The 49578-nt window shown below is 53.4% G+C and carries 57 protein-coding genes and 2 tRNA genes (1 of these 59 only partly in view); 17 read left to right on the forward strand and 42 right to left on the reverse strand.

The window, feature by feature from the left end:
- Both PHV74_00320 and PHV74_00325 read right to left on the reverse strand, forming a co-directional pair.
- Positions 1–21: the beginning of a hypothetical protein gene (locus tag PHV74_00320; protein MDD5092815.1), read on the reverse strand. The gene continues 351 nt to the left of window position 1, outside the view; the window shows 21 of its 372 coding nt (coding positions 1–21); it begins with the start codon at positions 19–21; the stop codon falls past the left edge of the window.
- Positions 22–39: 18 nt separating this feature from the next.
- Positions 40–450: a hypothetical protein gene (locus PHV74_00325; GenBank protein MDD5092816.1), complete on the reverse strand. Its 411-nt coding sequence runs from the start codon at positions 448–450 to the stop codon at positions 40–42.
- Positions 451–650: 200 nt separating this feature from the next.
- Between PHV74_00325 and PHV74_00330 the strand changes: the two genes are divergently transcribed.
- Complete coding sequence (locus tag PHV74_00330; protein ID MDD5092817.1) at positions 651–863, forward strand: hypothetical protein; 213 nt, start codon at positions 651–653, stop codon at positions 861–863.
- A gap of 8 nt (positions 864–871) precedes the next feature.
- Here the strand turns inward: PHV74_00330 and PHV74_00335 are convergent, their stop codons facing one another.
- From PHV74_00335 to PHV74_00405, 15 genes are all read right to left on the reverse strand, one after another.
- Complete coding sequence (locus PHV74_00335; GenBank protein MDD5092818.1) at positions 872–1309, reverse strand: hypothetical protein; 438 nt, start codon at positions 1307–1309, stop codon at positions 872–874.
- Positions 1299–2117, reverse strand: a complete 819-nt coding sequence (locus tag PHV74_00340) for an ATP-binding protein (GenBank protein MDD5092819.1) — start codon at positions 2115–2117, stop codon at positions 1299–1301. Before PHV74_00340 ends, PHV74_00335 begins: the two co-directional genes overlap by 11 nt.
- The gene (locus PHV74_00345) at positions 2029–2934 is read right to left on the reverse strand and encodes a replication protein (GenBank protein MDD5092820.1); all 906 of its coding nucleotides are present in this window, start codon (positions 2932–2934) and stop codon (positions 2029–2031) included. The genes PHV74_00340 and PHV74_00345 overlap by 89 nt, the downstream gene beginning before the upstream one ends.
- A gap of 14 nt (positions 2935–2948) precedes the next feature.
- Positions 2949–3173, reverse strand: a complete 225-nt coding sequence (locus tag PHV74_00350; GenBank protein MDD5092821.1) for a hypothetical protein — start codon at positions 3171–3173, stop codon at positions 2949–2951.
- Positions 3158–3529, reverse strand: a complete 372-nt coding sequence (locus PHV74_00355) for a nucleoside triphosphate pyrophosphohydrolase family protein (GenBank protein ID MDD5092822.1) — start codon at positions 3527–3529, stop codon at positions 3158–3160. The genes PHV74_00350 and PHV74_00355 overlap by 16 nt, the downstream gene beginning before the upstream one ends.
- 40 nt (positions 3530–3569) lie before the next feature.
- Positions 3570–3643, reverse strand: a tRNA-Trp gene (locus tag PHV74_00360).
- A 103-nt stretch (positions 3644–3746) separates the two neighbouring features.
- Positions 3747–4901, reverse strand: a complete 1155-nt coding sequence (locus PHV74_00365) for a DEAD/DEAH box helicase (protein MDD5092823.1) — start codon at positions 4899–4901, stop codon at positions 3747–3749.
- Positions 4901–5230, reverse strand: a complete 330-nt coding sequence (locus PHV74_00370) for a hypothetical protein (protein ID MDD5092824.1) — start codon at positions 5228–5230, stop codon at positions 4901–4903. Before PHV74_00370 ends, PHV74_00365 begins: the two co-directional genes overlap by 1 nt.
- A complete protein-coding gene (locus PHV74_00375) occupies positions 5227–5928 on the reverse strand; it encodes an MBL fold metallo-hydrolase (protein MDD5092825.1) in 702 nt (233 codons plus the stop codon). The genes PHV74_00370 and PHV74_00375 overlap by 4 nt, the downstream gene beginning before the upstream one ends.
- 154 nt (positions 5929–6082) lie before the next feature.
- Entirely contained in the window at positions 6083–7006 is a 924-nt protein-coding gene (locus tag PHV74_00380; protein ID MDD5092826.1) for a recombinase RecT, read from the reverse strand.
- Entirely contained in the window at positions 7003–9003 is a 2001-nt protein-coding gene (locus PHV74_00385; GenBank protein ID MDD5092827.1) for an ATP-binding protein, read from the reverse strand. The genes PHV74_00380 and PHV74_00385 overlap by 4 nt, the downstream gene beginning before the upstream one ends.
- Before the next feature lie 20 nt (positions 9004–9023).
- On the reverse strand, positions 9024–9458 hold the full coding sequence (locus tag PHV74_00390) for a hypothetical protein (GenBank protein ID MDD5092828.1): 435 nt from the start codon (positions 9456–9458) through the stop codon (positions 9024–9026).
- Positions 9448–9642, reverse strand: a complete 195-nt coding sequence (locus PHV74_00395) for a helix-turn-helix domain-containing protein (GenBank protein MDD5092829.1) — start codon at positions 9640–9642, stop codon at positions 9448–9450. Before PHV74_00395 ends, PHV74_00390 begins: the two co-directional genes overlap by 11 nt.
- A 25-nt stretch (positions 9643–9667) precedes the next feature.
- Positions 9668–9880 (reverse strand): hypothetical protein, encoded by a 213-nt coding sequence (locus PHV74_00400; GenBank protein ID MDD5092830.1) that lies wholly within the window; start codon positions 9878–9880, stop codon positions 9668–9670.
- 15 nt (positions 9881–9895) lie between these two features.
- Positions 9896–10018 carry a hypothetical protein gene (locus tag PHV74_00405; protein MDD5092831.1) on the reverse strand — a complete coding sequence of 41 codons (123 nt, stop codon included), beginning with the start codon at positions 10016–10018 and terminating at the stop codon, positions 9896–9898.
- Between the two features lie 191 nt (positions 10019–10209).
- Here PHV74_00405 and PHV74_00410 point away from each other — a divergent pair, with 191 nt between their 5' ends.
- From PHV74_00410 to PHV74_00420, 3 genes are read left to right on the forward strand one after another with little or no spacing between them, the layout of a single operon-like run.
- A complete protein-coding gene (locus PHV74_00410) occupies positions 10210–10917 on the forward strand; it encodes a LexA family transcriptional regulator (GenBank protein MDD5092832.1) in 708 nt (235 codons plus the stop codon).
- Positions 10918–10924: 7 nt separating this feature from the next.
- Positions 10925–11215, forward strand: coding sequence for a helix-turn-helix domain-containing protein (locus PHV74_00415; protein ID MDD5092833.1), 291 nt, complete (start codon positions 10925–10927; stop codon positions 11213–11215).
- A gap of 37 nt (positions 11216–11252) precedes the next feature.
- Entirely contained in the window at positions 11253–12479 is a 1227-nt protein-coding gene (locus tag PHV74_00420; GenBank protein MDD5092834.1) for a site-specific integrase, read from the forward strand.
- Between the two features lie 22 nt (positions 12480–12501).
- Here PHV74_00420 and PHV74_00425 read toward each other — a convergent pair.
- The 20 genes from PHV74_00425 to PHV74_00520 form a co-directional block, all read right to left on the reverse strand.
- Positions 12502–12577: transfer RNA gene (locus tag PHV74_00425), tRNA-His, on the reverse strand.
- Positions 12578–12613: 36 nt separating this feature from the next.
- Positions 12614–13708, reverse strand: coding sequence for a DUF763 domain-containing protein (locus tag PHV74_00430; GenBank protein MDD5092835.1), 1095 nt, complete (start codon positions 13706–13708; stop codon positions 12614–12616).
- 214 nt (positions 13709–13922) lie between these two features.
- A complete protein-coding gene (locus PHV74_00435; GenBank protein MDD5092836.1) occupies positions 13923–14564 on the reverse strand; it encodes a hypothetical protein in 642 nt (213 codons plus the stop codon).
- Between the two features lie 204 nt (positions 14565–14768).
- Positions 14769–15914: a chorismate synthase gene (gene aroC / locus PHV74_00440; protein MDD5092837.1), complete on the reverse strand. Its 1146-nt coding sequence runs from the start codon at positions 15912–15914 to the stop codon at positions 14769–14771.
- Between the two features lie 162 nt (positions 15915–16076).
- The gene (locus PHV74_00445) at positions 16077–16919 is read right to left on the reverse strand and encodes a shikimate dehydrogenase (protein ID MDD5092838.1); all 843 of its coding nucleotides are present in this window, start codon (positions 16917–16919) and stop codon (positions 16077–16079) included.
- 67 nt (positions 16920–16986) lie between these two features.
- The gene (locus PHV74_00450; protein MDD5092839.1) at positions 16987–19419 is read right to left on the reverse strand and encodes an endo-1,3-alpha-glucanase family glycosylhydrolase; all 2433 of its coding nucleotides are present in this window, start codon (positions 19417–19419) and stop codon (positions 16987–16989) included.
- Entirely contained in the window at positions 19416–20474 is a 1059-nt protein-coding gene (locus PHV74_00455) for a hypothetical protein (GenBank protein ID MDD5092840.1), read from the reverse strand. Before PHV74_00455 ends, PHV74_00450 begins: the two co-directional genes overlap by 4 nt.
- Positions 20475–20492: 18 nt before the next feature.
- The gene (gene ruvX / locus PHV74_00460) at positions 20493–20951 is read right to left on the reverse strand and encodes a Holliday junction resolvase RuvX (protein ID MDD5092841.1); all 459 of its coding nucleotides are present in this window, start codon (positions 20949–20951) and stop codon (positions 20493–20495) included.
- Positions 20952–20967: 16 nt separating this feature from the next.
- Positions 20968–21315, reverse strand: a complete 348-nt coding sequence (locus tag PHV74_00465) for a DUF5615 family PIN-like protein (protein MDD5092842.1) — start codon at positions 21313–21315, stop codon at positions 20968–20970.
- Complete coding sequence (locus PHV74_00470) at positions 21315–21527, reverse strand: DUF433 domain-containing protein (protein MDD5092843.1); 213 nt, start codon at positions 21525–21527, stop codon at positions 21315–21317. The genes PHV74_00465 and PHV74_00470 overlap by 1 nt, the downstream gene beginning before the upstream one ends.
- Before the next feature lie 38 nt (positions 21528–21565).
- Positions 21566–24205 carry an alanine--tRNA ligase gene (gene alaS, locus PHV74_00475; GenBank protein ID MDD5092844.1) on the reverse strand — a complete coding sequence of 880 codons (2640 nt, stop codon included), beginning with the start codon at positions 24203–24205 and terminating at the stop codon, positions 21566–21568.
- A 130-nt stretch (positions 24206–24335) separates the two neighbouring features.
- Positions 24336–24641: a hypothetical protein gene (locus tag PHV74_00480; protein MDD5092845.1), complete on the reverse strand. Its 306-nt coding sequence runs from the start codon at positions 24639–24641 to the stop codon at positions 24336–24338.
- 279 nt (positions 24642–24920) lie between these two features.
- Positions 24921–25778, reverse strand: a complete 858-nt coding sequence (locus tag PHV74_00485; protein MDD5092846.1) for a DegV family protein — start codon at positions 25776–25778, stop codon at positions 24921–24923.
- 149 nt (positions 25779–25927) lie between these two features.
- A complete protein-coding gene (gene fabG, locus PHV74_00490) occupies positions 25928–26674 on the reverse strand; it encodes a 3-oxoacyl-[acyl-carrier-protein] reductase (GenBank protein ID MDD5092847.1) in 747 nt (248 codons plus the stop codon).
- A gap of 4 nt (positions 26675–26678) precedes the next feature.
- Entirely contained in the window at positions 26679–27902 is a 1224-nt protein-coding gene (gene fabF, locus PHV74_00495) for a beta-ketoacyl-ACP synthase II (protein MDD5092848.1), read from the reverse strand.
- A gap of 55 nt (positions 27903–27957) precedes the next feature.
- A complete protein-coding gene (gene fabL / locus PHV74_00500) occupies positions 27958–28734 on the reverse strand; it encodes an enoyl-[acyl-carrier-protein] reductase FabL (GenBank protein ID MDD5092849.1) in 777 nt (258 codons plus the stop codon).
- Complete coding sequence (locus tag PHV74_00505; protein ID MDD5092850.1) at positions 28731–28970, reverse strand: acyl carrier protein; 240 nt, start codon at positions 28968–28970, stop codon at positions 28731–28733. Before PHV74_00505 ends, fabL begins: the two co-directional genes overlap by 4 nt.
- Before the next feature lie 17 nt (positions 28971–28987).
- On the reverse strand, positions 28988–29980 hold the full coding sequence (gene plsX, locus PHV74_00510; GenBank protein MDD5092851.1) for a phosphate acyltransferase PlsX: 993 nt from the start codon (positions 29978–29980) through the stop codon (positions 28988–28990).
- Positions 29977–30414: a MaoC family dehydratase gene (locus tag PHV74_00515; GenBank protein MDD5092852.1), complete on the reverse strand. Its 438-nt coding sequence runs from the start codon at positions 30412–30414 to the stop codon at positions 29977–29979. Before PHV74_00515 ends, plsX begins: the two co-directional genes overlap by 4 nt.
- A gap of 8 nt (positions 30415–30422) precedes the next feature.
- Positions 30423–30917 (reverse strand): MaoC family dehydratase N-terminal domain-containing protein, encoded by a 495-nt coding sequence (locus PHV74_00520; GenBank protein MDD5092853.1) that lies wholly within the window; start codon positions 30915–30917, stop codon positions 30423–30425.
- A 61-nt stretch (positions 30918–30978) separates the two neighbouring features.
- Between PHV74_00520 and PHV74_00525 the strand changes: the two genes are divergently transcribed.
- From PHV74_00525 to PHV74_00570, 10 genes are all read left to right on the forward strand, one after another.
- On the forward strand, positions 30979–31923 hold the full coding sequence (locus tag PHV74_00525; protein MDD5092854.1) for a bifunctional riboflavin kinase/FAD synthetase: 945 nt from the start codon (positions 30979–30981) through the stop codon (positions 31921–31923).
- The gene (tyrS, locus tag PHV74_00530; protein ID MDD5092855.1) at positions 31920–33110 is read left to right on the forward strand and encodes a tyrosine--tRNA ligase; all 1191 of its coding nucleotides are present in this window, start codon (positions 31920–31922) and stop codon (positions 33108–33110) included. The genes PHV74_00525 and tyrS overlap by 4 nt, the downstream gene beginning before the upstream one ends.
- Before the next feature lie 37 nt (positions 33111–33147).
- A complete protein-coding gene (locus tag PHV74_00535) occupies positions 33148–34707 on the forward strand; it encodes an acyl-CoA carboxylase subunit beta (protein ID MDD5092856.1) in 1560 nt (519 codons plus the stop codon).
- A 303-nt stretch (positions 34708–35010) separates the two neighbouring features.
- Complete coding sequence (locus PHV74_00540; protein ID MDD5092857.1) at positions 35011–35802, forward strand: enoyl-CoA hydratase-related protein; 792 nt, start codon at positions 35011–35013, stop codon at positions 35800–35802.
- Positions 35803–35894: 92 nt separating this feature from the next.
- The gene (locus tag PHV74_00545; protein ID MDD5092858.1) at positions 35895–36317 is read left to right on the forward strand and encodes a YbgC/FadM family acyl-CoA thioesterase; all 423 of its coding nucleotides are present in this window, start codon (positions 35895–35897) and stop codon (positions 36315–36317) included.
- 5 nt (positions 36318–36322) lie between these two features.
- Positions 36323–36631 (forward strand): DUF3795 domain-containing protein, encoded by a 309-nt coding sequence (locus PHV74_00550; protein MDD5092859.1) that lies wholly within the window; start codon positions 36323–36325, stop codon positions 36629–36631.
- A 178-nt stretch (positions 36632–36809) separates the two neighbouring features.
- Positions 36810–37013, forward strand: a complete 204-nt coding sequence (locus PHV74_00555; protein MDD5092860.1) for a type II toxin-antitoxin system VapB family antitoxin — start codon at positions 36810–36812, stop codon at positions 37011–37013.
- Entirely contained in the window at positions 37010–37369 is a 360-nt protein-coding gene (locus PHV74_00560) for a type II toxin-antitoxin system VapC family toxin (protein MDD5092861.1), read from the forward strand. The genes PHV74_00555 and PHV74_00560 overlap by 4 nt, the downstream gene beginning before the upstream one ends.
- A 290-nt stretch (positions 37370–37659) precedes the next feature.
- Positions 37660–38205, forward strand: coding sequence for a hypothetical protein (locus tag PHV74_00565; GenBank protein ID MDD5092862.1), 546 nt, complete (start codon positions 37660–37662; stop codon positions 38203–38205).
- A 3-nt stretch (positions 38206–38208) separates the two neighbouring features.
- A complete protein-coding gene (locus tag PHV74_00570) occupies positions 38209–38727 on the forward strand; it encodes a hypothetical protein (GenBank protein MDD5092863.1) in 519 nt (172 codons plus the stop codon).
- Between the two features lie 277 nt (positions 38728–39004).
- On the opposite strand, the gene PHV74_00575 is transcribed toward PHV74_00570, so the two are convergent.
- From PHV74_00575 to PHV74_00590, 4 genes are read right to left on the reverse strand one after another with little or no spacing between them, the layout of a single operon-like run.
- Positions 39005–39286, reverse strand: a complete 282-nt coding sequence (locus tag PHV74_00575; GenBank protein ID MDD5092864.1) for a MoaD/ThiS family protein — start codon at positions 39284–39286, stop codon at positions 39005–39007.
- Entirely contained in the window at positions 39283–39759 is a 477-nt protein-coding gene (locus PHV74_00580; GenBank protein ID MDD5092865.1) for a 4Fe-4S dicluster domain-containing protein, read from the reverse strand. The genes PHV74_00575 and PHV74_00580 overlap by 4 nt, the downstream gene beginning before the upstream one ends.
- 5 nt (positions 39760–39764) lie before the next feature.
- Positions 39765–41690: an aldehyde ferredoxin oxidoreductase family protein gene (locus PHV74_00585; protein ID MDD5092866.1), complete on the reverse strand. Its 1926-nt coding sequence runs from the start codon at positions 41688–41690 to the stop codon at positions 39765–39767.
- A 51-nt stretch (positions 41691–41741) separates the two neighbouring features.
- A complete protein-coding gene (locus PHV74_00590; protein MDD5092867.1) occupies positions 41742–42845 on the reverse strand; it encodes a hypothetical protein in 1104 nt (367 codons plus the stop codon).
- A 485-nt stretch (positions 42846–43330) separates the two neighbouring features.
- On the opposite strand from PHV74_00590, the gene PHV74_00595 reads away from it, so the two are divergent.
- From PHV74_00595 to PHV74_00605, 3 genes are all read left to right on the forward strand, one after another.
- Positions 43331–43780 (forward strand): thioesterase family protein, encoded by a 450-nt coding sequence (locus PHV74_00595; GenBank protein MDD5092868.1) that lies wholly within the window; start codon positions 43331–43333, stop codon positions 43778–43780.
- Positions 43781–43930: 150 nt separating this feature from the next.
- A complete protein-coding gene (locus tag PHV74_00600; GenBank protein ID MDD5092869.1) occupies positions 43931–48262 on the forward strand; it encodes a hypothetical protein in 4332 nt (1443 codons plus the stop codon).
- Between the two features lie 13 nt (positions 48263–48275).
- Positions 48276–48797, forward strand: a complete 522-nt coding sequence (locus tag PHV74_00605; protein MDD5092870.1) for a hypothetical protein — start codon at positions 48276–48278, stop codon at positions 48795–48797.
- A gap of 144 nt (positions 48798–48941) precedes the next feature.
- On the opposite strand, the gene PHV74_00610 is transcribed toward PHV74_00605, so the two are convergent.
- Positions 48942–49364 (reverse strand): pyridoxamine 5'-phosphate oxidase family protein, encoded by a 423-nt coding sequence (locus PHV74_00610; protein ID MDD5092871.1) that lies wholly within the window; start codon positions 49362–49364, stop codon positions 48942–48944.
- Positions 49365–49578 lie beyond the last annotated feature (214 nt).

The following is a 49578-nucleotide window of genomic DNA, read 5'->3' on the forward strand; positions in this document are numbered from 1 at the left end:
AGTCGCTGTGAGTGTGAACATTTTCCTCCTCCTTTTCCTTCATAACCTCTGCTGGGCCTTGATATTTCTCATCCAGATGCCGGCGAACACTGCCTCGTCGGCTTGCTCTCTGGGAAGATAGGCTTCCGCCTCACCATGTTCATCGAACCTGACCGACTCCCGATAGATGCCCAAATTATCCTGCTGGTACATGATCGGATAGTACCGGCTGTCCATCTTGGCCTTGACGAAGACCATCTCAGGATCCCGCATCAAATCACCGTTCTGTTCGTAGTAGTGGGCGACCGAGAACTTCGGGCCAAGGTTGCAGTCCCCAATGTACTCCACAGTCACCGCCATAATGCTCGACCCGGGCTTGTTATTGTCGATCTTGCGGTGACTGTTTTCCTCGGTCAGGCCCTCGGTCAGTTTGTCCAGAATCTTGCATCCTTCTTGATTGACTGGCTTCATCTTCCTTCCCCCTTCCTTGTGTTATCCTTGTTATATATGTTATTTCAGTATAATTAGTCTACCATGCGGCGTATCTGGCGTCAAGGTCTCTACACCCATATTGCGATCGAATTATCACTGATTTGCTGGGCAATATGCTGTGAGATTGACATCATTGCTAACCATTGTTATCCTAATCGCGTTAGCTCAGGAGGTTACACATGGGTAAGGTTTACGGACGAACATGGTTTTTCCGAAACATCCCGGAGGAGACCTGGAGGCTGGCAGAGATGGCCAAGGGAGCCAGTCAGTTCACAGATCTCCGTGTTTGGGTCATCAATGCCGTCGAGGAACAGTCCAAACGTCAGTTCGGTGAAGAGGGCTACCAGCAGATCAAGAAGCTGGTCCAGGAACAAATAGCTGCCGGGAAATAGGGTACTGATCAACCATCGAGTGCCCACACCTCAATCCTCATCGACAGATTGTCGCTTTTGTACTTGCACCCCGGCCCTCGCTGGAATATCTTCACGTCATCCGCGTAGATGACTTTGTTGCACATATCCTCAGCGGCCTTCTCGAAGTTTGAAAGGTCCGCCCGACCCGCCTGTGAAGTCCAGAAGGATGAGGCGAACCCGATCTTCGGTTTGTCCAGAAAAACGGGAAGCTCTTTGAACCCAGTTCGCTTGAGTGCCCACGTCAAGACATCTCGAAGCCTGGCTTGCTGGTCGTTGTAGGCGCGAACTCTCTCTCCAACTTCATCGTCCCGCCACCTGCTGTTTCGCGTCTGTCTCACGTAGGGCAACACGCAGTCGGCAAAGTCCAGAATCATGCGTCGACCGGGATCCCAATGGGTGATTGTCACGATCTGGTTACTGACCACCTCTACGGTCCCCTCTCTTCGCTTTCTCCGCCAATTCGTGCCTGTAGTCGGTCGCCGTTGTCCACACGCATCGACCATAGCGCGGGTCTTCGGATCGGCTCACCACGCGCGGGAATACCTTCCGCAGATCGTCAGGGCCAAAGTTGCTGGTGATGATCGTCCTGAGACCGGCGTTGATTCGACGAGTGATCAGGTTGTCGATCGTTTCCTCGTCAAAGTTGGTGCGGTATTTAAGCTCATCGATCGCCAGCACCGGGATTCGGTTGGCGGCGTTGCGCATGATGTCTGCCGAGGTAGTGGGATTGCTGTTGTCTTTTGAGGCGATGTCCTGCTTGATCGCGCTCTTGAGGTCATCCAGCCAGTCGGCCGCCCTGATAATCATCGCCGTTCCGCCCATCTCCAGCGCATGGATGACGACGGCATGAGCCAGGTGGGTTTTCCCGCTGCCGCAGTTGCCAGTGAGTATCACCAATTGTACCCTGCCGTCCCTCAAGGCTTGCGCAGCCTCTAACTCTTCCTCCGTCCCTTTGCGCTTACGGAATGTGTCAAAAGTCTCTCCGCGCTTGTCCTTCGGGATGCCGCATCTGTCCCAGCGCTTTTGCTTCAACTTCTCCGCTTGGCAAGAACAATCGAACGCTTTCCCGAAATCCTCATGCCATGGCGGAACATCCAAGACTACCCAACCAAGGTCTTTACAAATCGGGCACCTGACCGGCGAATCATCCACCACGATAATCGGGGTGTCCTGGCCTCGGCCTTTCTCGATCTGCTCCTTGATTGGCGCGAACAGGTTGGCGCTTGTCTCCATTGCCACCTCCTTGACTGAAAATGCGTTCGTTCTTCATCCAGTTTCGCAGACGCGATTTCCACTGCGACTTGGTGTGACGCCTTTTCCCGGAATGATAGTCACGACACGCTCGAATGTGTGACTCTCTGAATTCGGGATATTCGCTCAGGAACTCGCTTAGCCACTCCACATCGTTGGCCAACTGAGACGATCCCCAACCGGAGAGTTTCAAGAGTTCTCCTAGAATCGGATGGTTTCCGCAATCTATTTCTTTAGAAGTAGTATTTTCTTTCTTTTCTTTTGTGTTTACCCCGTGGGGTAACGGTTTCGTTACCCCGTTAGGTAACGGTTTGTCATCAGCTATTACCCCGTCAGGTAACACTTCCCCTTGCTCCACCATTACCCCGTTAGGTAACGATGCTATTACCCCGTCAGGTAATGGTGGCTCACCAACTGTTGCCCCGTCAGGTAATGGTTCCATTACCCCGTTAGGTAACGGTTTGGGATCATGATTCGTTACCCCATGGGGTAACGGTGTCCATGAGTCATAGTCTTTCTGAAACCCATACTGGATACCCTGACCTTCTTTCAAAATGGTTATCATGTTACGCATTCTCAGGAGGCCGAGAGCCCTGGCGACATGCCAGCGATTCAGCATTGTGCCCTTCTCGAACTGGGTGTAACTGATGCAATCTACGGTCTTGTGGTAGCCATACGTTTTCCGAAAGATGAACCACAGCACTCGACTTTCGTATTGCGTCAAATTCACTCTGCACATAGCATCTACAATTTCATTTGCTATGTCGGTGTGCCCGTTCTCAACTTGCGGACTGGCCATAGGGACGCTCCAACCTATTCCTTGATAAGGAACTCGTCATCCTCGTACTTCAATGTCACTGAAGGATTCCCATGGCGATTGGCTTTAGCCCCTATTTCGAGTGTGCCGCCATCATTGAATTCCAAGATGGCCTTCCCTTGTTTCACATGGAACCCGGTGACCGTCTCGCCGACCACATGCGAGCCGATGTATTGCTTCTCCCTCGCCTCTACCACACGATCTTTCACCTGTAACGGCACGCGAACACCTCCTGTCCAACTTTTATCTGCAGCAGTATCTCGCCAGTAATATCCGGCAGTTCGCGGTCACCGACCCCGCGCATGTTGGCTTCATGCACCAGTTCCCATATGGGATCAAGATCGATGCCACAACTCACCGCCGTACCCAGGGCAACATAGACTAAATGGGCGAGACCGGTGGCGATATCCGCCAAAGCGCCGGATTCCAGAGCGCCGATAGTCTCCCCCGCTCTTCCCTTTATCAGGCTAGCTCGAAGCTTCAGGACTTCCTCTGGTGGCAACTGGGGTAAGTTCTGAACCAACACCCCGAACTTCTCATGATAAGCCCTGACATCCGCCTGCCAGTTAGTGGACATTGGTTGCCTGGCCTTTCATTCTGCTCATTCTGTTACCTCATGGCAGGGCGGGAAGGACTCGAACCCTCATTTGTGGATTTGGAGGCCACTGTTCTTCCTCTGAACTACCACCCCGAGTTCTTCCGGGGATCTCTGGCAGGCGGAAATGGCCCACCAGACCCCGGACATCACCCCACTACCCCAATATCATCATTAGGCTCACACACGCCATTGATGTTCATCTTCCGAAATAGACATTCGTAAGCTGCTTACCTTGATTTGAAACGAACCATTTCCCGTTGCCGCCATTGACCAACTTCAGGTCTTCGATCGGTCCAAATGTCGGGACATTGCCGCACATGTCCACTACCAGCGTATCGATCTTATCCGGGTGTATCCTGATGCCTCGCCCGATCATCTGGTAGTACAGTGCAAGGCTCATAGTCGGACGCGCCAGGATGACCGTCTCCAATTCCGGGTAATCAAAGCCGGTGGTCAGCACGCCGACATTGGCTACGGCCCTTATTTCACCTGATCTGAAGCCGCTGATAATGCGTTCCCGCTCCCGCTTGGGCGTTTCTCCAGTGACGATGGCGCAGCCGGGTAGGCGACTCGCCACATATTCCGCTTCCTCAATAAAGCGGGTGAAGACCAAAGCGTTGCGCCTTTCCTGGAGGACCGCTCTGGTCTTATTCAGAACATGATCCGGGAAGTTAATGCCCTTGTAATAAGACTTCAAAGTCTTGTCATCATAGTCCGCCCCGGTGGTATTAAGCCGGAGCTGTGTGCGGTCAAAGCCGTTTGTGTTGATATACCGGAGCTTGGCCAGAAAACCAGAATCAAACAGATACCGGTTATTGACGTAGTACACCACATCGGTGAATATTCTCGGTCGGGTGCGCGTCAGGAACTTGAGGATTGATCCGCCGAATCCATCTGTCACCAGCCGATAAGGCGTGGCGGTCAACCCTAAAACTCTCGATGCTTCACATGCCTTCAGGAAATCGCGGTACATGCCTCCCTTTGAGTTGACCAGGTGGCACTCGTCGATGAGGATGTACCGAAAAGCCTTGAACATTTCAGGATGCTTTCGGACACTCCCGATGGTTGCAAACGTGATCGGGTAGAGTTGCTTCCTCCCCAGAGAAGCTGAATAGATGCCGGCGGAGAATCCGTAGCTCTCCATCTTGGCGTGATTCTGCTCAAGTATCTCTTTGGATGGCTGGAATACAAGAGTCGGGTCTCCAAGCTCTTTGATGATGTTGGCAATCACCAGGCTCTTTCCCGATCCCGTTGGGAGCACTATGATGCCATTGCTACTGTACGGCCCTTGGAGATACTTGACCGACGTCTGCACAGCTCGCTCTTGGTAGGGGCGCAGCGTGTAGGACATTAGTCTGACAGCTCCTTGTCTTCACCTGTTTCGCCAAATCCTTCGGCCTCAAACATGGCTACCTGTTCAGGCTTTTTCGTTCCGCCGAGTGTGCACGTCATTTGCCAGTAATGAAGCGTCAGATCCTCCACATCTGCCCGGTCTTCTCCGGACATGTTGATCGTGATATTGAGTACGTGTTCCAGATCCCCGCCTGACGGCTGAGTTGTCCACTTCAGCTTTGACACTTTGAGATCGATATGTTTCTTATCCATCGCCCCCAACAATTCCATTGCCTTTTCTTTTTCGGTCTGCCCCATTGATTTTGTTTCTCCTTCTCTTTTATTCATGCCACCCTCACAATCTTGCCAGTGGCCTCTTGGACCCTTCTCTTAAAGGCCTCCGCATCGCTGTTGGAATCGCTGAGGTGAAGCAACCATATCTCCCTGCATTGGCTCAGATCGTTGGCCTTCAGGAAGTCGAGCACCCGATCGATGCTCATGTGGTTGGCGTAAATTCTGCTCTTCAGCGATTGATGAAGCACCCCGCTGGCCACGTTCTCGCGGATGATGTCCTCATCGAAATTGCACTCGATCATGATCCTCGTCAGGCCATTGAATCGATATCTGGTGTATGCGGTGTCAGTCAAGAACAGTATCTTCTCGTCGCCGTGCATAATCAGAAATCCCAGCGAGCCCTCCGCGTCGTGCTCGGTCTCAAACGAGATCACCGCCCATGGCCCGATGTTGGTATGCATCTGGTTTGGATCAAGCACGTGCAATCGATGGCCTGATACCTTCAACGCCTCGGCCGTCTCTTTGCTCATATAACAGTCAATCCCGGCATCCATAAGCTTCTTGGCTGCCTTTGCGTGGTCCATGTGAGCATGGCTGATTAGGCACCCTTGAATCTCGGAGAGCTTGAAGTCTACGCCTTTGCGGATCCGGTCAATCGGAATGCCGGCCTCGATGAGAAGAGGGATTTTGCCATCGGAAATCCGATAGCAGTTACCGGTAGAACCGGAGGCGAGCACCTTGATATCAATCATGATCGTCTCTCTTTGCCGTACTCTCCGGCTGTCAAGCCTCCAGAATTCACTGAGTTGTAAACCTCGCCCCGGCTTTCAGACTGCTGCCTTTCTGGCATTGCTCGCGGGTTAGCAGCTACTCTCCGCGCATACGCCTCTATTTGGGGTATCAACTCTAAGCCCAGGAAGGCTCTGCTTTCTTCTCGTCCTTCTTCTGGTTTTCGTTGCCTGAATCCGCACCCGGCTGAGCACCGATCACCGGTCCTTGGTTAGCCTTGTCAACGATCTCGGCATCGATGATCCCTTCATCTGCCTCGGCTTCCTCCGCTTCCACTTTGTAGTAGCTTTCGTTGGCTCTTTCAGGATCGACGGCCAATTTGTCCGTCACCCTATGAACCAACGTCTTGAACTGCATGGCCTCTTCGTCATGCTCCCAGAAATCGTTGGTCTTTGCGGCTGTCTTGGAACGATTGAACTGCTTCGGACCGATGACGACCAGTACATTTTTCTTCGGGTCTTCGTACATGATGTACCCGAATCCTCCGACAACCTTACCGCGATCAAATGGATTGACTATCTCGAACTCGTAGGAGTCTTGGTCATGTTTCAGGCCCTTTTTGATCGCCGTAAATTTATCGCTCTCATGAACCAATTCATAGATGATATTGATGGGCTGCTCCCGGGCGACCTTGCGCCGGTAGTAGTCCTTGCCGACATACCCGATCCTCAGATCGAGGTCGTATTTGGACAGTTTCGTGTTAAAATACGGGATCGGGTGAATATGGTTCGGGATGAGCGCATCGAGACCCAGATCCACGCGATGCACTGCATCGATGGCCAATTTATTCAGGTTGACGTTGTTCCAAACAATAGGCGTTCCTTGCTGATTCTTGACCAACCTCTTGGCCTCCAGTTCCTTCAGCGTGGCGTCCACCTTCAGGAATAGATGCTGCGCCAGTCTTTGCTGGTAGGCGGTCATCTGAACCCCTTTCCCTACTGTGCCAGAGAACTCACGAATCACCGTGTTCGTGAACCTCTCTGCATCGGTCTTCGCCACTGCCACGGTCGGTTTCTCTGGTGTCTGTGTCTGTCCTGTCATGCTAATACCTCCTTCCTTGTCTTAGCTTTCTCAACCCTGAGAGCCTTGTCAGCCTCAGAGACATAGAGCCGTATTTGTTGGCCCCGGGTCGGTAACAGTTCCGTCACCGACTCCGCGTTGTCCACAAATATCGGGGCCTCGAATCCGTAGTAATCGGCCAGCGCATTGATCACATCAAGACCCGCGTTTATTCTCATGCCGTTGTTCAACCCGCCGCCGTAGGGCACGCCATTGACCGTGACCTCGCAGCATTCATCAAGTGCCCCATTGATCTGAATCTTAAAGAGCCTGAAGCGTACCAATTTGAACCGGCTATTGATCTTACTATCCAGAAGTGCAACCTTGGTACGCGTGAACTGATCGCATAGGAAAAGCTCTTTCTCTAGATTTTCGAATTCCGCGGACAACTTCTTTTCCTGCTCTTTCAATTCAGCTATTCGCTTCCGTCCACTCTCTCTGGCTCTGATCTGGGCGAATTGCTCTCCGACTTTGGCAATCTGTTCATCGAGAGTTGCAAGTTCGCATTTTATCTGACCTGTTTCTTGGGAACTCCCGGCCTTCAGTTGAGCGACGGCCTTCTCGATAGATTTTTTCTCTTCGATCTTGACCTTGTGTGTTTCGGGAAGTGGATATGATTTCTGTAATGCATCCAGTCGAGACCGTATCTTTTCAGCATCGGCCTCCAGCGCTTCAATTTTTCGCTTGATCGTCTCAATCGAGGTATGAATCTCTTCATTGTCGGCCTTCAGGCGTTTCACTTCACCAGCGCGTCGTTTTCCCTCGGCATCGATGCGCTCCATGTCTTCGGCCTTCTGGCGGTTGAAAGTGGCACGCCGTTCATCCTCAGCGGCGCGGTGTTTTTCCAGAGCGTCCTGTATTTTCTCGGCAGGAAGTGGTGACCCGCAATATGGGCAATCCGTCGGCTGGGAAGGAAGTGGGCCTTCCTTGAATGTCCGATCTCTGGCCTCGTAAAATTGCACCTTTAGATTCGGTAGTAATCCTTCGTGCTCTCGAATGGACTGGGCATTTTGCGCTATGTGCCCTTCCTTGACCCTAATATCGAGCCTCAGACTAGCGATCTGATCGTGCAAGGGGATAAGTTTCTTGCGCTCAACGTCGATAACTGCGTCATTCTCAACTCTTGCCTTGCGATCGATATCCATGATCTCCGCTTCAATTATTCGTAGTTCTTTGGTCTTCTGTGCGACTCCACCGCCATTGGAGATGCTCGATAAAGACGATTCAGCTTTCTGGCGCGTGCCCCTAAGCTCGGTTAACTTTTTGGTTAACTTTTCCGCGTCTTCGGACACCTGCGGAAGCGCCCTGTTCGCCTCATCGATCCTCGCTGGGATCAACTTTAATTCATCGTTGATCTTCGTCTTCTGACCAGCTATCACCTTTTTGTGATCGTCGAGTTTCCGGTTTCCGAGAATTGCGGGAAGGCTTGCCAGTGCCTTTTCAGACGCTATAACCTCGGCATCTGTGAGGTCACCACTCATGTCCATGATGATCTTTCGACCATTCTTCCAGGGGAGAACCTCGCAGAAATACCTCGGGTTCGTGAGGAGCTTGAAAGTTTCCTCTCGTCCGGCGATGCCATCAATGGCATCCATATATTCGTTCGCCTTTCTTGGCACTCCATCTACGAAATACTCGGTAGTATGGCCTGTGAACTCGGACTGTGCCGATCCCCGCTTCTTGGTGTACTTCTCAGCGTAGACCTTGCGAAGTGTTACCTGTCTATCTCCTAAATCGAGTACAGCCTCGACCTCATGGTTGAGGTTGTGCATCGGCTGTCCATTCGTTGCCAGAGTCTTGACCTCGAAGTCCGTTCGATTCAGGGAGTCTTTACCGAACAAGAGCCAGGAGAAGGCATCAGCCAACGTAGTCTTTCCAGTCCCATTGTCACCAAAGATGAACTGGTCTGCTCCGCCAGGTTCAATGCTGAAATCTCTCAGCCCCTTGAAGTTTCTGAGCGTCAGTCTTTGCAGTTTCATCGTAAACCCTCCCTTTCCTCTTATCTGTTTACCAGATCGGGTATCCGGCTTTCTGTCCTTCTATTCCACCCGAACAAACTCCAGCCCTTACGCCACATCCGTAGGCAGTTCTCGATGATTGATGCCTCTCGTTTCTGCGGCACTTCCTGTTTCACCATCGAGAGAGCCGCTATCTTCACTTGCTGTTCGTTCAACCTCTCAAATTTCTCAGCCTGAACGAAATACCGTATGGCTTGTCGTAATCTGGCTGCCTGGTAGGGGTGAGTCTTTCGGAGTTCTGTTTCTGCCTGGATAATGAGCGCATACGCGGCATTCTGCTGTTCGTCCATTCGGAGATCGATCTGGGGGAAAGTGGACAGAGCACTTGCAGCGCTGATTCGGCAACTCTGGGCATCCATATTAGCATCTAAGGCTTGGGTGAGAGCAATCTCTATTTCGTCTGGCTTACGATTCATGGGTCACCCCCACAATCGTTTGCTTTTCCGCCCACTGCTTGAGTCCATGCACCGGGACCCTGATGCATCGGCCTATCTGAACCTTTGGCAGCTCACCGGATGCCAGAAGCTCATACATCTTTGTCCTGCCAATGCCCAGAGCTTCGGCGGCCTCCAATGGCCTCAATAACACCTTCTCTTCCATCCTTCGTCCCTCCTTCCTTTACCCTTTACTGTTTGGTACAAACCAACTGGGTCCGAATCTCAAACCCAAGTCGACGCATCCAGGTATACAGGGTGCTTGGGTCAACGCCGATCTTTTGGCTTGTCTCCTCCATCGTTCCGGTCTCGTTGTATATCTGAGGCACGATCTTCTCCAGTGGGCCGCCAAGGCGTTCCTCAGCAGCCAGCATTCTCTTGGTCTTGATCGGTCTTCGTCTCATCTACTTACCACCTCACTAATTTCTGTTCTGCCAAGCTGCCATCCGCATCTCTTCGCCAGCTTTGCGGTTTAGCTCGCGCTCCACGAACTCAAGTGCGAGTTCAGCAGTTGATTTGTGAGCATTCTTCTTTCTGTTCATCTTCCTTCTCCTGTCGGCGCTTCCCTACGTCACAGAGTGACGTTAAATGTCACTCATCGGACAAAAAAATCCAGTCGCTCCCAATCTACCTTTGTAGTGATATTTACTGTCTTCAGTGTAACATATTACGTTACTAGAGTCAATGGTTAATTTAATATGATTTTGACATTTCATGGTACAATAGAAACACGATGAACAAGGACACGTTGAAATATACAGGGGCTGCGGTGAAGAGAGCGATGGAAGAGGCTAACATGTCCCCAGAGGACTTGGCTTCTAAATGGGGCTGCGCGAAGGGCCATCTATATCGCATATTCCGGGGCGAAACCGCGCTCAATATTGAGGGTTTGGAGCGTTTTGCGGTCATCTTTGGCAAACCCCGGAGTTATTTCCTTCCCCCTGAAGAGCAACCACCCTCCCGAAGTGCCTCAGAGATCATTTCAGAACTCGGGCAGAAGATACGAGAGATGGAGGCCAAAGGCAAGCCGCAGGGGATTGCGGAACCAATGCCGGTCAAAATGGTGCCGTTTTTTAGTCAAGGCCTCTCGCTCGGCCCGGACGGAAAGCTGGCGATCGAAAACCTTGAGGTCGCCGATTATGTCCCAATTCCCGAAAAGGACTGGAAACTGTCTCTCAAGGCCGCTCGCGCTCACGGTGATTGTCTCACCGGCAAGATAGAGAATGGTGACACCGTGGTATTCGATCCAGACATGACGCCCACCAATGGCCGCTATATCATTTGCTCTCACCGAAAATCAGAGGCCGATGAATGGGAGACAGGGGTTAAGCGCTTCCGCCAAGTGGGAGACGCTGCCTTTCTGGAGGACAACCTCCGCACCTATACTCTGAAGGATTGCCGAATTATCGGCGTAGTGATCAAGATCACCAGAGACGTTTGAGGATGGAATGGCCACGATTCAAGAAATCCTCAAAAAAGCCCGCAAAGATCAAGGGCTCAGTATGCGGAAGCTGGCGGAAGCCTCCGGGGTCAGCTTCTCCTATATCCAACTTCTGGAGTCCGGTAAACGAAAGAATATCACTGTCCCTATCGCACAGAAGCTTGCCGGTGCTCTCGGCGTAGACCCCGCGATATTCTTCAACGGAGACGTACAGGTTAAGCGCCCCATCTCGGCAATCCTGCTGGAACTAGCCGAGCGAGTCAAGGAACTGGAAGACCAGGTCAAGGAATTGGAATAGTGAATCAATGCTCCATTTGGGGATTTGACGAGGAATCATGAGAGGCCGCATCGTTAAGCGCTACGAGGACTCCTGGACAATCGTTGTCGATATTGGCCGCGATCCGCAGACTGGAAAGCGAAAACAGATGTCGAGGTCCATCAAAGGGACCAAGAAGGAAGCCGAAAAGCGGCTTGCCGAGATTATCCATCAACTTGAAAAGGGAACATTTACCAAGCCTCAGAAAATCACCTTCGGCGAATATCTCCATCAGTGGCTCAAGAACCACTCATCCAAGCTAGGGCCTCGAACTATCGAGGATTATGAACTGGACATCAGGAAACATATCTTACCGTCTCTTGGCGCAATATATCTATCTCAGTTAAAACCTCAGCATCTTGAAGACTACTATGCCGAAAAACTGGAGCATGGCCGTTGCGACGGTAAAGGCGGTCTGTCTCCCAAAACTATCCGAAATCATCATCACATCATTCACGCAGCGCTTCAAAAGGCCCTGACAACGCACTTGATCCAAGTAAACCCCGCCGACGCTGTAGAGTTACCAGAAAAGCAGCATTATGAATTTCCCACATGGGATGAAAATGAGGTCAATAAGTTTCTTGAGGCGATTAAAAATAGTCCGTATTACACCATTTTCTACCTTGCCCTCTTCACGGGTGCGAGACGCAGCGAAGTGCTGGCTTTGCGCTGGCAGGACACCAATCTGACGTTGGGGCAAATTCAAATAAATCGAAGCCTACACAGGCTGAAGGGTGGAAAGCTCGTCTTCCGTCCCACCAAAACAAAGAGGAGCCGTCGCACCATTGCCCTATCTCCCTCTACGATTATCACGTTGCGTAATCACAAGGAAGCGCAGAGGCTTGAGTGGAATATGGCAGACAGAAACCCAACCGAGGAAACGCTCGTCTTTTGTCATTTTGACGGAACTCCACTGGTGCCAGATACCGTCACCCATGCATGGCAGAGAGTCCTTAAACAGGCGGGAGTTGATCTCAAGAGAATCCGGATGCATGACGCCAGACATTCTCACGCATCCCTGCTACTCAAGCAAGGGGTACACCCCAAAATCGTTCAGGAGCGTCTGGGACATAGTTCTATCAGCATGACGCTGGATACTTACAGCCATGTAATGCCGGGCCTGCAAGAAGCCGCCGCCAAGGGATTTGATGGGATATTGCAGGAACCGAAAACAGAGGTTCTTGAAAACCTCCGTGATCGAAATGTGATCGAAAACAAAAATAGCCCTCATCAGAAAACCCGGTGAGGGCCATTTTAGCTTCGATTTTTGGGGTGGGTAGAGGGGATCGAACCCTCGATCTCCAGGGCCACAACCTGGCGCCTTAACCACTGGGCTATACCCACCACACACAAGGAGAGGAGATATTCCAAAGCCTTATTCTAACTTCTGGAACGCCAGTCGTCAAGCCGATTGACCGCCTGGCGCTTCTCGCTGCCATCAAGTTTAGCTCTGAGCACTGCCTTTCTCAATAGCTCGATGCTCTGATCGTAGGTGCGCCGATCTACCGGATAGGGAATGCCGTCTTTTCCTCCGTGGGCAAAGCTGAACCGGGCCGGATCGGTGAAACTGGGCGGAGCGCCATAGATCAGCTCGGAAAGGAGCGAAAGGGCGCGAATGGTTTTGGGCCCGACTCCCGGCAGCCCCAGCAACTCCTCGAAATCACCCGGACTGCGCTCGTAGGTAGCGGTAATGATCTTGCTGATCCGATCGGGGTGGATATCCTGAACAATGATCTGGTGCCGGCTCGGCAGGGTCAACAACTGAAGCTTCTTCAGTTCGCCGATGGTCTTTTCCGGTTTGTTTTCAGCAGCGATTCCGGTGATCACCTCTCGCGCCGGGGTGCTTTCCGCCGCCACCAAGTTGAGGACGTCTTTCCCGAACTGCTCGGCGCAGATGGCCGCATGGGGTTCGCAGACAAAATCGGTAACTCCCTCGCCGAGCCAGTGGTATCGGCGAGCATAGCGAGTGCTCTCGTTCATCCCCTGCTGAACCACTGCCCACGATCCCTCGCGGGTAAAAAGCATGACGTGATGATACAACTGATAGCCGTCCTGCAAGGCAGCGCTATCCACCTTGGCTGCCATTTTACTCGCATAAACGAGTGAGGCGGGATCGGCCGAAATGAGATTGCCACAGTCCTCGATTTGCTCCGGTGTTTTCCGGGAAGTGGCCCCTTTGCCGCCGGCCATGAAAAGCCCCAGATCACCCTGAATCTCCCGAATCCCCTCCTTGAGCGCGCCACAGGTGGTAGTAGTCAGCCCACTGGAATGCCAGTCGAACCCCAACACGCAGCCGAAAGCCTGAAACCAGTAGGGATCGGAGACCTTGTGCAGCATCTCATCGGGGCCAAACTCTTCCACGATCACGATGCATATCTCGCGGGCCAGCTTGGTCATCCGTTCGAAGAGCCATCGCGGAGCTTTGCCGCCGTGAAGGGGTAAATTGGCTACGCCCGTTCGGGAAGCGGGAGACATGCAAACACCTACCTTGATGCCGCTCGCCCTTCGACAAGCTCAAGGTGAGCGGATAGTAAAATAAGGAAGCTCTGATCAAGTGGTACAGGATTCCTCCTGCCGGGGTTTTAGAGCCTGCCCTGAGCTTGTCGAAGGGGGTGTCCACTAAATTCCCTTTCTTCCCCCAAGAGTGGGGGCCAGGGGGTTGACCAGAACTGAATCAGCGCTTCTATAACTAATCCTGTCCTTCAGGCTCCGTGACCGGCTCTTTGGGAGGATTATCGCGAACCCAGCGATAGAGTTCATCCAATGCCGGGGGGGAAACGCTGAAAACCTCGATGCCGGGCGGAAATTGAAGTCGGTGACCTTCCCGGATGAAGAGGATGCTGGCCTCCCCCGCCTTGAGGGTCTCCTCGATCCGTTTGGTCATGTGCTCGTATCGCTTTGCGGAAGCCTCCATGTAGTGTTTGGCCACAATATCCGCCGCCTTCCGGCTGATGAACCCCGCCATGATGAAGCGCTCCCAATCCATGATCTCATCGTTGAGCTCCCGGTCGTCCAGAGCCTCCAGTATCGCGCCTTGCCGACATCTCTCTGTAGTGAGATTGCAGGAACTCGGATTCAACTTCTCCAGAAGCTTCAGTCCTTCCTGCCCCGAGACGGCGATCGATTCATGGTAAATCCGCGTGACCGGTCCGGCAGCCGCTTCAAGCCTGGCGATATGGTCTTTCACCTGCGCCCAGTAACGGCTCAGGATTTCGATATACTCTCCCGGCGCTTCAGGCCCCATGAAGAGAAGGGGCACCAGATACAGCTTTCGCTTGCCCCTGAAACTTTCGGCCTCCGGCCTTTCAATTCTTCCCAGTTCTTCTGCCATATTTTCACCTGCCTGAAAATAGTCTATCTGCCATTACTACGAAAATACGCTTTCATCCGTTTGCCCTGAGCTGTGAGCTTGTCGAACAGTCGATGGGCTGTTCATGGTTCGACAGGCTCACCACGAACGGTATTCTCACCCAGGCATATATCCCAGCACTCTCCAACCACGGAGCAAAAAATCACCCCTCCAAACTCCTGCGCATTAACAGAGGTTGCGCGACTTCAGCGACTTGATATACCCTTTATAGTTTCTGAGGGTCTCCTCAAGGTGGTCGCCGCCAAATTTCTCCAGAACCGCTTCCGCCAGAACCAGCGCCAGCATTGCCTCGCCGATAACGCCAGCCGCCGGGACCACACAGGTATCGGCTCGTTCGACATGGCCCGGCACTTTCTCTCCGGTCTTGAGATCGACTGAAGCCAACGGGCTGAGAATGGTAGCGATGGGCTTGATCGCCGCTTGAACGACGATCGGCTCGCCATTGGTCATGCCGCCTTCAATTCCCCCGGCCCAGTTGGTGGGACGCTTGAATCCCGGCTCGATCACATCCTGAACCTGCGATCCGCTCAGATCGGCAACTGCAAATCCGGCGCCGATCTCCACACCCTTGACGGCCGGGATGCTCATCATCGCCTGGGCGATCTTGCCGCTCATCCGCCGATCCCAGTGAACGTGACTTCCCAGGCCAATCGGGACGCCCTTGGCAATCACTTCAAAGGCTCCGCCGACGCTATCTCCGGCCGCCTTGGCGGCATCGATGGCGGCCATCATTCCCTTCTCCGCCTCCGCGTCGGCACAACGCACTGCCGATGATTCAACCCTGGTCCAATCGATCGGCTCAACTACCTCGGCCCAACACCCGCCGATGGCAGTGACATGACTGCGGATTTCGATGCCGAATTCCTCAAGGAATCTCCGGGCAACAGCTCCAACCGCAACTCTGGCCGCCGTTTCCCTGGCGCTGGCCCGTTCCAGGACAGGTCGAATATCATCAAAATTATACTTGCTGACGCCGGCGAGGTCGGCATGTCCGGGGCGAAGGCGGGTAACCGGCTCGGTTTTCCCTTTGACCGGAGAGACGCTCATCTTCTCTTGCCAGTTCTCCCAGTCTTTATTCCAGATCAAAAGGGAAATAGGGCTTCCGATGGTCAGACCGTGCCTGACACCGGAAATGATCTCCGCCCGGTCCTGCTCGATCTGCATCCGCCCCCCTCTCCCATAGCCCCCCTGCCGCCGTTTGAGATCGGCCGCGATATAATCCTCACTCAGGGAGAGTCCGGCCGGAACCCCTTCGAGGATAGCGATGAGCGCTTTTCCGTGTGATTCGCCTGCTGTCAAGAATCTGAACATCTTTCCCCCTCATCCGTGTCATCGCAAGCCCTTCGACTATGTCATTCTGAGTAGAGCGAAGAATCTCTGTGCTGCTCAGGGTAAACTCCGCGGAGCACAAATCCTATCCTATCGCTCTGAGATTGCTTCGTCGCCTACGGCTCCCCGCAATGACATCCGGATTCAAACCAAGGCACCCCCCGCCTTCCCCATCATTATATCAACCGGTGCGGTCCGACCTGTCCAGAGTTCAAACGCCAGCACTCCTTGATAAACCAGCATCGAAAGCCCTCCCAGTGTTCGCGCCCCTGCTCTCTCCGCCATCTGTAGGAGCGGCGTCTTAATAGGATTATACACTACGTCATAGACCAGCGATCCGGGAGAGATCAGTTTCTCATCCACCGGCGATCGCTTTTCACCGGGGCTATGCTTCATCCCCAGCGGTGTGCAGTTAACCAGTAAATCAGCCGTGGAGACTGCCTTCCTGAATTCAGCCGATTTCTCTGATGTCAGCACAGAAACCTGCTTTGCTTCAAGGTCAGAAGCCAGCTTCCCCGCTCTGGCAGCATCGATATCAAACAGCGCCAGGGATCTCACACCTGACTTGACCAAAACAAAACCGATGGCTCTGGCCACACCGCCGGCACCGATTATGGCCACCTTTTTATCTTGCGGATCGAATTTTCCTTGTTCCTTAAGCGCCCTCAGAAATCCCCCGGCGTCGGTGTTATATCCGATCAGTATACCGTCCCGCTTGACGATGGTATTTACCGCGCCGATATCGGAAGCCATTGGGTCCAGATAATCCATGAGCCTCAAGACCGCTTCTTTATAGGGCACGGTCACATTAGCGCCCAGCTTTTCAGCGGAGCGAATATCCTTCACCACCTGGCTCAAGTTCCCCGGCGGGGTTTCCCACAGCTCATAACGGATATCGAGTCCCAGATGATCGAAGGCCGCCTGCTGAAAAGCCGGGGAAATCGAGTGTCCCAGCGGATAGCCGATTAAGCCGACTTTCTGTGTCATGGCAATATATTCCTAAGATACCAAAAATAGGAGAGAGCGGATAGCCCTGCCTCTTTTCGTTGTGCTATCAAGATTCGTCATAGAGCCGCTTGAGCGTGTCAATCCGATCCTTATCGCCAGCCAAAAGGACAAGCGACGTTGTTTCCGTATTGCAGCCTCCGGCCGGAGACCCGTCCGGCTTGATACCGGTCCTGATACCCCCGCTGATCGGGTCTTGGTTGGCCCGAATACGCGCCGCCACCTGTTGGGAATAAACAAAGGGCTCATCAAGCACTTGCACCACTATCAAAAGAAGAGCCAGTTTGTAAGTGGCTGCCTCATTTCTTACGCCATTTTCCATCGCTGGTCTATCCCATATGGCAACCGAATTGCTGTCGAACATCTCCAGCACCTGTCGAAGGTACTGACGAGCACGCTCAGCGTCCCCTTTGCGCCATTCCTGGATGGCGTACTCCAGCAGGACATCTGCGTAATCGCTGATCGGCTCCAGAACCGAGTCCACCCGATTTCCGCCGATTACAACAAAATCCTCGCCGTCATCCTCAATATAGGCCTTCTTTTGAATGCTGGGAGGCGGGTCTTCGATTCTACCGCCGAAAAGTATATCCGGCAGATCAGCTGAAGAGTAGGGGGCATAACCAGCGCTAGTCAACTTCTGAGTGATATCTCGGGCAATCTCCGGGGCATAAGGCTCTAAAGCCAACGCTGCCAACGCGCTATCGCCGAGCCAATAAACCTTGTCCATAGTGTAGAATCTGGAATCAGACCATGGCGGAGGAACCGCCCATTCCTCTTTCTGTAAAGGATCAAACTGCCAGCCTCCGGGAGGATCGGATTCGCGTATAAGATGGAGATCGCCATTGTATTTGGCGCGAAGGTAGTCGACCGCCTTATCAATATAACAAGTAGCAGAATATCCATGGCGGATATTCTGCCAGGAATCGGCCTCCGAACGAGTAATCCCTAAATAAGAATCGCCGTAGAGCGCGCTTGATTCTATTTGAGTATTTTCCCACCATTCGTTCCAGCTGGTGATGAATATCCAGTCGGGATCAGTGGCAACAGCGTTTGCCCACATTCCGCGATAGGTTTCCCCCTCGTTTCGGGGAAGTACAGCTCCGGTGCGGTCTGGGAGCAAACGATCATCATAGCCAGACATCACCGTCGCCGCCCACAATTTGGGCTTGCCGTCTTTTTGCAACAGGTGATAGTACCGGGTTGCCTTTGCAGCCTGCCCCATCTCAGGGGTATTCGTTGCCGCCAGGCCATAATCGTGAAGCCCGTCAAAAACCTCCAGCTGCTCAGCATCGCCAAAGCCCATACAGATGAAGAAAGCATCGAGGCCTTTCGAGCGAAGTTCCCAAAAAACTTCCTTCCATGTATCCAGTTCAATGCCGCCTGATGCCCACACAACGATCAATGGCCTTCCATCAACCCGTTCATACGCCGGATGAATGGCACGCTTGGTCAGCAAGTAGGTCAACCAGTCAATCAATTCATTTTTATCGCGTCCCTTTTGAGTCTTGCCGGATATCGTTTCAAAATAGGCCGCCACCTTGAAGTTCTCTCTTTCTGCGCGGTCGAGAAGAACTTCCAGATTTTCGTCGGTATAATCTCCCGGCCCCCACCATGAACTCAGGAAGCCGTCTATTCCGGCGCCTTTTGCCTCGGTGATCTGTCGCGAAATATCCTCAGCATTATCTGAGCTGTACAGAGTAGCCGGTTTATCAAGGAGCGTCTGATTGTTCCAGGAATCGTTATTGTACCAGGGATAATAGAACGCCCAGACGAGCGGCTCGTAGTAATGCTCAACCGCCCTCTCCAGAGGCTGGAGTTGCGAGAGAGCCGATAGATCAAGAGAAGTAATCCACAAGTTGGTCACATCACCTTTAATCACATCATCGTGACAAAACTTGGCGATTTGCACTATGCGTCCGTTTTCCTCCACGTTGTACACTCGCAGGATGCTTTCATTCAAATCGCCCCGTTTGAAAGTCAATTGAAGGGACTTTGCGGACAAGGATGCGGAACCATAGTAACCTGCGGAGATCGCATAGTCACCGATGAGGGTCACGCTATTTTCGGCCCTGGCGTTTTCCACGGACTGATCTATGTGCATGCCATCAACTGCACACCCGACGCTGGCATAGTCGCCAGATACACTGACTTGCCTTGAGGAAAGCACCGGCGCAGGATCAAAACTGAGGCTCGCCCAGTCCGAGGTGGTGGTGAATTCGAAGCGGAGGAGATAGTGGGAAGTCAGTTCAGTGCCGCTTAATGCTAACGTCGAACTATCGATAGGATCAGGAGTTTTTTCGGTAAGGCCTTCAAGCTTTCCTTCGAGGTCTTCTATTCGGAGTGAGCTATCGGCGAGCTGCTGCTCTAACGCAGAGACCTTCCGCTCCAATTCATCGATCCGATCCGAATCGGAATTGGAGCAGGCAGGAATGGCAGCCCCCAGAAGACACATCAGCCAGACGAACAGCAAAGTTCGCTTCATTCAGACCTCACTGTCAATTCGCCAATCAAATCGATATACTTCAGGCCATATTCTCTTGACGGTTCTATCTCAGAGCCTTCATGCCATTCGTTGAAGGTCATGACATTGACCATATTGTGGTTGCCGTCGAGATTGCCTATGGCAATGGCCCATGACTCACGCAGCGTCTCACCGGCACCTCGGGAAATCGGCGTATTGCACCTGTCGTCGTAGCCCAAAATCACCGGAGGGACAAAACCCATGCCATGAGTAACAGCCCCTTTACGATACTCGGCAATCCGATTGCCGATTTCGGTGGGGAAGAATTCTTCTCGCTGAGGATCGCGCATGCACTCCTCGCAATGCATGACTCCTCCTGTGATGGCCTCGAAATATTTCTGCCATAAATTCCACTCACATTGAGCTACATCGTCGGGCAACCACCCCATCACATCGGCAATGTCATAGGTGTCATACAACATGCCATATTTAGCCAACGTGTCATCGAGGCTATCGCCGCACCAACCAGCGACCGGGTAGAAGAAGACCACCGGCTTCCCATCAACCCTCAAATAGTTGGGCTGATCAAAATACCTTGAAATGTACGCCATATCATCCAGAAATTTTTGTCCCTTGGTGCGTTCGCCGTCAAAGGAGATGTCAAAGTTCTGAACAGACACATGCTCATATGTTGGGCTAAGATTGATCGCTGCGTCATAGAAAATGCAGAACTTGATACCCTTGGTATTTTCGAGACCTATCAACTGCCGAAAAACTTGGTCCGTCGGCGATCCCTGTTGCCCTGCCCATTCTACAGAAAGAAAATCGATTCCTGCCTGAGCAGCCCATTCCAAATGCTGCTTGATGATCACGGTGTCGCTGCTATCGTATGGCCCTAAGCTCGGAGTATTTGTGATACCTTCGGTCCATTTAGCCTGATTCCACCAAGGGTAATAGTTGGCCCCTACCAGTCTCACGTTTTCGGAGATATCTTGAGATGAACAGGAAAAACCAAGAATTGATGCTAAAATCAGAGACAGCACGGTGGCGATTGGCAAAACCACAGCAACCTTCACATGCCCTCCAAGCTCAATTCACTCTTGATCTGGCTCTCTCCCATCAAGAGAGGGAGAAGGCTCCTCCGGCCTGTGCTCATTGAGGTACCATTGTAAAATGAGGGCTGCAGCAGCCGTATCGCGCCGGGCTTTGATTTGCTTGCGATTCCTTCCGGCATCGCGCATCATATCGGTGGCCATCGAAGTGGAAAGTTGCTCGTCAGACAATTCAACCGGGACATCGGTCAGCTTTAAGAGCGCTTCGGCAAAAGCCTGGGTTTTTTCCGCCTGATGGCCGATGGTGCCGTCCATCGATCGGGGATATCCCACCACAATCCGACCCACTTTGTGTTCTTTCACCAGAGCCAGAAGGGCATCGAACTCGGAGCCATCGCGTTTTCTCTCGATCACCGTCAGCGTGCTGGCCAGTATCTCCATCGGGTCGGACATCGCCACGCCTATTCGCTTATCGCCGACATCCAGTCCCAGAATACGCATAGCTCGCCCTTCTCGCTCAGCGGATTCTAAATCCTTCCCGATAAAGGGTTATCAGCTTCCCTTTACATACCTCAGCGTTATTTCCGCGCAGGAAACTATCCACCAGCGCGGTTTCTTCTTCCGACTTCAAATTGCCGTGCCGAATATAGATGATGCCTTCTGTTCTCTCAGCCGGAAACCGGAGAGGGTTGCTAAAATGATAATCCCTAGTTACCAAGATCGCTCGATGCTGTAATGCCAGCTTGTAGACATACTCATCAGACACGCTTTTCTGGAGTTCGGAAACGGAGATTATCTCATCGCCACTGCCTCGTAATTTCACGACGAGATCATAGCTAACGTTCTCGTCGATAATTATCCTCACTAGGAAGCTACCCTCTCGGTCGATAGGTACGCTGCATACTCAATACATGCGAGGATATCCTCCCGCTCCAATCGAGGAAAACTCCTCAAAACGGATTCATAGTCCTCTCCCGCTGCCAGATGGCTCAAAACCACACGGACAGGAATACGGGTTCCTTTTACGCAGGATTCTCCTCCGCAAATATTCGGGTCAGAAACAATCCTTGGATTCATCACACACCCCCTTTATGTCAACATGGTCTTGGAGGACATCATCCCTTTGCCACTAGCTTTGGCACCAGCTTCAGGGCCTCGTCTATTTTCGAGGCATCCTTGCCGCCCGCCTGGGCCATCTCCGGCCTGCCGCCCCCGCCTCCACCGGTCACCTGCGCCACCTGCTTAACGATCTTGCCCGCGTTGATCCCTTTCTTGACCATGTCCGGAGTAACCATCGCCAGGAAACGCGGATTGCCATTGAGGACCGCCCCCAGAACGATCACGCCGCTGCCGAGTTTGTCCTTCAGGAAATCCCCCGTCTGGCGGAGCAGGTCTTCATCGGAAGCTGAAACTCTGGCAGCCAGCACTTTGACCCCGTCTATTTCTTTGACGTCCTGAAGCAGTGCCTCCGCAGTCTTGCGCAGAAGCTGGCCTTCCATGTCTTTGGCCCGCTTGCGCTCGGCGCTCAGCTCCGCCAGCAGAGCCGTCACTTTCTGGGCAACCTCTGAAGGGTTGGTCTCCAATTGATCAGCCACGTTTTGAAGTGCAGAGAAACGCTGCTCCGTGTACTTCTCCGCCGCCCTTCCGGTTACGGCTTCAATTCGCCTCAGCCCGGAGCCGACGCTCTTTTCGCTGGTGACATGAAAAAAGCCGATTTGCCCCGTGCTGTTGAGATGGGTTCCGCCGCAAAGCTCCGCGCTGACGCGCTCGCCGGAATCGGCATCTCCGATCTGCACCAGCCTGACCTCCTCGCCATACTTTTCCCCGAAGAACGCCAGCGCCCCTTCGGCGGCAGCTTTTTTGAATGTGGTTACGCAAGAAGATACCGGCAGGTTTCGGCGGATGTGTTCGTTCACCAGGTACTGAACCTGAGCCAGTTCTTCTTTGCTCAAAGCAATTAAATGGGTGAAGTCGAAGCGGAAATAATCGGGAGCGACCAGCGAGCCTCCTTGCCGCACCTGATCACCCAGAACTTTCCGTAAAGCGGCATGAAGCAGATGAGTAGCCGTGTGGTTCCGGGCGATATCCAGCCGACGCTCCAGATCAACCTTCGCCTCCACAGAATCTCCGACCGAGATGGAGCCCTCTTCAACCTTGCCGACGTGCATCACCAGGCCATCAAGAGGTCTTTTAGCATCGGATACGGCGATACGCCCTTTCGGGGCGGTAATCTGACCGGCATCGCCCAGCTGTCCGCCCATCTCTCCATAGAACGGCGTTTGGGCAAGGATCACTTCTACTTCCTGGCCCTTCACAGCCGATTGCACCGACTGTCCCTCGATAATCAAACTCAGCACCTTCGTCTTCTGTGAGAGAAGATCATATCCCACGAATTCGGTCTCCGGCATATCCAGGCTTTCCCAGAATTTCTGGACCGATTTATCCGCCAGCCCGAATTTTTGAGCCTCCCGCGCCCGCTCTCGCTGAGCCTGCATCTCTTTATTGAAGCCCTCCAGATCAACTGAAAGGCCAGACTCAGCGGCGACTTCCATGGTGATCTCCACAGGAAAGCCATAAGTATCGTACAACTTGAAAGCCTCTGCGCCGGAAATTGAGGCGGCCCCTTTCTTTTTACACGTTGAGACGATCTCATCAAGTAAATTCATCCCGGTATTCAGAGTCTGGTCAAATCGGGTTTCCTCCGCCTCGATGACTTTCAGAATATGATCCCGGCCGGTAGCCAGCTCCGGATAAAGACCACCCATCCGGTCCATTACCACCTTCGACATTTTGGTCAAGAAAGCCTCTTCCAATCCCAGCTTCCTTCCGAACAGCGCAGCCCGCCGCAGCACTCGCCGCAGCACATAACCCCGGCCTTCGTTGGAGGGGATGACGCCGTCAGCGATGAGGAAAGTGACCGCCCGGCTGTGCTCGGCCACCACGCGCATAGCCTTCGTCACGGATTCGCTCTCCCCGTATTTACGCCCGGAAAGCGCCGACACCTTTTCGATAATCGGACGGAAAATATCCGTTTCGTAGACCGTCGATTTGCCCTGCATGACTGTGGCAATGCGCTCCAGCCCCATGCCGGTATCGATATTCGGTTTGGGCAGCAGGTGGCGCTTGCCCTGCTCATCCTGATTGAACTGGGTGAAAACCAGGTTCCAGATCTCCAGGAATCGGCCGCAACTGCATTCCGGATTGCACTCGGGCTTGCAGCAACCCTTATCCTTGCCGAAGTCATAATGAATCTCGCTGCAGGGTCCGCAGGGACCGGTCTGTCCGGCAGGGCCCCAGAAATTGGACTTCTCACCCAATCTCACGATGCGCTCCTGGGGAACGCCAAGCTTGAGCCAGTATTGCTCCGCTTCATCGTCATCGAGGAAGACCGTGATCCAGAGCTTATCTTTGGGTAAGTGCAGGCGATCGATGACCAGCTCCCACGCCCAGGCAATGGCTTCCTTTTTGAAGTAATCGCCCACGCTGAAGTTGCCCAGCATCTCAAAAAAGGTGAGGTGTCCGGCATCTCCCACGGAATCGATATCTGTGGTGCGAAAGCATTTCTGGCAAGAGGCCAGGCGCGGATTGGGCGGGACCATCTCGCCAGTGAAATAGGGCTTGATCTGAACCATCCCAGCAGTGGTCAATAAAAGAGTTGGGTCGCCGTGCGGCACAAGGGAAGAGCTGGGCAGCACAAGATGGCCCTTCTCCTCAAAGAATTTCAGGTACGCGGTTCTGATTTCATTACTGTTCATAGAATCCTCAGGCTTGATTTTAGGCTAACGCAGAGGGTATGTCAACGAAGGTGAACTGGGGGAGGATATCTGCAAAAAGCCCTCGCCAAGGCGAGGGCTTTCTCAATTCGATTTACCTGGACCGGGACCTCTAGACTGGTTTTTGTGTGATTGCCCCGAACGGCGCAACCCCAAAAGTTCCGATCCATTCGGCGGCTGTATCCTTATGATCTTCTATGGCCCGCTTGATCTCCTCGTAAACCGCCTCAGGGGGTCTTGAAGGAAGGAAGGAGAGCATTCTGGCCAGCTCTCTCAGTTCCTCTTCCGACATGACCATCAACCGCAGATTGGCCTGAGATCGAAGCCGCTTGGCCTCCTCTTCATACCCCTCTGATTCCGCCATGGCCGCGCGGATGGAACTCAAAATATGATATCTCACCAAGTTAAAATTCGCCATCGCTTAACCTCCATGCCGAACGTATCTTTCGACTACACGAATATGCTATCAGAGGAAGGTTAAAAAAGGGGTTAAGGGAAAGTAAACATTGAGTAACAGTATGGTAATGGTCGGTGAATGCTCTTCCGTCTTTGGGGCGATAAATCGTCCCGTCCATCCCAGGGTTCAGTCTAACCGATAGCATTATAACAGAGAAAAATTGAAGGGGGAATAGCCATTTTTGGGCGGCCTTACTGACCTGTCGCCAGCTTCCAAAAGGGCAACGTTTCATAGGTGTCATCAGAAATAAAAAGACAGACCGACCATAGGTCCGGTCTGGCAGGAAACCATAGGGGTGACTTGGCTCATATAGAGTTCCGCACAGTTGAATTCAGCCGCCAGCATTTCCTTCAGCTTTTCGCCTTTGCTGAGATCGTCGGAATAGTGAACGATGATGTGCGCCGGTTTGTCGGGAAGCGCATATCTGAGAGTTATCTCAATCAACCGAGCCATTGCCTTGGGCGTGGTTCTTACTCTATCGGAAAAATCAAGGATTCCGGTCAAATTCATCATCCCGATAACCGGCTTCATTTGAATCAGATTGGCCAGCGTCCCGGCAAACTTGGGAGCCCGGCCGCCCTTGATAAGATAGGTCAAGGTCTCCAGCGCCATCAGCCACTTTACCCTCGGAATCATGTCCTGAACGGTTTCAATGATCTCGGAGAGGCTCTTATCGGCATGCGCCGCTCGGGCTGCTTCCAGCACCATCATTCCCTGTGCGCCGACAACGGTTCGAGTATCCACCACCTCTATGATGGTATCGGCCAGTTCCTGCTTGGCCATCTCTCTGGCCTGCATCAGCGAGTTGTAGGTCACTCCCAGATCGCTCGAATGAGGCAAACACAAGATTTTATCAGTGCTCCTGGCCAGGTCTTTGAAGATGTCCATAAAAGTCCCGGGAGCAATACCGCTTGTCGAAGAAGTGTTCTTGGGGTCCTTTTGCAGTTTGTAGAACTCGTCTGGTGTGATATCCACCCCGTCGCAATAGGTTTTTCCATTGACGATCACATTGATCGGAGCCACTCGGATATCATACTCCCTAATAAACTCCGGAGGTAGGCAATTTCCGGTATCCGTTACAATCCCTACTCTAGGCATTATGAATCTCCTAATTAGGCAACCTTTGATTAAGTGCTTTCAACCCCCTAGCCCCCAATCTTGGGGGAAGGTTGAAGAATTCGGGGGACACCCCCCGAACCCCCGGCAGGAGGAATCCTGCACCATTTGATCAGAGGTTCCTCAGTTTATTATCCGACGCCGCCGTCAATGCCGATCACCTGAGCCGTAATGTAGCCCGCCCGTTCGCCAGCTAGGAACGCCACCAGTTCAGCCACCTCGTCTGCCATGCCGAAACGTTGCAGCGGAATTCTGGAGAGAATGGAGTCTTTGATCTCTTGATGCAACATTGAAGTCATATCGGAAACGATGAAACCGGGGGCAACCGCATTAACCGTTATGTTTCGCGAACCGACCTCCCTGGCGATGCTCTTGGTGAAAGCAATAAGTCCGCCTTTGGCAGCCGAGTAGTTGGCCTGTCCGGGGCTTCCCGTTACTCCGGCAACCGAGGAGATATTGATAATCCGCCCCCATGACCGATCCATCATCGATCGCAGCGCAAATCTGGTGCAAAGATAAGCGCCTCGCAGATGGGTGTTGATGACTGTATCCCATGCTTCATCAGACATTCGGGGCAAGAGTCCGTCCCTGGTTATGCCGGCATTATTGACCAGAATATCGATGTGGCCCCACTTTTCGATGATTTCTCTGGTCATGGCTTTCACCGCTTTGCTATCGGAGACATCCGCCTTGACCAGCATCACCTCGCTTCCCATTGCTTCGATCTGGGAAACCACCTGCATGGCCGCTTCATCATTGGAGAGATAATTGACCGCCACTCTGGAGCCCTGAGAAGCCAGCTTGAGGGCAATCGCCTTCCCCAAACCTCTGGAAGCGCCCGTGACCAGGGAAACCCTGCCGCTCAGTTCTCGTTCCATCACTCTAAGCTCGCTTTATAACCAGACTGCAATTCTGCCCGCCGAGGCCGAAGGAGTTGGAAAGGCACACGTTCACTTCCTGCCGACGGGCTGTGTTGGGAACATAATCGAGATCGCATTCCGGGTCAGGGGTCTGATAATTGATCGTCGGGGGGATGATGCCGTTGCGAATCGTCAAAACGGAGGCCACCGCCTCAACCGATCCGGCCGCGCAGGCCAGATGCCCGATCATGGATTTATTGGCGCTCATCGGTATCTGATAAGCCTTTTTTCCGAACACCAGCTTGACCGCCTTGGTCTCACCGGCATCGTTCAGCTTGGTGCTGGTACCATGGGCATTGATGTAATCGACTTCCTCCGGCGATACCCCGGCGTCTTCCAGGGCCAGCTTCATCGCCACGGCCTCCATCTCAGGATCGGGCGCGGTTTCACTGAAGGCATCAAAGGACCATCCGGCTCCGCCCACTTCGGCCAGAATCGTGGCACCGCGTGCTTGGGCATGTTCGTATGATTCCAGGATCAATATTCCCGCGCCTTCAGCGATGACAAAACCGTCTCGATTGAGATCAAACGGCCGGCAAGCCGTTTTCGGGTCCAGACTTCTGGTCAGGGCACCGACGATGCCCAGACTGGCCACAGATATCGGGGTTACCTGCGCCTCTGCTCCCCCGGTGATCATCACATCGGCGCGGCCAAACCGGATATAATTCATGGCCACACCGATGGAATCGCTGCCGCTGGCGCAGGCGCTGGCAATACTGGTATTCGGCCCCTTGGCCCCAATCTCAAGCCCGACCTGAGCCGGAACCATGTGGGCAGACATCTTGGCGATCAACAGAGGGTCGACCCGCATCGGCCCCCGCCTTCTGAGCACCTCGCCCTGTTCATCGATCAGAGATATCATGCCCGCTGTGGCGATGACCACCCCCACCCTCTGGGCATTCTCTTTGGACATCTCCAGCCCGGCCGATTCGATGGCCATCCGGGTGGCGGCAATGGCAAAGTGGGTGCACCTGGAAGTGCGATCAACCCTCTTGATGTTCATGTACTGGGCCGGATCGAACCCCTTGACCTCACCAGCCACCTTTACCGGGTATTTGCTGGCATCAAACGCCGTGATCGGGCCAATGCCCGATCTGCCCTCCACCAACCCTTGCCAGTATTCTTCAACCGTCAGACCTATGGGAGTTACCACCCCCAAACCGGTTATCACTACTCTTCTTCCCATGTTTTGCATAAGTTCCACCATTATTCCCTATATCTGCTTCAATCGTGAGGACAAGCTAACAAGGCTTATCCGGAATCGTCTGCACCAGGGAGGAACCGCCATCCACGGTTATCACCTGTCCTCGGATCATGAATGCCTGATCGCTGCAGAGAAACGCCACGGCATTGGCGATATCTTCCGGCTCGACCATCCGCCCCACCGGGGTACGGCACCACACAGGGGGAAGCCCTTCTCCACCGGAGAGAATCCTGATAGCTTCGGTTTCCACAGCGCTGGCGGCAACTGCGTTCACCGAAATGCCCTTTGGAGCAAGCTCAACAGCGAGATATCGGGTGACGGTTTCCAGAGCTGCCTTGGAAGCACCGATGGCTGTATAGGAAGGCAAAACAAAGCGGGAACCCAAGCTGGTGATGCTGATCATCTTGCCCCCGTCTTTCATCAGCGGCACCGACTTCTGGGCGCAGAGCAGAAAGGCTCGAGCATTAATGTTCATCGCCCAGTCCCAGCCGCGCGTATCCAAGTCCAGAGCGGAGCGAGCCACACCGGAGGCGGCATTGCTGATCAGGATATCCAAACGCCCAAACTTCTCGGTTATTTCGGCGAACATGCGGCTAACCTTCTCTTCATCCCCCACATCCGCCTTGATGAGGTGAGCCCTCACGCCTTTCTTGCGGGCTTCTTCCGCAGTGGCCTCAGCCGTATCGCGCTTTCGGAAGTAGTTGATAACAACATCGGCCCCTTCGGCAGCGAGTCTCAGCGTGATCGCCCGACCGATGCCCCGGGAGCCGCCGGTAATCAGGGCTACTTTCCCTTTAAGAGAATCGCTGCTCATCCCTTCTCAGCAACCTTGCGTTCAACATAAGCGATGATATCGCCCATATTGGCGATGGCCTTCAGGTCTTCATCCGGTATTTCAATATTGAAACTATCTTCCAGGGCCACCAGTATCTGGACGACATCCAGAGAATCGGCTTCCAGGTCCTTAAAGGTAGTGGTCGGTTTAAAATCAAACCCCTCTTTGCGCACGATCTTGAGGACGGTTTTCTTGACGGTCTCTTCAATCGACATATCGAACTCCTCAGTGATTATTGCACTTTGCTGCGAGCCGCAGCAAGCTCGCTCCTGAGAGCGCCCACAAGGTCCATCTCCACGGCCGCTTTTGCTTGGGCAATGGCCCGGGCGATCTCGACAGCCTTGCTTCGCCCATGAGCCACAATGGCTACCCCGTTAACCGCCCACAAGGGGCCCCCCCCGGAAGCATCGGCCTGATTGGTGGCCAGGACCAGCTTATCGGCCAGCTCTTTGACTTCGTTCCGGGGTAATTTGCCTTCCAGTTCGGCCTCAAGCCATCCGGCAACCGTCCTCCCCAGAGATTCACAAAACTTAACCAGAACATTGCCCACAAAACCATCGCAAACGATCACATTCGCCCGCCCCAGAGGCAGATCGGATCCTTCGACATTACCGATAAAATTAAGCCCCGATTTCTTAAACAGGGCGTAGGCTTCTCTGACATGCTCGTTACCCTTGCCTTCCTCTGCCCCGTTGCTCAAGAGCGCCACCGTGGGATTCTCGATACCCAATACTTTCCGAGTATAGACGGCTCCAACGATGGCAAAATCGAGGAGCTGATCCGGTCGGCAATCCACATTCCCGCCTACGTCCATCAACACCGTATTCGGCGCAAAAGCCAGGAAATTCCCGCCAACCACCGGGCGCGCTATTCCCTCCATACTGCCCAGAATCTGAAGCGCGGCGGCGACCACCCCACCTGTTGGTCCCGCACCGATGACTGCATCGGCCTTCCCTTCTTTCACCAGCCTGGTGGCTACCGCAATCGAGGCATTTCGTTTGGTGCGCAGAGCAAAAGCGGGATGCTCGCCTTCCTGCAGGTACTCATTCGTCGCCACGATTTCAATGCTGCTACACCCACCCTGATTGGCAAGCTCACGTGCAATCAATTGCTCCGGGCCGACAAGGATAACTCCAACCCCTTGCTCCCTGGTGCCAAGAATCGCCCCTTTCACAATCTCTTCAGGGGCATAATCGCCGCCCATGGCGTCAATGGCTACCTTCATGGCTCCTCCGTCTTGAGCACCGCTTCTCCGCTGACAATGGATTCCCCTTTTTGATTCTGGCAAAGGACCTCGCACTTGATGACAACCCGGCTGCCGTTTCGTTCAATCTGACGCACTTTGCCGCTCACCGTGACGGTATCGCCTGGCCGGGCAGGGGATTTGAAGCGGATGTCCAGACGGCCGCCGGTGAGCCACACCCGCCCGAAGGTCATCGTCATCAGGTGCGAAACGTAAGCCATGATCAGCATGCCATGGGCAATCGTGCCTCCCAGGGGAGTCTGACGGGCAAAGTCTTGATCGATGTGGATGGGATTGAAATCCCGGCTGGCCTCGGCATAGAGGTTGATGTTCTCCTGGAGGATGTCCCGGGTGATCAGCCCAAGGACCATTCCTTCTTCCCACTCCGATATCTTCAGCATGGCCTCGTGTTCCATCTGTTTTTCTAATCAGACTGGGGCAGGATGAAACTGCTCTTGCCCTTCATTATCGTTTTAGAGTCCCGGTCAAGAACTTCAATATCTATATTAAGGAGACGCATCTTCCCCCGCTCCTGCTTCCGGCTCACCCGCGCGCGGCTGGTGAGCGTATCGCACACCCGTGCAATCCCCACGAATTCGAGTTCCTGAGAGATATGGATGGTTCCCGGAAGCAACACGATCTTCTCGGCAAGCGCCGCCTGAGCGCAGGCAGCTATGGCTGAAGGGGGAACGAGTGACGTTTCCTGATACAAATTGCTGGTCTCGCCTACGGCTCCCAAATAGAGGGCGATCCTTGACGCCTCCAGGTTGATGCTCGCCGGAGGGAATTGGTACCCCACCTCTATCTGGTGAAATTCAACCTTCTTTTCCGGAGGCAGCATGAATGGATTTGTCATGACCTTACGCCGATTGTAGAGAACCTTGAAGCTGATGTCAAGCCAGCGTATCCTTGACACCATCCCCCGAAACCCCTAGAATTCTGATGGAACAAACTCTGCGATTTTTCCCATATCTGCAAAGATGAGTGTAGCAGACGAATTAGCCGCAATTCAACCGGCGCGAGAAATGGCTCTGACCATCGGAGTTTTCGATGGCGTTCACCCGGGACACCAACACCTCATCAACCGATTGAAAGAGAAATCGGTTGAAATGGGTCTCTTGAGCGGCGTTATCACCTTCAGCTGGCATCCCAAAGCACTTCTAGCCCCGCAGACAGAGCTGCCCTATCTGACCAGTCTGGAGGAGCGGATCCGGCTCATCAAGGCGCTGGGAATCGATCACGTTATCGTTCTATCCTTCACGTCCGAACTCTCCCAGCTCACAGCGCGGGAGTTTGTCATATTGATGCAAAAGCACCTCAAGATGCGCGCCCTGGTGATCGGCCCTGATTTTGCTCTCGGCAAAGGCCGCGAGGGGAACTTCGACTATCTCAGTTCCCTGGGAAAAGAGCTCAACTTCACCGTAGACGCCGTTCACCCCATCAAGCTGGGTGAAAAGGTCATCAGCAGCACGGCCATCCGCCGAGCGCTGGCCAAGGGCGATGTAGAGAATGTGTCCCAGTTGCTGGGCAGGCGCTTTCGGCTGAGCGGAACGGTTGTTCACGGGGATCATCGCGGCGGCAAGCTCCTGGGATTTCCGACCACCAATCTGAGCGTTGTCAGCAACAGCGCGCTACCGGCCGATGGCGCCTACGTCACACTGGCTCACACCGGCAGAAAGACTCATAAAGCGGTGACCAACATCGGGGTGAGGCCAACTTTCGGCAAAAGCGCTCGAACCATTGAAACCCATATCCTCGATTTCAAAGGCAATCTCTACGATCATGCCTTCAGCATCGAATTCGTCAAGCGGCTCCGGGGAGAGATCAAGTTCGACTCCCTGGATAAACTCAAGGAACAAATCAGGACCGATATTTTGACGGCAAGGTCAACGAAAATCGAAAGATCAGCAGGATACAGCCGATGAGCAAAGAAATCGACCGCATATTGAAAAGAGGCGTCAGCGAGATCATCGTCGAAGAGGAACTCAGACGGATGCTGGAAACGGGAAAACCCCTCCGTCTGAAGGAAGGCTTCGACCCCAGCCGACCCGATATCCATCTGGGCCATGTAGTCGGACTCAGGAAGCTGCGACAGTTTCAGGAACTGGGCCATCAGGTGGTGCTCATCGTGGGAGACTGGACAGCGCAGATCGGCGATCCCAGCGGCCAATCCCAGACTCGCAATATGCTCACTGCCGAAGAGGTGCGAGCCAATGCTGAGACGTATATGCAGCAATTCTTCAAGGTGGTCGACCGCGAGAAGACAGAAGTCCGATGGCAGAGCGAATGGTTCGGGAATTTCAACCTGGCCGATGTCATCCGCCTCACCAGCAAGTTCACCGTGGCCCAGATCATGGCGCGAGAGGACTTCGCCAGCAGACAGGCGGCCGGAAAACCCATCGGCATCACGGAGCTTCTGTACCCATTACTCCAGGCCTACGATTCGGTGATGATCAAAGCGGATGTGGAGTTCGGGGGAACCGATCAAAAGTTCAACTGCCTCATGGGGCGCGAACTTCAGCAAATGGTCGGCCAGCGCCCGCAGCAGGTTTTCTTCATGCCGCTCCTGGTGGGCACCGACGGCAAGATGAAGATGTCCAAGAGCCTGGGGAATTATATCGCCGTCACCGACCCGCCCAATGAAATGTACGGCAAGGTGATGTCCCTCCCGGATAATCTTCTGCTGGATTACTTCGAACTGATCACCGATGTCCCCGATGAGGAGATAGCCGAATTCAAACAACAGCTTTCAAGCAATGCCATCAACCCAATGGTTTTGAAAAAGCGGCTGGCGCGGGAGATCATCGCCCAGTTCCACGATTCAAAGGCGGCGCAGGATGCCGATGTGCATTTCAGCTCCGTATTCCAGAAGGGGGATATCCCCAATGACATTCCCGAATTCGTGTTGGATACTCACGAGAAGGCCGCCGATATAACGGAAATACTGGTGAAGGCTGACCTGGTGAAAAGTCGAGGGGAAGCCCGCAGGCTGCTGGCCCAGGATGCCATCCAAGTGGATGGAGAGAAAGTGACCGCCCCTCTGATTACCCTGAAAGACGGCAGCATCATCAAAGTCGGCAAGCGGCGGTGGCTCAAGATCGTTGCCAGATAGAAAGAACTCAGATATCAAATAGAAGGAGCAATACCACATGAAATATCCAGAATACCCGGAGATGATGGCCAGATACCAGGAGAAGCGCAATAAGATCGAGCAGATGGGCGGTGCGGCTGCGGTCAAAAAGCAGCATGACGAAGGGAAGATGACGGCGCGGGAAAGAATTGAGTACTTCTTCGATCCGGGCACTTTCACTGAGCTCAAGAAGTTTGTTGAACACCGGACTACCGCTTTCGGGCTGGGCAAGAAAGAAATTCCCGCCGAAGGAATCGTCACCGGCTTCGGCAAAGTGAACGGCCGATACGTTGTTGCCAGCGCCGATGATTACACCTCCATGGCCGGAACGTTCGGCGAATACCACGGCAAGAAGCTTTCCATAGCCATCGATTTTGCCAAGGAGAAAGGCTGGCCTTTTGTGGGCATGAACGACTCCGCAGGTGCCCGGCTTCAGGAAGGACTGGATAGCCTGAACGCATATGGGTGGCTCTTCCGATCTCAGATACTGGCTTCCGGAATTGTCCCGCAGATCGCTCTGCTGATGGGGCCGTGTCTCGGTGGACAGGCGTATCATCCGGTCATGCAGGACTTCCTGTTCCAGTGCAAAAAGACGGGATTCATGGGAATCGCGGGGCCGGCATTTGTGGAGACTCAAACCGGAGAATCAATCAGCCTCGAAGAGCTTTGCGGCGTGACGGCTCAATGCGTGAAGTCAGGAAACGCCCATCTGGTCGCAGAGGATGATAAAGATTGTCTGGATAAGGCAAAAGAATTGCTCGGGCTCCTGCCCTCAAACAACAAGGAGAAGGCTCCCGTATCTAAGTGCGATGATGATCCGGAGAGAGACATCCCCGATTTCGAGTCAATCGTACCGGCGCAGCCGTTCAAGCCTTTTGATATGCACCTGGTGATCAAGAGGATTTCGGATAACGGCTATTTCTTTGAGATCATGAAGATGCATGCCCGCAATGTGATCGTCGGTTTTGCCAAATTCAATGGCCGGACAACCGGCATAGTTGCCAGCCAGTCGACGTGGCTCGGCGGGGCCATCGACTGTGATGCTGCCGATAAGATCGCCCGGTTCGTCCGGTTCTGTGATCTGTTCAGTATTCCGCTGGTCAATCTCCATGATACCCCGGCGTACATGATCGGCTCCGAGCAGGAATGGAGAGGGATTTTGCGCCACGGAGCGAAAACACTTTATGCTTATATCGATGCCACCGTGCCCAAGATAACCGTGATCGTGCGCAAGTCTTTGGCCGGCGCTTATCTGGGTATGTGCTGCAAAGATACCGGTGCCGACTTTGTCTTTGCATGGCCCAATGCCAAAGTGACTGTGGTCGGAGCGGCATCGGCTGCCAGCATTATCTTTGCTAAGGAGATCAGGGAGTCTGCCGATCCGGCGGCGACGAAGGAAAAGAGGATGCAGGAGTTCCTGGATACCTATGAGAATCCTTACCAGGGAGCCGCGCGAGGATTCATCGACGATATCATCATGCCCGGGGATACCCGCAAGCAGATCAATCGCGCTCTGGATATCCTGGAGAAGAAGAACGAGATCCGGCCCTGGAGAAAATACTCCAACATCAACATGTAGGGCGATCAGGACTCAGTTATCAGTTGTCAGTAGGGGCGACTCTTGGGGTCGCCCGCTCGGGAATCACGACCCTCACCTACCCTCTCCCCTGATGGGAGAGGGACTCAAGAGAGTGAATGGATTCTTCCCTTCCGGGATTTCAGGGCCTGCCCTGAGCTTGCCGAAGGGAGTGCCCCCCAACCGTCTTTTTCTTCCCCCTTTCCCGTTCACGGGAGAGGGGGACTGAGGGGGTGAGGGCGATTCCCCCAACGATTGGGGCAAAAGACAAGCACCACACTACTACACAGACAAGGAAGTGACGCCATGAGCGAACCCCAAGCGCTATACAAAGTTGAAGGTCCCATCGGCATCATCACCCTGAATCGAACAGACACCAGAAATGCCTTCAGCTGGGAGATGGTCCGGCTGATTCAACAGTTCCTTGACGAGGCATCTGCAGACGATAAAATAAAGGTTTTGATCCTGACGGCCAACGGTGCCGCTTTCTGCGCCGGGGCGGACGTCCGCGAGTTTGCCGAAGGCAGACTGCGGGGATGGGTATTCAAGAACTTCATGTGGGAAGGTCTGCACCACCTGAATCTCACCCTTACGGAAGACATGGACAAGCCAATCATTGCAGCGGTCAACGGTCCTGCCATCGGCGCCGGGATGGACATGGCTCTGGCCTGCGATATGCGCGTCTCTTCCGATAAAGCCAAGTTCGCTGAATCCTACATCAACATGGGAATCATCGCCGGAGACGGTGGCGCATACCTGCTTTCCCGGCTGGTGGGAATTCCCAAGGCCCTTGAATTGATGTTGACCGGGGATATGCTTTCAGCAGAGGAGGCCTTCGCGCTGGGAATCGTGAACAAGGTCGTCCCTCATGAGCGCCTCTTGGCTGAGACAATGGTCCTCGCGGAGAAGATCGCCAGCAAACCTCCCCTCGCCGTCCGTATGATGAAACGCTCCGTTTATCAGGCTCAAAACAGCTCATTCCGGAGCCACCTGGACTGCGTCTCCTCCCACAATGCCATGCTCTCCGAGACAGAGGATCATCAGGAAGCCGCCAGCGCTTTTATGGAAAAGCGCAAACCAACCTTCAAGGGAAAGTAATCAAGCGTTTTTGTGCTCCTATAATACAGGGAGAGAATTTTTCACTTCCCCTTTTCTTGATGGTTTTTTCTGTATGGAGCTAAAGGAGATTCGTGCTTACCAAGACTGAGATAAAGGTTCGAGGATATCACCTTGATGTGTATCAACATGTCAACAATGCTCGCTATCTGGAATTCCTTGAAGAGGGACGTTGGGTTTTCCTCGAACAAAACCGAAGCTCCGACCAGTGGCATCATGGGCTTGATTTTGTTGTAGCCAATATAAACATCAACTATAGACGACCGGCGAAATTGGGTGACGTATTAGAAATACGAACTGATATATCTACTGTTCGGGCCAAAAGTGGTGTAATTCATCAGGAGATAGTATTTCGAGGTACGGAGTCTTTAGTTGCTGACGCGGATGTGACTTTCGCTATTCTGGACTCAAAAACTAAACAAGCTCTTCCTCTCAAAGAAAGTCTCTATACTTTTTTTGATAAGCTGGCTGAGTCAAAAGACATTGCCGAGAAATAGGTCACATGAAAGGAGCAGGAGGAAGTTCAACAAAAGCGATTCCCTCCGCACTGATTGCTCCTTGCGGAACGAACTGCCGCCTCTGCCGGGCCTACACCAGAGATAAAAAAGCATGCCCCGGTTGCCGGGGTGACGACAGTCTCAAATCAAAGTCCTGCGTCACGTGCCGGATCAAGAACTGCGAGAAAATAGCGAGCGGTCGAGCCAGATACTGCTTCAGTTGCGACAGCTTTCCTTGCGCCAGGCTGAATCACCTGGACAAACGTTACCGAAGCAAGTATGGCATGAGTATGATTGACAATCTCAGCACATAGAGAAGTCCGGCATCAGGTCCTTCATCAGAAACGAAAAAGAGAAGTGGCCCTGCCCGGAATGCGGTGAGTTGATCTGCGTTCACAAGCCGCAATGTCTTTCTTGCGGCCACAAGTGGCATTAGCCTCTCCTCGTAACCCACTCTTGACACAGATGCCTACACAATGCATACTGATGCATATGAGAACGACACTGAACATTGACGATGAAATCTTGCAGAAGGCTTCCGAGTTGACGGGTATTAATGAGAAAACATCATTGGTCAGACTGGGACTGGAAGCTTTGATCGCCAGGGAAAGCAGTAAAAGGCTGGCCAACCTTGGTGGAACCGAGAAAGACTTGAAATCCATCCCCAGAAGAAGGACGGCCGCCAAACGAGTATGATCCTAGTGGATACTTCCGTCTGGGTATCCCACCTTAGAGGTGATGATGCTCACCTGCGAAAACTGCTGAATGACGGGAAGGTCTGTTGCCATCCCTTTGTTGTGGGGGAGTTGGCTTGCGGCAACCTCCAGAACAGAGCTGAAATACTGTCTCTCCTGCAATTGCTGCCAGCGGCAAAGACGGCTACTCATGAAGAGGTACTGCGATTTATCGAGACACAAAGCTTGATGGGCATTGGCCTCAGCTTCATTGATGTTCATTTACTTGCGTCGGCACTTTTATCAGAAGCACCTCTGTGGACATTCGATAAAGCTCTAAAGGCTGCTTCTACCAAATTGAATGTAGATTACCAGTAGATCGGTGTATCTCTCTGCTTCACCCCAAAGCCTGTCCGAGTCAATCTACACCGACCAACAAAGCGTTCATCTTTGAGCCTGGTCTTGCTCCTTCATGAAGCTCATAATATCCACAAATCCAAGGATGACCATTGAGACCGGGCTATTGCTTCCAGCTTCTGTTTGTGGTATACCTCTTCCATAACCCATTCAGGTCCACGATCCAGGCTTTCCAGCTTATCTATCCGCAGGGTCTTCCATCAGTTTCAACGGGTTACTTCGTTCAAATCTGAGTAGAATGGAGGGATCACATGAAGAAGTACCGTGTCATCCAATGGGGTACCGGCCAGGTAGGAACAGGGGCGCTTCGGGGAATCATCGAAAATCCCCAACTCGAACTAATTGGAGTGGCTGTTTACTCCAAAGAGAAGAATGGCAAAGACGCCGGAGACTTATGCGGTCTGCCTCCTACCGGTATCAGGGCCACCACTGATCGTGCGAGCTTACTGGCGATGCAGGCAGATTGCGTCAGCTACAATGGTGTGGCGTTCAGTGGCGATCCGGTGGTCGATGAAGTCGAGAGCATCCTCCTCTCCGGCAAAAATATCGCCTCCTCAGCCATCCTCAAACCATCGAAGAATGTTCCCGGCCGACATGGGGACGTGAACACGGTCAGACGCCTCGAGGCCGCTTGTCAGAAAGAAAGCGTCTCCTATTTCGTCTCAGGACTGGATCCGGGTTTTGCCACAGATGTGTTGCCTCTGGTCCTTTCCGGCGTGTGCCAGCGCATCGAGTTTGCACACGTCACCGAGATCATGGATTACACCACCTATTTGAATGCCTACGCCATCATCTAGTTCATGGGGTTCGGGAAACCCATTTTCACTCAACCGCCCAAGTACGTCGGGGAAATCTGGATTCCGCCTCTGTACGAATTGGCCGATGGTCTGGGCGTCGACCTCGATGACATCGTTGTCAGCTGTGAAGGTCGTCCTCTTGAAAGAGATGTGACCGTATTGGGCCATGGTTTGAAAGCCGGCACTATGGGTGCTTTGCGCTTCCGTGTAGAGGGCGTGGTCAAAGGAAAACCCGCCTTATGCATCGAGCATATCACCCGAATCGATCGAACCATCGCTCCCGATTGGCCACAACCTCCGGGGGGTGACGGAGGATACATCATCGAGATTGGCGGCAAGTTGAAGTATAAAGTCAGCCTGGAGTTCTCGATCGATGACGGCGACTTCATGAAAGCTGCTGCCTATGCAACAGCCATGCGACTGGTCAACGCCATCCCGGCAATCTGTGAAGCGCGACCGGGCGTTCTTTCTGGATTTGAACTTCCGCTGATAACAGGCAGAGGCTTGCTCAAGGTGAATTGAAAACATAGGCAGTTTTGCCAAGCATGAGGCCACAGAAAAGCAGCCTGACAAACGGTAGGTGAAAGTGATCCGGATGTGGACCCACTACGAATAGTCAGCTGGCAAATTCTCCAACCCATTCAACCTGGCCATGGTGATCCAGACATCACCGGCAGGAAAGCCAAGGTAGATGGACATCGTCTCTGCTGCTTGGTGCGAGGAGGATGGATTCTGGTCAGAACAGGTAGTAATCCGGCTGTGAAGTCATAGCCAAGTTCGTGACCGCACAAACCAAGTTCTACCCGCCGGTATGAGGCCTGATGATCGAAACCACATCGCCGTCTTTCAGAATCATCTCGTCCCTTTCAGACGGGGATACCCGCTTCCCATTGATCACCACCATGTAGTGGAGTTTGATTTCTCCGGTCGTCTGATCAATGAAATCCATACCCAAGTGAGAACCGTGCGCTTCAACCAACCGTCCCATGAATTGCCTCAGCGTCGTATCTGGTTCCGCTTCCAGATAACGCTTCTCACTGAGAGCTTCTGTCCTGGGGTAGATTTCTACCCGTATCATCATTTAGCCCTATTGCCATGCAAGAGGCTTACTTCCACAAAGCGAATAGCGCCGGTGGGACAAGACAAAACACATTGAGGATCGCCGCCGCAAAGATCGCATTTGACCAGTTGAAGGTCCTCAGGAACGAGTCGAATTGAACCGAAAGGACAGGCCAGCATGCATTCCCGGCAACCTAGGCAACTCTCCTTGCTGGTGTCAAGCCATACTATTCCCGTCTTCTCATCGCGAAAGATCGGGGGAGCAAAAGGTTTTGTGCCCTTCCACGTTTTTTCGGCAGGACATGCTTTGATGCAGACAGGATTCCTGCATTGCCTGCAAACCGAAGGAACATCCGTCCCCGTTTCGGAATCAGAGTGGATCCTTATCCCGCTGCAGAACGGATTGAACTTCCCAGACTTCTTTTCAGAGCAAACCATCATACATATACGGCACCCGTTACACAGCTTCGAATCGACCTGAATACTCTTCATCATTTTTGTTACTTCTCCTGATATTCGGGGGTATTCTTTTGTGGCGGGAGTTTTCCCATGTCGCTCAACGCTTTGGCTACATCGTCCAAACCGAGCATCTCCAGCTTGGCTCTGCTGGGAATTCCGGTCTTGACGTCCCAATCCCTGAGTTCATAGTATCGATCCAGCATTGATTCGAATTTCTCAGGATCAATTTCTTCACCTTTGCAGGGACCACCTTGAATGGGCTCTCTGGCTATTCTGCCCCGGAAGCGGTCATCTTCCCGGCTTATCCCTTCCCGCACGGCAAAGGCCCTCTCCAGAGCATTGATCCTCTCTGCCGCCAGCTTCATCTGTTCAGCATCCCGCTCGATCCCAGTCGCGGCTGAGAAGAGATCCGCTGCCTCCTGGAAATGAATCTCCTGCTCAGCCCACCCAGAAATGAACTTGCATATCTCCACCGCGTCTGTCATCGTGCAGAGGTTCTGGTAGTAGACCGTCGTCGCCGCCTTTTCGTAGGAGGTGGGATCGGCTTCCCGATCAGTGCCTATCAGGGTCTTCATTTTTTCCGGAGATATCGCCGGAGGGTAACCCTCCTCATGATGGCCGGGTATTGTGCTCGTTGATCCGGACAGCACATAAGCCTTCATCAATCTCGGATCATCCGACCCCATTCCCATTCCTTTGCAGTGGCTGTAATCCTCCGCCGCCTTGCCGCCGATCTTCAGAGATGCTCGATACCCCCCTTCAGCCAGCAGATCACCGAACCCTTCTCTATTGCCGACCTTGTGAATCATGGCAATGATCGCATCGACATTGCCCCACTCCAGCTCAATGCCGTCCGTATCCTTTTGGGTGATGATGCCCTGCTGGTACCATTCCATCGCTGCGGCAATCGCAAACGGCAGCTCAATGGTGTCCATCCCGTACTGGTTGCAGAGGTTCAATATCCTGAACATAGACTCCAGACTGGAGTTTCCCAGGTTGGGACCGAAGGGATAGACGAGACCGCCCTCGACGCCCTCTCCCTTCTCACCTTTGTAAGGCCCGTCCTTTACTTCAAAGAAGTGGCTGCAATGCAGAGGACAGGCATGACAGGCCTTGTCCCTGGTGTAGTACTGGCTTATGCTGGATTTTTTGAAGTTCACGGCCCCCTCCCAGGGGCTGGCTTGCTGGAAGTTTCTGATGCTCAGAATACCAGCCTTATCTGCCACCAGCATGGATGCAGGAGATCCATGAACGGAGAAATAGCGATAGTACGGGTTCTGCATGATCCGATTGGTGATCTCGCGTGTCAGTGCTATCATCCGTTTCGGATCGGCAACGCGAATGCTTCCCGTGCCTCTCACCGCTATGGCTTTGAGGTTCTTCGAGCCCATTACCGCACCCATTCCGGTCATGCCCGCCACACGGTGCATCGTGAACAGGATGACGGCAAATCTCACCAGCTTCTCCCCGGCAGGGCCGATGGAAGCCACCTTGATATTGGGATCGCCGAGCTCATTCTTGATCAACCGATCAGTTTCCCATGTGTTTCTGTTCCACAGATGTTTGGCGGGCCTGATGGTTACCGTATCATCATCGATGAAAATATAGACCGGCTCCTCTGCCCTGCCCCGAATCACAACATGATCGTAACCCGCCCACTTCAGCTCCGGACCAAAGCTCCCACCTACATTGGACATTCCTATGCCCGGGTAGGCGAAAGACTTGGCAGTCACGCTCATCCTGTTCGCCGAGGGTGCCACGGTTCCTCCCAGCGGTCCCGTCCCAAAGATCAGCAAATTATCAGGTGAGGCAGCATCGATCCCCGGCCGGACCTCGCTGAAGAGAATTCGGGAGTTGATCCCTCTGCCTCCCAGATAGTCTTTGCCCAACGATTGATCAAAGGGTTCCTTCCTGATCTTTCCGCAGGAAAGGTCAACATCCAGTATGGTCCCTGCCCATCCGTACATGCCGCTCTGCTCCTTTACGTTTAATCGGCATCCGTCTGTCTGTAAAATCGGCTATCTGACAATCAACGGGCTCTTGAAATTGCGCAGGTCCGGCACGAAGTTGGCGAAGGTGTTGGGATAAACGATCCCCGGTTTGGCCCCGCAAACAATGGGAATGGTTTGTATGATGTTAACAGCAGTGGTATACCATGCAGGCGCGGTCCGATCACCTTCAAGAAAGCGAAGGTTCTTCTCGGCCGAGGCCAGCAGCTCGAACTTGCACCTGACGGAAACCGGCTGCCCTTCGATAATAATGGTATAGTAGTCACCGGGAAGCAGCCCCTCCTCGAGGTCATCATCATCAACGTACCATATCTCCTCCAGGGTGAGGAAGCGTTTGCCATCCACAATGGCATGATATGAAAAATCGCATCCTGCCCGGGTACCCTTTTTCACGGTCAGCGGAATCAAGTTGATATCCTTTCGGGCAACGAAATAATTCTTCTCCGTCTCCATGCGCTCCACCTCGACTCCCAGAATCGAGCAGGTGAGCGCCAGACTCTCGGTATAGCCCTGATCACCCGCATCCTCTATCATCGGCTTCTGGCTCAAGGGTGACCCGAAACCCAGCCCTCTCATCATGTCGGCACTCTCAACTCTCCTGAGATCAACTACTTCCTGGACTTTGATATAGGAAATGCTGGTGGAGGCCCCGGTAAGGGTGGTGACGATGCGTTCGATCAGCCAGCCGGGATTCACGCCCGTACCGTGCAGGCTTGCGCCGCCTTTTTCACACGCCTTTTGCAGCTTATCCGCCAGAGCCTGCGAATGATAAGAAGGATACCACCAGTTGGCCGAGGTGATGACATTCTTGCCGGACTCCAGCATTCGGCAGACGATATTGGTAGCCTCCGAATCGACACGCATCTTGGTGCTCAGGTTCGGACAAAACAGAACGCAGTCGGCATCCAGGTTAAGTATCTTCTCCTGATCAGTGGTCATACGCACCCCCATCGGGGCCATACCCAGATACTCTCCCGCATCCTTTCCGTTCTTCTCGGGATTGTAAGCACGGACCCCCACCAGTTCCAGTTCCGGCTTTTTGGCGATCTCCCGGAGCAATACGCTGCCTATAGTTCCCGGTCCCCATACGATGACCCGGTAAGGTGATTTCACTTCGCCCTCCTTTTATTTATTTGAGTTCTCGGCTTATGATGTCACAACGTTCAGAACGCTCACGGCAAGGATGTCGTATTGCCAACTTCGGCTCTGCCCAGCAATCTTGAGACGTGCAGGGGCAATGGACGAATTGGCCCGGCGGTGATGCTTAATGATGTCCTGTTTGGTTAACATTTTAACCCATATGAAGGCACTCAAGCAACATAATAGTCTCCTGAAAAGGATACCAATTTAACATCATTACGATATGCCTGATTTTCCGCCTTCACTCGCCACATTGGATCACTGCCCCTTTTCTAAGCGCAACAAGGCTGCAGAAACCTGCAAGGCTCACCATACAGGCAAAATTGACCTGTCATTCAGGCTCGCCTCATGCTGAAAGAAACAGCGTGTTGATTGTCCCAACGCATGCTTGTATACTCAACACTGGTCCCCAACTAGAGCTTCTTCTCAACGCTTATCATTTTTCGGGAGGCACAGCGATGGGTCACAGTGACAACTTCGAGATCTTCATGGATGCATTGATCAATATGCCCTTCCATAAGACCCTGACGTTGACGCCAGAGTCATTCGATCTGGACAATGGCTGCATCAGATTCTCCATGCGGGATGAGTTGGTGGGCAATCCTGCCTTTCGTGTCTTGCATGGAGGAGTTACTTCGGCAATCCTCGACTTGGAGGGGGCTCTTGTCCTGGGGCTCCATCACGCCAGACAGGTCAAGGATCAACCTCCGAAGAGCCTGCGCGAGCTTTATAAGGGAGGCACCCTGGATTTGCGGATTGACTTTATCCAGCCGGGGAAAGGTCGCCACTTTGTTGCTTCCGGTAAGATCGTTCATATCGGCAAGAAAGTTGCTATTACGCACAGTGAGCTGCACAACGACCAGCAACAACTTATCGCCATGGCCACAGGCTCCTATGTTGTCGGTTGACGTTGTGCCAACTGCAAATTTGCTCTATTCTCGAAATCACGCCGACCTTCACCTGTACCACATCTCAACAGTGGCATTAATTGGCTGACATCCCCGATTGCCTTGCTCCCTCGCTCTAGGCTATCATAGAGCAAAACGGAGGCTGGTACGATGCATCTTTCCAATATTCGGTCCATGTATGCGGCGGTCGAAGTCGAACACGGTTTCGACGTCATTATCATCGTCTCTTCGAGCCACGATCAGGCAGATTTCTGGCAGAAGCGGCTTCAGTCTTCCCGTGGCACGGTAACTCCCCGCAAAACACAGGTGATCTCCGTGGAAGAGGACTGGCCGGGCGGAGCCGGACAATTACTGGGAACCCTTTACGCCTTCCAAAAGGCAAGCTCCATCCTCAACCTGCACCAGATTCTCGCCGGAGGCGGAACCATCGCCATGTACCACACGGCAGGCAAGGGAACGCGGATGGCCCCGATAACGGCTGCTGAGGCCAACAACAAATCGGCCATCAAGCTGCCCCGGCTGATCGAGATCGACGGCATCAGAACGCCTCTTACTGTACTGGAAGCGGTCATCTTTCAGACTGGAATCTTTGCCGACTCCCGTCCCGGGAGGCTCGGCGTTTTCTGGGGAGATCAGGTCTTCATCCCCTCCCGATCCGCCAATTTTGAAGGCAACCACCATGCCGAGATACTGGATATCCGCGATCAGATACCGGCAGATGAGGAGAGCTGGAAGAGCAGCTGGCAAAGCTATGGACTTATCATCCCCGATGCTCACGGTGACGCGCTGCAAAGGGAAAAACAATGCTGGGACGATCTCAGAAAACTCACCGCCGTCGGGCTCATCAAACCGGATGCTTCCGGCCGGGTCATCCTGGGAAAAAGTCTGGGATGTTTCTCGGTTTCCCACAACTTGCTCTCCGCTCTGCTGGAAGAGTTCGCCGCCGAGCTTACCGAGAAACGGGTAAAAATGGACACCGATCCCCACCTCTGGATGCCGCTGACCTCCACCAGAGAACAATTCACTTCAGCCGGGGGCAGCCCGGCGCTCTGGGATAGACTGGATCAATTCAAACAGCGATTCATGACCAAGGATCAACAAAGGCTGAGGCTCTTCGGCGATAAAGACGTGGGGAATCAAACTCTCTGGTGGGACTATGGCCAGCTCCGGCTTTATCATCAGAATTTCCTCAAAGCGCTGGAGGACTCCTTTGAAGGCGCCTGCCTGCGGCAATTCTACAACTTAGAAAGCCATCACATCCAAAGTTGCAGCAAAGACGGTCTCACCGTGGAAAACTCGATCATCGTGAATTCGCATATCAAAGGAAAAGTCAAAGACAGCGTTCTCCTCGGAGTGGAAGCCGACCACCTCGATTCGACGGCCTCTGCCATTATGTCAAGCCATCTGGGACGCGCACGGATAGACGGGGCGCTCATCTACGGCTGCATCGATCTGAATGAGATGGCGCTCAACACGGGAGAAGTGGCCGCCGATGTGTTCATGCCGTCTCTAGGTCAGATGAGAATGAGAACCGAAATCCGGCGCGATGGCAAGGAAGACTGGGATCGCCTGATCTGTGGGAATCCTTACACCTTCGAGTCTCTGAGCCGATTGGTGGGAAGTCAGTCTGAGTCAGGCATTGTGGCTGAGAGGAGTAAGCGGATGGGCCATTACAAGAATCGAGAGAAGATTAAATCACTGGCACGTAGCTTCATCAAGCCGGCCACCGATAATCTGGTGGAGATCGTGTGGGGAGGAGACCATATCGAAAAGATGAAGGGGTTGCCGCCTTCCGGAAAGAAGATCGCCGAATCGTGGGAGTGTTCCTCCCACCCCCAACATCCCTCGACCATCCATCTGCAAGATGGCTCGGCAATTCCCTTGAGCGACCTGTTGGCGCTGATGAGCGAGGACATCCTGGGCCATCAGATGGCCGAAGAGTTCATCGGAAGGCTGCCGATCCTTTTCAAGTTCCTCGATGCCCGCGAAGACCTCTCCGTCCAAGTGCACCCCTCCGATGAGAAGGCCCGGGAACTCGGCGAAAGCGACACGGGCAAGACCGAGGCATGGGTGGTGCTGAAAGCCGAAAAAGGCGCCGTGCTCTATCTGGGTTTCAAGGAAGATGTGAATGAATCTGAATTCGAGAAGGACCTCTCCTCGCCTAGGGTCAATATCGCGCAGAAGTATCTGACCCCGATTGAGGCGCGCGTCGGCGATGTGCTGATCAATCCCACCGGGACCGTTCACGCCATCGGCAAAGGGGTGGTTCTGGCCGAAATCCAGCAGTCCTCCGGGATCACCTACCGGGTGTGGGATTGGAACCGGGTTCCCCAACGACCGCTGCACATCGCCAAAGCCATGGCGTCGCTCAACTTCAAGAAGACCGGCAAGGCAGATTTCGAGCTGACTCCTATCAGGATCAGCGATAAAGAGGAACGCCTGATCGACAGCTTCTACTTCTCCCTTGACCGCCTGAGGCTGGCTTACGGCGATGCACTCGATGCCGACACCAAGGGCGGTTTTCAAATACTGACCTGCCTTGAAGGCAAATGCGATCTGATCGGAGAAGGCTCAAAAGCAGCCATCGGGCAATGGGAATCGGCGCTGGTTCCGGCTTCAATCGGGCAATACAAAATCGCGGCCAAAGCGGACTCCGTTCTGCTGCGGTCTTTTGTGCTTGCTCCCCAGCAGATCGATCCGGTCATCTTCCAGACTTATGACGTGCGCGCCATCGCCGATAAATATCTCTCGGACCGAGTCTGTTACTATCTGGGAAAGGGATTCGGGACTTTTCTGCGCAGAGAACAAGGAGGGCAACCACAAGGGATTGCCCCTACAGTGACGGTCGGTGGAGGCGTTCGGCTTTCCACAGAAAGAATCCGCCAACAGTTGATCAAAGGCATCTGCTCCACAGGCGTGAACGTCCTCGACGTCGGCGTCACAACAACTCCCGAACTCTATTTCTCCATCCCCTATCTGAATGCCGATGGGGGCATAAATATCACCGCCAGCCACAATGAGGCGGAATACAACGGACTCAAACAGGTGATTCGGAGCGCCGATGGGTTTATCACCAGCATCAACGCCGACCAGATGCTCGAAATCAAGAGAACGGTGCTGGAGGGCGATTTTCTGGAGGGCGAGGGGAAATACACCAAGATCGAAGAGGGCGAGGTGGTTCGATACCACAACGAACTGGTAAAGGCCAATTGCCGTCTGGGAAGGGCGATCTGGATCGAACTGTTGCAAAGGTGGCAGGATAAAGGACTCAAAGCGCTCCTGGATGTCACCTCCAAGTTGGACTTCCCCGAGAAGCCCGATAAGCAAAAATGGGCTCAAATCCGCCAGACCCTGGATTTGCCTGCCGATATTGAACAACCGGCTACCGCCATCAAACATCCCTTTGAGGGTCTGATTGCGGTTATCGACTTTGGCAACGGCTCGGCATGGAGGACCGCAGAGGTCTACTCCGATCTTGGAGCCGAGGTGGTGGCGCTGAACGACTTCCCGGACGGCTCCTTCCCCGCCCACATGCCCGACCCCATCAAGGCCAAGTATCGCAAACAGCTTGAGGCGGCAGTAATGAAGGAAGCGGCCAGATCGAAGAAGGAAGTGATCGGGATCGGCAACGATGAAGACGCCGACCGGGTGATCTACGTCCGCAGCGATGGACGAGTGGTGGAGGGAGATCGAACTCTGGCCATCCAGGCCAAGCCGATCATCGAAGAGCATGTCAGACTGGGCAAACCGGGAAAACCCCGATTCCTGGGCGAGGTGAAATTCTCCCGCGTCGCTGAAGAATACATCACGTCGCTGGGCGGAGAATATATCCTCAGCCCCACCGGATTTGCCTTCATCAAGGACGGCACCAAAGCTCTGGCGCGCGCCCTCCGGGCAGGCGAGCCGGAGATCGAATTGTTCGGGCGCAAGATCAACCTCCGGGAGAATAAGGAGCCCATCGCGCTGGCGGCGGAGCTTTCCGGACACCAGATGGCCGGGCACGAGGAGAACTGGATTTTCGATGACGCGCTGCTGGCCTCCATCAAAGTACTCTCCGCCATCGCCGACGGACTGAAGGAAGGCAAGACGTTTATCGATCTCGATGAGGCCGTGCCGCGATATCCGGCCACCCCGGAACTGAATATCCGCCTCGGCACCAACATCCTGGCCGAAAAGCAGGAGGTGGTCGATGCCGTCCTCAAAATTTTCCGCCGCAAGGGCTACCCCATCGATACCACCGACGGCGGCCTGATTAAATGGCTGGACAAAGGCGGGAAGTGGCTGGGGCAGGCGCTGGTACGCAAATCAAACACCCAGCCGATGATCATCTGCCGGGTGGAAGGCAAGGACGAAAAATCCCAGCAGGTCATCGAGGACGAGTTCTTCAAGGAACTCTCCAAGGTCTCCACAAAAACAGTTCCAAAGCTCAATTTAGCTTCCGATGATTACATCAAAGGGATTCTGCCGAGGGTAATAGGATAGAGGAACGAATCAAATGCTGCAGTTGAAATGCACCCGAAAACTTCTCGATTTCTCCAGAGCAAAAGATGCCCTCCCGCCGGAAAAGGCCGCGGATACGTTGCTGGGGGACTGGCATGCAACAGTCGTTGATTTCCTGCGGCCGCGACTTCTCCTCTTCATCAACGACAAATCGCTCTATTGCATCATTGATGTTAGCAGACCTCGGGAGAAAGGCGCCGATTTGCCCGTGATCTTTCGGAAGAACCTTTACCGGGCATTACAGGAAAACCGTGTTTCCGAAAGCCGGATGCAACAGGTGTTTCAAGACTACGGTGAGACGGTAATAACCCGGACAGATAGCCGAAGCGTTCTGGGAACTCTAAATGATATCAACAACCATATCTATGCACATGTTGAAGATCTGGCCCGGAAACACGCCAAGATCGATCTGCGTGAACTTGAACAGCGTCTGAACATGGTTCCCCACAGCAGCGTCGGCTACAAGGGATACAAGTATCCGAGAGAGGCTTTCACCCAGATGTTGGACCTCAGCTAACCATCCATTCTCGAGTGACTTCTCTGAAGCGAGATAGGTGGAGTGGCATGGAATGAAAACCACCATCTGGAGACACGACGCTTTGAGATTGCCTCGTCGCTTTTCGTCAGATTAAGGACTCCTCGCAATGGCAGGCCCTTACATTCAAATCCGAACATAGGTGGTGGGAGCGAAGTTGGTAGCCATCGTCCAGACAGTGGCTACACAGTCGCGCACCCGATAGACGGCCAGCGTATCATAGGTGACCAGCTTGGAATCGATCCAGTTCTTGAGGAACTCCCTTTTCGACACGATCTCCTTCTTCAGGTTGAGGTCTTCCACCAGTTCGGCAGTTCCCGCCACTCGCACCTGGATGCCCTTCTGCAAGTCATTGAAGCACATCTCGACCTTGGGGTTGGCCACAAGCTGCTTGTGCAAATCCTTCATCTTGCCGGTGTGGAAGAGTATCCCCTTTTCGTCCGCCCGGTAGATCAGCAGTCCCCGCACGCGTGGCTGATCTCCCTCAACCGTGGCCAGGTGACAGGCAGGATTGGCGTTCAGAAAGGCAATGATTTCGCTCTTGTCCATGCGGCACCTCCAACGTTATGTCCAAAGACTACTCTGTTTACTGCATAAGAGTCAAGAGTCCAGATGCACCCTGTTTTTCCGAAATGCTTTGACTAAACCCCCTCAATCCCCCGAGCTTCAGGATGCAATTGCACATTATCATTGAGGGGGATGATGGTCTTGATGGTCAGCCGACCATCGTCATAGTAGATTATCTCATCTACCAGCAAACGCA

Source organism: Dehalococcoidia bacterium (assembly GCA_028711995.1).
Classification (GTDB): Bacteria; Chloroflexota; Dehalococcoidia; order SZUA-161; family SpSt-899; genus JAQTRE01.

Bases quoted from the DNA above. Each gene is read 5' to 3' on its own strand.
- PHV74_00405 (MDD5092831.1), bottom strand. From the start codon at position 10,018: ATGAACAGAAAGAAGAATGCTCACAAATCAACTGCTGAACTCGCACTT.
- PHV74_00330 (MDD5092817.1), top strand. From the start codon at position 651: ATGGGTAAGGTTTACGGACGAACATGGTTTTTCCGAAACATCCCGGAG.
- PHV74_00515 (MDD5092852.1), bottom strand. From the start codon at position 30,414: ATGGAACACGAGGCCATGCTGAAGATATCGGAGTGGGAAGAAGGAATG.
- PHV74_00525 (MDD5092854.1), top strand. From the start codon at position 30,979: ATGAGTGTAGCAGACGAATTAGCCGCAATTCAACCGGCGCGAGAAATG.
- fabL (MDD5092849.1), bottom strand. From the start codon at position 28,734: ATGAGCAGCGATTCTCTTAAAGGGAAAGTAGCCCTGATTACCGGCGGC.
- PHV74_00450 (MDD5092839.1), bottom strand. From the start codon at position 19,419: ATGAAGCGAACTTTGCTGTTCGTCTGGCTGATGTGTCTTCTGGGGGCT.
- PHV74_00400 (MDD5092830.1), bottom strand. From the start codon at position 9,880: ATGAGACGAAGACCGATCAAGACCAAGAGAATGCTGGCTGCTGAGGAA.
- PHV74_00585 (MDD5092866.1), bottom strand. From the start codon at position 41,690: ATGTACGGATGGGCAGGGACCATACTGGATGTTGACCTTTCCTGCGGA.
- PHV74_00505 (MDD5092850.1), bottom strand. From the start codon at position 28,970: ATGTCGATTGAAGAGACCGTCAAGAAAACCGTCCTCAAGATCGTGCGC.
- fabG (MDD5092847.1), bottom strand. From the start codon at position 26,674: ATGGAACGAGAACTGAGCGGCAGGGTTTCCCTGGTCACGGGCGCTTCC.
- PHV74_00485 (MDD5092846.1), bottom strand. From the start codon at position 25,778: ATGCCTAGAGTAGGGATTGTAACGGATACCGGAAATTGCCTACCTCCG.
- PHV74_00605 (MDD5092870.1), top strand. From the start codon at position 48,276: ATGCTGCAGTTGAAATGCACCCGAAAACTTCTCGATTTCTCCAGAGCA.
- PHV74_00555 (MDD5092860.1), top strand. From the start codon at position 36,810: ATGAGAACGACACTGAACATTGACGATGAAATCTTGCAGAAGGCTTCC.
- PHV74_00325 (MDD5092816.1), bottom strand. From the start codon at position 450: ATGAAGCCAGTCAATCAAGAAGGATGCAAGATTCTGGACAAACTGACC.
- PHV74_00415 (MDD5092833.1), top strand. From the start codon at position 10,925: ATGGCCACGATTCAAGAAATCCTCAAAAAAGCCCGCAAAGATCAAGGG.
- aroC (MDD5092837.1), bottom strand. From the start codon at position 15,914: ATGTTCAGATTCTTGACAGCAGGCGAATCACACGGAAAAGCGCTCATC.
- PHV74_00370 (MDD5092824.1), bottom strand. From the start codon at position 5,230: ATGAATAAAAGAGAAGGAGAAACAAAATCAATGGGGCAGACCGAAAAA.
- PHV74_00580 (MDD5092865.1), bottom strand. From the start codon at position 39,759: ATGATGAAGAGTATTCAGGTCGATTCGAAGCTGTGTAACGGGTGCCGT.
- PHV74_00355 (MDD5092822.1), bottom strand. From the start codon at position 3,529: ATGTCCACTAACTGGCAGGCGGATGTCAGGGCTTATCATGAGAAGTTC.
- PHV74_00610 (MDD5092871.1), bottom strand. From the start codon at position 49,364: ATGGACAAGAGCGAAATCATTGCCTTTCTGAACGCCAATCCTGCCTGT.
- ruvX (MDD5092841.1), bottom strand. From the start codon at position 20,951: ATGCGTATTCTGGGACTGGATGTCGGCGATAAGCGAATAGGCGTGGCG.
- PHV74_00390 (MDD5092828.1), bottom strand. From the start codon at position 9,458: ATGAATCGTAAGCCAGACGAAATAGAGATTGCTCTCACCCAAGCCTTA.
- PHV74_00380 (MDD5092826.1), bottom strand. From the start codon at position 7,006: ATGACAGGACAGACACAGACACCAGAGAAACCGACCGTGGCAGTGGCG.
- PHV74_00520 (MDD5092853.1), bottom strand. From the start codon at position 30,917: ATGGTGTCAAGGATACGCTGGCTTGACATCAGCTTCAAGGTTCTCTAC.
- PHV74_00340 (MDD5092819.1), bottom strand. From the start codon at position 2,117: ATGGAGACAAGCGCCAACCTGTTCGCGCCAATCAAGGAGCAGATCGAG.
- PHV74_00420 (MDD5092834.1), top strand. From the start codon at position 11,253: ATGAGAGGCCGCATCGTTAAGCGCTACGAGGACTCCTGGACAATCGTT.
- fabF (MDD5092848.1), bottom strand. From the start codon at position 27,902: ATGGGAAGAAGAGTAGTGATAACCGGTTTGGGGGTGGTAACTCCCATA.
- PHV74_00565 (MDD5092862.1), top strand. From the start codon at position 37,660: ATGAAGAAGTACCGTGTCATCCAATGGGGTACCGGCCAGGTAGGAACA.
- PHV74_00345 (MDD5092820.1), bottom strand. From the start codon at position 2,934: ATGGCCAGTCCGCAAGTTGAGAACGGGCACACCGACATAGCAAATGAA.
- PHV74_00470 (MDD5092843.1), bottom strand. From the start codon at position 21,527: ATGAATCCAAGGATTGTTTCTGACCCGAATATTTGCGGAGGAGAATCC.
- PHV74_00435 (MDD5092836.1), bottom strand. From the start codon at position 14,564: ATGGCAGAAGAACTGGGAAGAATTGAAAGGCCGGAGGCCGAAAGTTTC.
- PHV74_00595 (MDD5092868.1), top strand. From the start codon at position 43,331: ATGGGTCACAGTGACAACTTCGAGATCTTCATGGATGCATTGATCAAT.
- PHV74_00430 (MDD5092835.1), bottom strand. From the start codon at position 13,708: ATGTCTCCCGCTTCCCGAACGGGCGTAGCCAATTTACCCCTTCACGGC.
- PHV74_00395 (MDD5092829.1), bottom strand. From the start codon at position 9,642: ATGGAAGAGAAGGTGTTATTGAGGCCATTGGAGGCCGCCGAAGCTCTG.
- plsX (MDD5092851.1), bottom strand. From the start codon at position 29,980: ATGAAGGTAGCCATTGACGCCATGGGCGGCGATTATGCCCCTGAAGAG.
- PHV74_00375 (MDD5092825.1), bottom strand. From the start codon at position 5,928: ATGATTGATATCAAGGTGCTCGCCTCCGGTTCTACCGGTAACTGCTAT.
- PHV74_00570 (MDD5092863.1), top strand. From the start codon at position 38,209: ATGGGGTTCGGGAAACCCATTTTCACTCAACCGCCCAAGTACGTCGGG.
- PHV74_00365 (MDD5092823.1), bottom strand. From the start codon at position 4,901: ATGTCCTACACGCTGCGCCCCTACCAAGAGCGAGCTGTGCAGACGTCG.
- alaS (MDD5092844.1), bottom strand. From the start codon at position 24,205: ATGAACAGTAATGAAATCAGAACCGCGTACCTGAAATTCTTTGAGGAG.
- PHV74_00600 (MDD5092869.1), top strand. From the start codon at position 43,931: ATGCATCTTTCCAATATTCGGTCCATGTATGCGGCGGTCGAAGTCGAA.
- PHV74_00575 (MDD5092864.1), bottom strand. From the start codon at position 39,286: ATGATGATACGGGTAGAAATCTACCCCAGGACAGAAGCTCTCAGTGAG.
- PHV74_00410 (MDD5092832.1), top strand. From the start codon at position 10,210: ATGAACAAGGACACGTTGAAATATACAGGGGCTGCGGTGAAGAGAGCG.
- tyrS (MDD5092855.1), top strand. From the start codon at position 31,920: ATGAGCAAAGAAATCGACCGCATATTGAAAAGAGGCGTCAGCGAGATC.
- PHV74_00445 (MDD5092838.1), bottom strand. From the start codon at position 16,919: ATGACACAGAAAGTCGGCTTAATCGGCTATCCGCTGGGACACTCGATT.
- PHV74_00480 (MDD5092845.1), bottom strand. From the start codon at position 24,641: ATGGCGAATTTTAACTTGGTGAGATATCATATTTTGAGTTCCATCCGC.
- PHV74_00550 (MDD5092859.1), top strand. From the start codon at position 36,323: ATGAAAGGAGCAGGAGGAAGTTCAACAAAAGCGATTCCCTCCGCACTG.
- PHV74_00535 (MDD5092856.1), top strand. From the start codon at position 33,148: ATGAAATATCCAGAATACCCGGAGATGATGGCCAGATACCAGGAGAAG.
- PHV74_00560 (MDD5092861.1), top strand. From the start codon at position 37,010: ATGATCCTAGTGGATACTTCCGTCTGGGTATCCCACCTTAGAGGTGAT.
- PHV74_00385 (MDD5092827.1), bottom strand. From the start codon at position 9,003: ATGAAACTGCAAAGACTGACGCTCAGAAACTTCAAGGGGCTGAGAGAT.
- PHV74_00540 (MDD5092857.1), top strand. From the start codon at position 35,011: ATGAGCGAACCCCAAGCGCTATACAAAGTTGAAGGTCCCATCGGCATC.